Raw genomic sequence first — 44666 nt, 5'->3', positions numbered from 1 at the left:
GAAAAAATTCACATATTACAAAAAGTTCCAAATAAGACACGAATACTCTTTGTAATAGGTGAATTTTTGTTTTTCTTATATACAATCTCATTAAACTTAGTATATAATAAAAAGTTGCATTTGTCTAGTGAAAAGATGACTATTCATTTTTGGCCTTTTTACTATCATATAAAAAGGGAGATCAAGTCCAAAAACTTGAAGATGCATTTCCTCTTTGACTATAACTTGGACAAGCACTATCCAGAATTACCTTGGCAATCCATTCAAACTTCAGATCAAACAGTTGATTATCAATAAATCCAATCTTAAGTAGCAATGCAGCACATTCGTATGCTTCTGCACGTAAAAATTAGCCTCTTCCCCTCCTCGATCTCGATAACCGATACTAACCACTGCTTGCTGGACTTTCGTCTAAATAAATATATCATTTCAAAATGATTTAAGCTCTTTTCTGATTAATTTGAGTGTATTAATGAATTAGCTGTCAGTCAGCCTCTCTTTTAAGTTGCTTATGAAGTTCGTGGAGGATACTTTCCATTCTGTCTAACTTAACCAATGAATTATAAACATTATGTAATGCTACGATGCTTATTGATTACTAACAATCTACTATCTCTTTTACCTTTTCTACAAAACTATCAAAATCCTCTTCTGCCTCCACTCGTCGCTAGGATAAGTAGGACAAAACAAGTAATAGCGACGATAATAGACTACGTTTAGAAACTTACCGCCTATGAAAAAAAGAGGCATCCTGATGAAAGGATACCTCTTTTTATGTTTACATCCTAAAAATTAAAGTTTTACGATGTTTGCAGCTTGTGGTCCACGTTGGCCGTTTTCTACTGAAAACTCAACTTTTTGACCTTCTTCAAGTGATTTAAAGCCTTCACTTTGGATAGCTGAGAAATGTGCGAATACATCTTCTCCGCCGTCAACTTCGATGAAACCGAAACCTTTGTCTGCGTTAAACCATTTTACTGTACCTTGTGTCATATAAATGACCTCCATTAATCGTATTTAATAAGAAACGATTTCTTTCCAAAGAAAAAATTCACATATTACAAAAAGTTCCAAATAAGACACGAATACTCTTTGTAATAGGTGAATTTTTGTTTTTCTTATATACAATCTCATTAAACTTAGTATATAATAAAAAGTTGCATTTGTCTAGTGAAAAGGTGACTATTCATTTACTGGCCTTTTTACTATCACTTAAAAGCGAAATCAAGCCAATAAACTTCAAAGTTCAAATCAAACAGTTGATGATCAATAAATCCAATCTCATGTAGCAATGCAGCGCATTCGCATCCTGCTCCACGTAAAACCATGATCTGGTAGGAGTGTGGGAAAATGAACGCCAAATTCTTCGTCATCTTTTTTTAGTTTTACAGGAAAAGCTATTTCTTTACACACCATTAAATCTATACCTTCTCTCTATTACTGTACTAGCAAACTATGATCCATAAAAAACTTTCCAACATCATTTTTCATTCCACCGTTTTCTTCGTTTTCCTTAAGGAAAATAGTGAAATGATAAAACCACCGAAGGCTACAATAGGAACACCATCAGCATCCCCCTCCTACCATAATACAAAACAGAATTAAGTTAACCCCAAGAAGAAATATCTTAATGTTTGTAAATTTATCGGTATAAAAGAAAGAAAATAAGGAAGAAAACATCCCTGCAATAGCAATAAAGGGACCAAAGTCCAAGCTAAAAGCAAAAGCGATACTCATAAGATTTAATAGTGTTCCTAAAAGTATTAGCGAATTCCAGTTCCTAAAATCAATTTCAACAATCCTCCACTTTAACTAACAATCATCATGTTTCCCTGTTTCAAACTTCTTTCTTTATTTCTTTATTTAAATCCTCGAGCATTCTTTCCATTCTGTCGAGCTGATGTCTCCGACTTTTTATATAGCGAAACAAGGAAACAATCAGAATAATAGTTACAGCGATAAAAGCCAAGAACATTATCTGATATAAAGCATCTATCACACTAAAAGTAGCATGCACGTTTTCACCCCCAGTTAGTTATCCCTAATTATATTTTACCATATTTACCCTTTTAAGAAAATCTTAAGAAATATCCTACTAGTATCTTCAGAATATATTGATATGCTAAACCCACTAAACAACTTAGGAGGCTTTTCAATGGATTTTCAAACGATTGTTTCATCCCTTTTGCCTTATGCAAAATTTTCTTTCCTGATAGTACTTGCTTTTGTAATTGGATACTTTATCTATCGAAGGTTCTTTCAGAAAAAGTATCCACTTCGCTTAGCTACCTTCCTCAGTCTTTCTTTCCTGTTGTGTTGGGTGATGACCGTATTTGCTCTGACAACCTCTGACAGACCTGCTATGTATACTGGACAGGTAAACGTGAGCCTGTTTAGCGGCTATATAAGCGCTTGGAACAAGTGGTCTCTAGCAGAATTTCAGTTAATGATCTTTAATATGATCATGTTCTTGCCATTAGGGATGCTATTACCCTTTATTCATCCAAAATGTAAATCATTTTGGCGTGTTATCTTTATCTCCCTCACTTTCACCGCTGGGATTGAAGTCTTTCAACTTGTTACTGGAAAAGGTATTTTTGAGCTAGATGATTTATTCCATAATACACTCGGTAGCATCGCTGGATATTTTCTAATCATGGTTTTCCTATTGTCTATTGAGAAGCGCAAGCTGCATTGGGAGGCACTAGGAAGGGCTTTTGTAATTCCTTTATTATTTGTGGCCATTTTTGGAATTGGATATATCGCTTATCAAACACAGGAATACGGGAATCTTCCTTATAAGCCAGCACAAAAACAACCGATGGAGTCTGTGAAAGTCCAGTTAAAAACCGAGCTGTCGCAGAATTCCTCCAATGCTTGTATTTATTTGAATCAAAATATTAAAAACTTGGATGCTGCAAGAAACTTTTCACAGAAGGTAGCAAAACAATTCCAACTGGAGCAGCAAGGTGGCATGCGCATGGAAGGAGAAAATCGACTATTTTTCTATGAGGATAAAAACGGAACAGAATATTCATTAAACTACTTCATGCAAAGTGGAACTTGGGGCTTTTATGAGCAAAATAGAGAGGAAACGTCACAAGCGGATATTAAAAAACAAAAGCAGCTGTTGGAGAACTGGTTCCTAGAAGAGAATTTACTTCCAGCTAACGCTATTTATCAGCATCAACATGATTCCACTATTCGTTGGGATATTCCAGAAACCAAACATTTAGATTCTTTCTGCGAGGATTTTTCCCAAGGCTTCCTGATTGTGACTCTTTCGAATAATGAAATACCTTTCAATATCATGTACGATATCCAAAATAATAAATTCACTGGAGAAGAGAAAGTAATCTCTGAGCAACAAGCTTATAACAAATTGCAAAATGGAGAATTTAGTTTGTTTAATCCTTTAGAACCAGGAGATGCACTCACACTAACAGATGTAAAAGTTTCCTATACTTACGATACAAAAGGATATTATCGTCCAGCATATAAATTTATCGGGTTTGTAAACGATCCAGAAAACAATATAGAGATACTGATAGCTGCAATGGACTAAATAAGCTATTACGGAAAGTAGATCAACGTCTTACTAGGCGTTGGTCTACTTCAACCCTTTTCTTTCGTATAAACCAAAATACTATTGTGAGGATAAGAAGTAATATTGGGCTTAAACCAACATAAGCCCAAGCATTTTTAGCACCTATGAAATAAAGAGCTATTGGGATAAACGTAATGGTACTAGTTAGTAAGTATACCCAAGACTTTTTTGTGATACCGATTATAAAAGTAAAAATGGAAACGACGAAGGAAAGATTCCATAAAAACAGCATTTTTCTACCTCCCTTTTTAAGGCTTTACTCATTCGTAAAGTAAGCACCTGAAATCAATAAGATTTTATACTTTGTTAGTATCAAAGCGCACCTATTTTCTCCTGTTTAAGCCTTCCTTTATTAAACCAAGATTAACTACATCAAAAAAACTAAATTGTTATTCACTAAGCTCAAACTCAGTACCAAGAACTATATCCTCACCACTTACATAGAAGGATTTAACTGCACGATAATGGCCTTCTGTCAGTTGATAATCCAAATATCTAAGGTCTATAGTTTGTTCAAATTGGGAATTAGGTTCTACCTCTAGAACATTGTCTGTAAATGCCAGTCTTTCTGTATAAGGGATTTTATACCATTTGTCACCTTTCAACTTTTCTACATAGATTGGTACCCCAAAACCTACGGACTCTGTACTAGTATTATCAATCTTGAAAATTATTTCATCTTCTTTTTTTGGATATACATTTTTATCTGTAGATACTTCAATCTCCATTTTTTCTTCTTGAAATGTGCTCAGTAATTCGCCGTACTCAGATTCCGTAGTTAATGACTCTTCTCCTGGTTTGCTATTAATAGAACAGGCAGAAATAAACATAGTTATACCAATCAAGTAAAAAAAGATAGTCCTTCTCTTCATAAGCTTTACCTCCTATGTTTCCATTAATTTCTCTATTTAATAAGAAAAATGCTTTACTCCTGTATGAAGTAAAGCATAATACTGGTACATAGAAATATCTGACTTCTACTAGTTTTCTTCTTTTTTGCACTGAATATATTTTTGAGTAACTAATCCAGCATTAAAAACAGCTATAATCATGAAAAAGTAAAAGACAGTAGGTCCAAAAAATGAATTTTTATGATCAACAAAGTCAATATAAGAAAAAGAAGCGATAACAAAAAGACCGGCGAATATTATGTAATGTATAAATTGCCATTTGGCTGATTTAATCATGATGAACACTCCTTTATATTATATTAACAGATAATCCTAATTTTATCTATAATAACTAAATATTACCATTACAAATATTGGGTTGTCATCTTGTTTATAGTTTGATTCAAGAGGTTTGCTCTAGAAACCTTCTACTCCCCAAAATTTTGAAGGTCTTATTTATTTTAAAATAACTCAAAATACAATAGCATGGAAAAACTAAGTAGAGTGCAACTAAATAGAAATATTAGAGATAATTTCTCTTTACGTTTTTTGAATTGATTCCACCTAAAAAGTAGTACAGTACCAAGTGCTAGTGAAATACTATGAAGAATGATAGTAATAATAGGTAACAAAACTATTCCCCTTTCACTCTGAATGTTTGAAATAGATTACTGCCTCCTGGTTACCTGTTTTCTTGCAAATGTAGATGGCTTAAAAGAAACGTTATATTTTCCCTCTAATTCTTTTTGTACTTTTTCTGTAAGCCTTATTCCCTGTATATTATGTTTATCTTCAAGTTCAATTCCATTTGGGGAGATACGATCATTCCCCCAATCAATCCACGCCCCATATTTCATGACCCATGCCATCAATTCCGATTTAAGCTCTGTTGAAATTGGAACATCTTCTATGTCAAAGTTACAATAACATCTCTTACACCATATAGGATCTGCTCCTATATCCGCTTCAACTAATAAAGTATAGGTTTCATCGCATCTACACAGCTCTCTCAAATAGGTCATCTACCTTCACATTCATTTTTTAGATATTTTATTCATTGCTTCCTCTTTTATTGAAAACTTTCCTAAAAAGCCTCTTAGATGGATATCTAATTTGTAAGAAGAATCTTCTAAGTTTCGATATGTCCTTTTTACTTCCATGACAAAAATACCGGGTGAGTAGCTCCCACGTACTGTCTGCATTATAATCGGTTCTTTACCTTCTTCCAAAAGCTCAAAAGTATCACAATTTGAATAAAGACATTTTATCTCATAAGTTTCTTCCATCCAACGGAAAAGATCCTCATCATTAGGTTTTAATTTCACAGAAATAAAGGAACTCGTAAGTAAGAACACTACAGTAAACAAGAAGAAAAGTCTGGTCTTTTTCTTCATCCATATCCCCCTATGATTTTTTTGCTCCGGTATTAAAAATAATTTTCTCAACTACTATAGCAATAAAATAGAAAAGAATTAGCGCAATAGAAATACCAAGGTATAATTCATATGTTTCTAAAAACATTTCTTTTGACCAATAGTCTTCTGGTAATAAAAATGCAACTAAGAAATTGGAAATTCCTATACCATCGTTAACTTCGGGTACCAAGCTTTGTGTATAGTTTTGAGCCAAAGCGACACTTGAAAGAATAGAAAAGGCTAACATCGGTATAATAGCTTGAGACATTCTCATCTTTCTTTTTGAAATGAAAAAACCTGCTATCATGCCATACAACACTAATAGGATGAAAATCATGAACACACCCCTCTTTAAACCTGAGTTAGAAGCTTTAGCTTAATTATACGATGAAAATACACTCAAGTTACATTTTGTTCAAATTTTCCAAAAGTTTTTTCTCTAGGAAACCATTTAGTAGACACTAAAAATGCTCTACTCCTTTTTTGAAGTAAAGCATTAGCTAAGGCATGTTATTTTATTATGGTCCCACAACTATTAATACTATATCATCCGCTATTGTACGCATAACCGCAAGATGTCCTCCAAAAGGCTTTTCAATCGGCGGCTGAATCCAATGGATGTTTTGATTTTCCTTATGAGCATGGTAGAATTCTTTCACATCTTCTACAAAAACCTCGATATCAGGATCCTTAAAATTTTCACTGTCGTGTAAAACAAACTCTGTATTCCCATTAGCAAATGAAAAGCCTACCATTTTGGATCCGTCCGTCTGGTTGGAACGAAACAATTCACTTGCTCCAAACGTAGTTTTATAAAACTCTACTGATTGCTCCAAGTTGGGAGTGTAAAGCGATACTGCTTGAATATGTTTGATAGCCCCTTTATTCATAAAATATCCCCTTTTAAAATAATCGCACATGCGTTCTTATTGTACCATTATTTTCACAAACTGGGTTCCCTTATTCTTTCATTTTTCTAAAGAAGTCATATAATTCTTTGACATTGTCCGTTTTAAAAAGAAATTCTTCCTGGTCAAACACTAAAATTACCGGGAATTGTTCAATACCGAGCTCTTCTTTATAATCTATAATAAAATCTGGATTGTATTCTATCGATGCGGCTACCGCTTTGTGTTCTGTGTCTTCCAATATACTCAATACTTCTGGATAAACGGTATCAGGCATACTTGAAGAAAAGTATTTTCCAGGTTCGTACATAAAAACAATGTTAAACCCCTCAATATGCGAGAGAAGACTTGCATATTTTTCTTCGTAAGTCATTTCTAATAAAATTATTTCTTCTGGTGGAACCTCAAAATTATTCTCAATCGGTAGATTGATTTGCATTTTTTGCCCTATTTTTAATTCATCAAAAGAGGCTTTTGTTCCATTCTCATGCTTCATGACTGTTTCTTCCGTTATCTTTGCTGTGTAGGAATATCCTTCATCAGTGTGAGTACCTTTACTACCTCTTTTCATCCAATCAGAAATATTAACTACCACACTATTGCCCTTTTTATTTATTTCCCATATAGTTCCCACCATCTTATCATCTTCGTAGTCATTAGAAGAACTTTCTTCTTGGCGATCCGCACTATTTTGGCATGCAGTGAATATGAACAGACTAAATAATATACATACAAAAAACTGCACCCTCTTATCCAAGAACCTTCCCCCTCATTACATATTGCATTTGCTTTAATTACTTTGCTTATTACTAAAAATACTTAAACCAGATACAACACAAAGCAAAAACAATAGAACTAATCTTAGCCAGTCCATTGAAACCCAAAACTCTCCTCCATTGACCACGTCCGGGCTCAAATTATATTCATCTACAAATAGACCCATATTCCAAAACAATCTAACTGAAATAAATAATGAAATGAAACTTAATAAGAACACTGCAACCGATAAACCCTTTTTCCACATCATAAAATTTCTCCCCCCATATTCCAGTTTGTTACATTCTATTAAACCATGCCAAAAAAGTTAGTTGATATCGCTGTATATACTAATAGGACACCAAATGCTAGCTGACTTAAAGTGAAAATATAGTCGTTTGTATTTGGAATGTATCTCCATTCCATGAAAGCTCGAACAGCTTCCGTCATAATTGTTAAGCCAATTAATAAAGACCATGGCTCTATGTACCAAATTCTTTCTAAATAGCCTCGTTCTGCATTATAAAAAGCGCCTACTATGATAAATGCGATAAAAATTATTCGAAGCGTCCAATCTATTTTTTTGTGCATGTCATTCACATGGTTATGGGAAAACAGTTTCTTCTTTTCAACTTTCAACCATTTTCTCATGAGAAAACCAAAAATATAAAATGCTAATGCCGTAATCAAGAGCACCAAAATCAACTTAAGCCAGAATATCGGTTCAATAAAATAAAACAAATCTTCACCTCCAAATCGTGCAATTTAGAAAGAGAATTGCATTTGCCCCCTTTATAGGAAAAGCATTCATGCAGCTATCAATTATTCATTTCCTTCATTAGTTGATTCACTAGACCATCTATATCTTGATATTGGAACTTACCTATTTTCCCTTTTTCTGATGTGGAGAAGATTACTTCGCCTGTTACATTTGCTGTTCGTTCTTTCTCCCCATCTTTTTGATAACCAACCGTTACAACGAAGGTATATCGATTAGACATTTTCTCGCTTTGCTCAATCACCAAATCCTTCATACTTAACTGATGTCCAGAGAGATGAGCAACAATAGGATATGTCGTTCCAGATGAAGCTAGGAAAGAGCTAATATAAGAATCAAGAAAGTATGGACCGTACACTTCATCTACATACTTATCTAACTCTTTGTTCTCTTCTTTATTATCCACAACAGTTTTGTATTTAGGATTCCATACTAAATCCACAAACTTCTCATCAGGACCAGTAAATTGATGCTCAAGCACTTTTTGTATCAATTCTTTTTCTTCTGTCTTTTCTTGGGAACAAGCTGTTAAGATGAGCAATAATACTCCGAAAAACATACAGAATCTAATTTTATTCTTTTGGATTATCATGGTGACCTCCCTTTTAAATGTAATACATTCCAATTGGGAGGAGGATTCCCCTTACCAATTACTATTAAAAATGATATATAGAATGATTGCTCCAATAACGAGTAAGCCACCAATCGTTGGACTTCCGTATAAAGTTCGATTCCACCCATCATCTGTATCGATATTACTCTTTATATGGTTTTCTCTGTCTTCTTTCAAATGATTATCCCTTCATTACATTTCGTCTTCAAAATACCCTTCCTTCATTTCAAATAACTCAAAATAATCCTCTTTTAACACTAGAGAAATAACGGTAGCTTCTTTCTGAAAAAAATGGACATGTCCCATTCTTTCTTCTTTCAGCTCTTCCCAGCCTTCGAGACTGATTTGCTCAAAATAATCAGCTGGTGGATAAAGTCCTTGTTTTCCTCCGATATTTCTCAAGGTATACTTTTCGCCCTTTTTAATATGAGGATTGTTAAATTGCACTTCACTTACTTTCGCTTTAGACGGAACAGGAAAATCTTCGTTTATCCCTGACTCTTTATAACTTGTGATTTCCACATCGGAAGATGAACATCCGACAAAAAATAACAACACAAAGCATATCAGTAAACTAACTTTTATATGGTTCATCATATCTTCCTCCCTTTATTCCTATCTTTTCAAATGAACGATGAAAGATAAATTGAGGTGTACTCCTGCTTTACATACGTTAGAGGAAGAAGTAAGTTTCGATTTTATAGATAATAATGTATTTTATTACCAATAACCAAATAGCTTATTTCGAATCACTCTCTATTAGAGAATGAACATTGATGGTCTCTTTTGCTTGTGTAACGTGATCCATTCCCAATGCCTGGATAACAATATGATCGTGAAATATTCTCTCACCAAAATCCCACTTAATAGCCCATCCATCACTCCCGTCTATGTCGGTACCAATGAGCGTTCTGTCTTCCCAAGTCCCTGTTCCTGTTTCAGCAATCCAAAATAACAATGTTTCCACGTTTTCTGCTTCCACTAAAATAGTCATCGTACTTTTCCCTTTTGGAACAATCAGCCAACCATTTTCCTCCTCTAAATCTGTTTCGACCTTAAGTATTTGTGCTTTATAGTCTCTATTTTCAGACTGGTTAGTTGATGCATTTTCAGGCGAATTTCCTTCTACATGATTACAGGCACAGAGAATCAAAATTAGTAAGAAAAAAGTAAAGCTTATACTCTTTTTCATATGCATCCTCCTCTACTCACGATTTTAGAATGAACAAATCTGCATGTTCTTTTAGCAGTTTTGAAAGAAGTAATAGTTGAGGAAAAGGAGCTAATAGTAAATCTCCATCTATATCGCTTTTTAAGATCACTTTTCCGTTCTTTTTAATAAATTCATATAAAGTAATTTTATTAGTACAGATAAATTGAACATCTTCTGGACTTAGCAAAAGAAGTCCATTAGTTTCTGAGGAAGGAACTGGTTCACTTTCAGAGTACGAAAGATACATGATGGATAATGGTCCTCGCTCATTTCCTTTGACTAAAATCGGAGCAATTTTCTCGTTAAGCTGAATGATGGAAGGCTTACTTCCCCAATCACTTAAATGATAGGTAATAGGGGAATTCATAGGATTTATTTTCATAGAAGCCTCTTCAAATACTTCACATGCTGCGGTCTCTAAGGGGGTCTCATTAAGTTCTACATGTCCACCAAGTCTAACTACTCCCAGCGCATCTGCCTTTTTTGTAGGTCCAACCTGAAAGATAAACAACCCCTGATATAATACATAAGCACCCGATGTAATTACGTTTTTATGAATATTCACGTCACTTGCTCCCCCTAAATTAACCCCTCATGAAACTAATATCTGTTCAATAAGTAGAAAAACTAATATATTGATAGCCCAAAATGATAGGTAATATAAAAATCAAAAATAGTCCTGAAAACATGAAATTTATAAATCTTTTTCTATCCATACCAACTCTTAATTCCCATAATCCTAAACAAACTAAATATAAACCTAACATGACACTGATTATTGGTAAGATCACCATAAATATATCCATTTGACTTCCCCCTAAAAACTTCTTTCGAGTCCCATTGCCTTTAGCTACGGGTTACACGTGTTAGCTGAATCTTCAGTCTATAAAATCTAAAAACTGTTACTTTCTATTATTCCTTCTTCCACTAGTCGCTTCTTTTCGCTCAAGTTAAAAATCCCAGGAATCCAGTTCTCTAACCCTCCATAGCCACCTACTAATTCCCCATCTATTTCAACAATCGTGGCAGTTAGTTTATCACCAGTTTGTTGCTTTTCCTTTAGAAGATAAGTAGTTATGTTAGCTTCTATTCCTTTGTGGTTATATGGTTCCAAATTCAAGCCAGCACTCTGTAGAGACTGTATAAGCTCTGAGTAATATTCTATTACCTGCTTTCTTGCGCCACATGATGATTTAATATGCCAACCGTGTTGTAGTAAATACTCTTGATGACTTTTGGAGATAGATTCATCCTTCGTATTACATTCTCTAGTAGTTTGAGGTTCGTTCATACCATTTGTATTCATTGCTATCCAAACGATTATAGACATAGTTGTCACAAGGAGAAAAGCTGTTAATAAAAAATCTCGCATCCATTAACCTCCCATTGCAATTTCCTTCGAAAAGATTGAATACCCACTAACCAACGCGCTTTAGAAAACATCTAACAGTCTACTATCTCCATTATCTCAACATGGCATTTAGTAGCATAATCACTTAGTAGCTCACTCAATTCCTGACCAAGGTTAAAATATGCAGCGTCTGCTTTTTCGATAAGACCATAAAATTCTACTTCCAAGCTTTCAATTGGTGGATCTTCACTACTACTATTTTCTAATGCCAGAAAAGCACTCCAAAGTTCCTCCAGATTATTCTTTTCTATCTCTGCATAGCTGGATGCACCAATCTTTTCAAGCAAGTTCGTCAATCTATGGAGATACGTTTGAATACCCATTGCTTCTATATGCTCTGAAAACCAATTCAATAAGCTTTCATGGCCTCCGCTTTCGAGCTCACAAAAATAATTGAATAAAATGATGAAATCATTTATTTTCTCGTCTTCTGTCGGAAATAAAGATACGTATTCTACATAGGCTGCTAAAACCGCATTCCATATGTCATCGTTCGTTTGCAGTTCACTTTTATTTACTTGAAGTTTCATAGCCTTGACACCCCTGTGAGTTTAGATTCTTTCAAAGTTGCAAACTCTTCATCAAGTATTGAGTACATTTTTACATCTCGATGTTTTCCTTTTGCAACTATCCCTTTTCGGATGATCCCTTCAAAGGTCATGCCTAACTTTTCCATGACTCGTGATGAACCAAGGTTCTTTACGTCACACCTAGCTTGAATACGAACCAGTCCCATTTCGTCAAAACCAAATTGTATTACTTTATTAGCTGCTTCTGTCACTAAACCCTGTCCCCAATATTCTTTGGATAGGACATATCCAATTTCAGCAATCTGTTGATTTGGCTGCCACCACACAAAGTCGATTGTTCCTATCAATTTACTATTCTCCTTATATTGAATTCCCCATGGAGAAACCTGTTTGTTCCGATATTTCTCTAGTACAAGTTCAATATAATTTCGTGTATCCATTATTGTTGCATGGGTATCCCAGGTTACATACTTGGAAACCTCTTCTTTTGAAGCGTATTCATGTATATCTTCTAAATCCTCTAAAGTGATTTTCCGAAGAATTAGACGCTCTGTTTCTAGCATTGGTAAATCACTAAATATATCCTCTATGTACATCTTATCTCCTCCACAAAATACGAATCTTTCATCGATTGGCTTTCCTCATGTTTACCAAGTCTTCATCAGTCATTTTACGAAAGAACATTCAATTTCCCCCTCTCTAAACCCTATAAAAAAAGCGAGCAAGGAACCCCTTCCAAGCTCACGAAGATAATATACCTGTATAGGTTCTCGTTTACAGGCCACTTTGACTATTATATCGACCGACTTCTCTAGTGGCATCTGCTTCAGCAACAGTTTGGTTTAAAGATTTCTCCTGCTTATAGATCTTATATTTTCCCTTTGTTAAATAATCCACAACATAGCCACCTACAACTAAAGAAGCTAGCAGTCCCCAAAAACACCACATTATCCAATGCATGTAATGACCCCCTATCTATATCTAATGTTCTCTAATAAGCACTTCCTAAATAAAATCTTTGGTTCACCCACAGTTTTTATAACAGTAATCCTACTGTAAATGAAAGGATAAAGGAAAAAAGTGTTGCCACCATCACTTTTCCAGAATGCTCTGAACCACAAAAATAACCTATGACGAATGCTATGAACCCCATTAATGGAGAGAATATTGCTGTTACAATCCCCGATAAAGCATAAGCGTCTTTATACCAAGACTTCACAATCGGTTCTGCATTATTGATATTTAACATCCGCCTTACCCCCTGCTTCCATTTCTTTCTTTTCATTTGTTATACAGAATAAATTCAGAACTAGTATATAGAATGGATATACCAGCAAACCTCCTATTACGAAAAGTCCTGTAACAGGATTAGGAGTATCTCCCCGATTAGTTATTGGAAATAAAGATGCGAATATATAAATGAGAAGAACAAAGTAGGGAATCCAGAGAATCGCCGTAAAAAAATTTACCTTTCGCTCACCCAACCACTTCCTTGTTAGGAAAAAGAGTAATATTGTTCCACCTAAAATTTCTATACCAACTGTTACATTGGTCAGCATACTTACCTTTCCAACTTCCCAATTCGTTACTCTGCTAATCCTATACACATTCACCATAAGCTCAATTGGAACAAATATCATAAGAGCGTACAGAAGACTAATAACATGTAACTTCAAAAAATATTTCATATGAAAAGCCACCTATAATAATGATCTTATTGAAAAAAACTGCTTGGTTAGTTGAAAAATTAAGATAGTTATTCTGTTATTCTATTCAAATCTATCCGTTCTTGATTTTATAATAAAAATGGCGAGGACTTTCTGACCTTTGCCAGTAAATCACTGTTCATTTATGAGAGACCCTCACAATTCCAACAAGTAAATAATTTACATTACAACCCTATTTTAACACAAATATCCATAATAATCAGAAAAATTTTTTCGTTATAATGAATGAACCTTCTCCATTGATCCCCAGTTGTATTGAATTGGAGTTATCTTAAACAACGAAATGCATTGGGTCTTTTGAAACTTTAAGCTCAATTTCTTATCATATATCTTTTAATTGTTCTTCATCAAATTTAAGACCACGGATATCTTTATTTAATAAAGCAACCACTGCCCAAATTAACGTCCATATTCCAACGATTATATAAACATAATTAATTGCAAAGTATTCCGAAATAATAGAGTTAAAAAGCATTCCAACTGGCATAAATATACTCGATATAGATAACGCAAGGGACATAACTCTGGCTCTAAAATGTTCTTCAACTAAAATGATTAACATAGAGTTGATTGAAATGAACATTAATACTTCTGCACCAGCAATAAACATAAACCAGATAGTACCAATCCAAAAATTGGTCGTTATACTTATTAACAACATCGAAGCTCCTACTGAAAATAAGCAAATAGCAAACATAATTCCAGGTCGAGTAGTCTTTAATAATTTACCTGCACTTAAACCTACTATAAGTGTCGCAATAGTGCCTGCAGTATGAAATAAACCATATTCTTTTGCTCCTGCTTGAAATTGCTCTTGTATGAGCACAACGAGTAAGGCGCTACCAATCGATAAAATATTAATCATAGATCCAATAATAATTAATTTAAATACAGGTCGATTTTCCCTAAATTCTTTCATTCCATCTACTAATTCTTGAAAGAAATTTGGCTTTTGGATAGAACTAGTAGCAGATTGGGCTTGTGGTTTTTCTATAGTTACAAAAATAAATAATATTAAAATTACAGATAATAAATAACTACCTGATTGTATTAGTATGACACCAGCGTATCCTAATGCTACTAGTAAAAAACCTGCAATAGCATTGCCTACCATATCTGAAATCGAACTAAAGCTAGTTAATAAGCCCGAAAGCTGTGGTATGTTTTTCGTAGGTGCAATTTGGCCAATTAATCGACCCCTAGAAATACTTGCTGTCATTGTCAGGATAGTATTTATAAAAGTGAATAAATATATAAAGATCAATATATATCCTATTTCTAAATAGAATAAGAGTGCCAATATAAAAGTAGTTACACTAAGCAGTATAAAGCAGTAATGGACAACTGTCTTTGGTGATTTCCTTTCTGCAAATACACCAACTACTGGTCCTAAAAATACACTACTAATAATGGATATGATGGAATAGAACGTTGTTGCTATCGGAGATTCTGTTACCTCATAGATATACCAAATAATCGTTAAATAAAAAATGGATTCTGCTAATTTATTTACAGTGAAAGAACTGACCAATAAATTTCGGTTTTTTAAATAACTGTTTTTCATTCCCTTCCCTCCTATGTTATATTAAATTTTATTTCAGTTACAAATTACGATTGATTAATCAATCAAGTCTATATAAATATGTAGACTGCTCATCGCAGTCCAAATAATCGAATAGAAGTCTCAGCAAAAGACTTTAAAGACTCCTCTGGAAATTCATTTGTATTAGATAAAAATAGACCTAGAATAAATGAAATATAGGCATTCGAAATTATCCACGGGTCCCCTTCAGAAATTTGCCCAGCATCTTGCCCATTTTTAATAAGCAATTCTATTTTTTTCGCTATCGATAGAGCAAACTCGTGAGCTAATTCATATGGTTTAAAATATCTTTCCCATTGAGATGTTACATGAATTAATAACAATAGATAATTTCTATTTTGATGAAATAATTTAAAATGATGAAATGCCATCACTTCAATTTCCTTCTTATAACTTTGGGGGGTGCAGTCAAATTGGAGAGTTTTCTCTAAAAGATCTTTCATTGGCTCTTCTACACACTTGAACAACAACGTTTCTTTATTCTCATAATAAGAGGCAACAGTTCCGAACCCAACACCTGAGAGCTTAGCAATATCCGACATTGTCGTTGCTTCAAACCCGTTTTCAGCAAATAATTTAGTTGCAACATGTAAGACATCCTTTTTCTTTTGATCTATACTTCTTCCCATTTTAACCCTCCATTTTTGATTGATTAATCAACCATATATTAGATTAAAATTACCACTTTATGTAATTGGTTGCAACTGCTATTTTTGATTTTTTACTAATTGCTATACAACTTCATGGTAGCTTCTCATTCAACGAGGTGCTTTAGTTGAGAAACGACCTTTAACAATCGAATAACATACACCAACTTTCTTTGTGGAAAGAGCCAATCTAAAAATCTTAATCATTAAGCATAGTTTCTGCTTTCCTAAGCTAGATTAAATTGATTGAATATAAAAAACACTATGTTATAATGAATGTAAGAAATGAGTATATTAAAAAGACTGCTGGCGAGGGGTTCGCCAACAGTCTTAGTAATAACATAGTTCGCTTCAAAGGCGAACAGCACAGCGTTTAGTAAACCGCCATTGCTTCCAGGCTCGGGCGGTTTACTTTTTTTGTGTAAAAGTAAATAACAGTACAATGATTGCTACAATTAGCACTGAAAATACAATCATAATGCTTATTGCTTCATATACTGTCATCAGCTACACCCCCTCTCTCCCACTGAGAAAGTGAGTTGAAAAGATGTGCTGCCGCCCATGAAACCCTTGTTATTACATAACCTAATTATACCATATTTTAGGCAGATTCAAGATACGTATTCCTCTGAAATGGAGAATAAAAAAACAGCACTTTCTTTGGTCATCCAAATGAAAGTGCTGTTCTATTTACAACTCAGTTTCTACCTCATGCTCTCGTATCCAGTCACTATAGCTGCCAACATAAATTTTTACTTCTGGATAGCCAGCTTCTTTTAGGCTGGCATATAGCGGAGCTGCTGTTACGCCACTACCACAGTAAGCGATAACCGGAACATCCTTAGAGGTAAGGTCCGCTAGCTTTTCCTTTATTTCTTCAGAATCGGCAAATTGGCCTTCCTTCTTCAGCTGCTCCCAGTCATAATTGATCGCAGTTGGGATATGGCCTGCTATCGGGTCAATTGGCTCGAATTCTCCACGGAATCTTTTTGCCGCCCGAGCATCTATCAGCTGTGCTTTTGTAATACCAGCTACCACTTCTTCGACAACTGCCACATCTACAATTAGCTCATCCTTCCACTTCGGCGTGACAGTGGAAGGTGAATAAGCAGTGATTTCTGAAGTTGTCGGCAATTTTTTCTTTATTTCCTCGTAGCCTTCTCTTAGCACAAAGATATGCTCAAAGCCTGCCCACTCCAGTAAAAAGTAGGCTCTTAGTGCAAAAGGAGAACCGCCTTGGTCGTATAGATAAATCGTGTCCTCCAGCTGTAGACCGAACTGCTGGACAAGGGTAGTCATTTTTTCCTTTGAGATCATCGGATGCCTTCCACTCTTGCTGTCCATATCTGAGAGATCCTGCTCCAAATCCCAATAAACAGCACCAGCAATATGTCCTTCCTCATACAATTTCTTGCCCATTGTAGCATCAGCCAGATCAAACCTTGTATCGATAAAACGTGCGTTTTGTGTATCCTGGATATCCTCCAGATTTACAAATACCTTTGTCATGAAGCTTGCTCTCCTTCATCAATGCGTTGATAAATCTCCTTCCAAAGTGTCAGAATGTCTTCCTTCTCCAGCAGATTTCTCTCCGCATCTATTTGTTTTACGCTATCTTCTACAAGCTTGTTGCGTAATCCTTCTATTTCTTTTATTACATAAGCTTCTATCCATTCGGAAATGCGTGTTAATTCTCCCTGCAAGTAGACTTCTGCATCCTTTTTCGTTTGCTCTGCTAATGCATCACGCAGTTTTTCCTTTTCATTTTTCTCAAAAAATGATTTTTGATTTTTATAAAATGATTTTACTCCAGCATATTTCGTTCTATCCTGGAACGGTCCGCTAAAATCTAGCAGCTCCTCGTCGCTTGGTTCCATCGGTGTGAAAGCGAAGCTATCATTTAGCTCTTTTAAGAAACGAATTTCTTCCTTCTCCAGCTGCTTCACCTGCTTTTGACTATACTGAAGAATTCGGAAATTGGTAACACGTAGCTCTTGCTCCAAGTCAAAACGCAGCATTTCTAAAATATCTTTTAAGGCGATGTCTAATGCCACACTTGCAGACTGATTTGCAAATAAAGAAGGATTATAGGCTTCACGGAAAAACTCGTTAAACCGATAGAATACTCGTTGATGTAAATAGTAAATCAGTGATTCCAGCTCATCTATTGCAGCTTTCGTTATGTTAGTTGCATTTATTTTTTCATAGCGCCCAACAATTTGGTGCTCCTGCTGCTTCAGCTCCACTAAACGCTCCGACTTTCTAGCAAGGTTGCGCTCCGTTTGTTCAATTAGCGAATGCAGTTTCTCCTTCTGTCTCGTCGCTTCCTCATCTAAAGCAGTGACTGCTATTTGCTTTAAATCCTTCTCGAGGAACTGCTCGAAAGCAGACTCAAACTGTTTCATACCTTCGTGAAGAGGCTTGCCATCCACTTTTTCCTTTAGTGCCTCTAAGCTGGATACTCCGTAGACACGTGGGAAACGTATACCAAATCGTTGAAGCTCATCCTTCACGTACTGCTTCACAAGCTCCGCTTCTTCTTCATTAGACGCAAGATCAATCGCATTGACAATGAAGAACATCTTATCTAACTCAAAGGCGTCCTTCACACGACCGAGCTGAATTAAAAACTCACGATCCGCCTTTGCGAAGGCATGATTATAATACGTAACAAATAAAATCGCATCCGCATTTCGAATATAGTCAAACGCAACCCCAGTATGACGCGCGTTGATGGAGTCAGCCCCTGGTGTGTCTACTAATGTAACCCCTAGTCTTGTGAGCTCACAATCATAGTAAAAGTCAATATTATCGACAAAGCAGCTCTTTGATTCCTCTGCCACATAGCGGCGGAAGTCGTCACCATCAACCCGTAAAATCTCCCCGAGCTTGTCCTTCACATTCTCAAAGCCCTTATAATAAGCGGCAATAAAGGATTTGTGTACTTCTTGATGAGCTGTTCCTTCTAATATAGATGGTGCTTTCGTATAAGCCTCCTCTAGAGAAGAAACCTGTATGCCAAGCTGCTGATACGCAAACTGCACATCCGTTAGCAACTGAGATGCTGTTTTTAATGTAACGTCTGCAGTATTATGAGCATGCTCCGTTGAAACCGGATGTATTTTATTGATAGCTGCTGTGGTCGGATTTGGTGAGACAGGAAGCACATTTGCCCCCATCAGCGCATTCGAAAAACTGGACTTCCCGGCACTAAACGCACCAAACAAGGCAATGGTAAACTGCTGCTTTTGTACCCTTAAAGCCTTACGAGTTATGACTGCAGCCGCTTCCTTGAACTCCGGCAGCTCTGATAATATTTCACTGATTCGGTTAGCACGTTCAACAATTTGGTCAACTGGCAATACGTCCTGCTGTTCTTCCACTATTTCCTCTTGTTGCTGAACAGCAGTCTCTTCTTTCTGCTCCTGCTCTGCTGGATCGTATGCACGGATTGATTTCTCAAAGCGATCCTTTTCCTCCTGCCACCTAGCCATTAAGGAATCCCTGTCCTTACGAAGCTGGATAGATGGTGCAGTTAGCAGCTTTTCAAAAGAGTCGTGCTGATCGGCAATCTTCTGGATACGTAGGATCGCCTCTTGTTTTTGCTGCAGCTTGGAAAGCTTGGAGGAGGTGTTAGCTGTCCCCGCCTCTGCTTCCTTGACATGAGACGCACCCTTTTCCTTCCAAGCATCTGCTTCTTTAATAAAGAATCGGCTCACTGCCTCCGTTACACGGTTCGCATAGTTCAGGATAGCATCCCCTGTCACGCTTGCTCCCTCGTGAAGAGTATTTTGAATAATATCTGCTGAAATTTCGAGCGGAAGCTCCTCTATCTCTCTCATGTATTCATCCTTCGAGACACCTGCATCCTTTAGCATCGCTTTCATTAGCGCTTTCAGATGAGTCGTAATATTTGTATTTACAATTTTCGCAAGCTGGCTTCTAGCATCCTCTAGTCGCTTCTCTCTCTCCAGCTCTGTCTTCTTTTTACTTCCTAAGAAGCCGACCTTAAAGGAGTCCTGCTTACTTTCTGCGTAAAGTCTTAATTGTTCCCGCATTTCATAAGGCATGATGCCAGCGTTTTGTAGTAACTGCTTACGTTTCGCTTCAAATTCCTTTTTCCAAGCATCCTCATCCTGCAATGCCTCTTGCTTTAACGAAATCGCAAGCTGCTCCAGTATTTCCTCCCGATTCTCCCATTCGTCCTGGCTAAGAATCTCCTCGACCTCTAATAACGAAGAAGTCTGTTCTTCTTGTAAAAACCTCTTATGCTCGTCTATCAGTTTTTGAAGCGTTGCCTCTGAAGATAATAAAAACAGCTCTTCCTTCTGCTCAATAGACTTTCGAACAATCTCTTGTACCGAAGGAAAATCATTATGAGACAGCGTTGGATTCTTTAAAGAAGTGAAGAAAATCCCCTTCGGATAAACCGACCAAGCCGCAAAGGAATCGGCCACGGACTGTTGAAAGCTTTCAAAGGACAGCTCCTCTTCCCGATGCTTGTCAATCTGATTGACAATTAAATAGATATTTTCATTATAATGAAGCAATTCCTTTGTAAATTGAAAGTTCAACTCTGATTGCACATGGTTATAATCCATTACATAAAACACGATGTCCGCTAGATGTAGTGCAGATTCTGTGGAAACACGGTGCGCATCATCGGTGGAATCAACACCAGGCGTATCCATCACGGAAATGCCCTCCGGTAAAGCAGAATCCTTGTAGCCAATCTCAATTTGAGAAACCTGACTGCCATCCTTGGAGTATTTCTTCACCATTTGTATATCATATTCCCCTGAAAACCTCACAGGTGGCTGATCAATAAAGTGCACAATTGCATAGTTTTCTTCTGCTTTTTTAACGTTCACTATGTTCGCAGAGGTTGGTATAGGGCTTGTCGGTAAAAGCTGCTCATCCACCAAAGCGTTGATCATACTGGATTTACCTGCTGAAAAGTGTCCTGCAAAGCCTATCGTAAATGTCTGTTTCTCCAATTTATCTGCAAAGAGCTTTGCCTTCGCATAGCGCTCTTCATCGTTATGTAATTTAAAAATTGTTGCGAGTAATGCATTTTTGGTTTTGATTGACTGTAACTGCTCTAAATCATTCATGTACGTAATTATTCCCCTTTTATAAATCTTCACAATCTATGTCTATCATATCAGAAATTTCAACAAAATATGACTTAATTTATCCGAGAAATAAAGTCTTCAAGAGAGGTTCTCTATAACGATTTGTTTAAAAAATAGCTATATTCACATAACTTTTTTCGTTCTCTATGGTACAGTAAATAGGGAGGTGAATATGATGAAGAAGATTTTCTTGTTTTTATTATTAGTAGGTATATTAATGGGCTGCAATGATCAAAAGGCAGCCGAAGGAGAATTCCTCATTGGGAACTTTGGATTCGAGCCACAATCAAATGAAAGTTATCAACTAGTTGCTCCAATAGAGTGGACTGGAGAATCAGCAGTAACCATTCAATCAATCGAATTGATAAAAGATAACGATATGCCTATTACATATGAAGAAGACGGAATGGAGTATGAATTTTTTGGTGCAGCTCCTTTAAAGGAAAGCGGTATTTATGGCGGCAAAGAAAACATCGGAGATATACAAAGCCTAGGTGACTTTGAACTCAGCGGCGAAGGGAAAATAGTTTGGAAGCTTAAGTTGGGGAATGTTGTAGAAGATGACTCTCGAAGAGTAAAAATGACCTACGCGATGGATGGAGAAGAACACCAGCAAATCGTGAAGTGGCCAACGCTTGAACAACTATCTACTAATTAATTATGAAAGCTGGGGGTTCTCCAGCTTTTTTCATTTATAGTGAAAAAAAGATCTTATTGCAAGATCGAACGGATTTATTGGAAGCTTCGAAGCTGTGCTCCCTGGTATCGGAAAGACCTCTAGCGTAATCGTGGAAATCACTCCATTTATCGTAAAGATTTCGTCCTTAATCGCCGACTTCTTAGCCGCGACTTCTTGTATCGCAAAGACCTCGCTCTTAATCGCAAAGATCTCTGCCGTAATCGTGGAGATTCCTCCATTATCGCAAAGACTTCGACCATAATCGCTGACTTCTTAGCTATGGCTTCTTGTATCGTAAAGATCTCGCTCTTAATCGTAAAGATCTCTGCCGTAATCGTGGAGATCACTCCATTTATCGTCAAGACTTCAACCTTAATCGCTGACTTCTTAGTTGCGGCTTCTTGTATCGTAAAGATCTCGCTCTTAATCGTAGAGCTCTCTAACGTAATCGTGGAGATCACTTCATTTATCGTAAAGACTTCGAACATGAACGATGACTTATTAGCAGCGGCTCCCTGAACCGCAAGATTTTTTCCATAATCGCAAGATACTATGGCTTAATCGCAAGATCCCCTGCCTTAACTGCAAAATAGAACAGGTTTATCGCAAGATTCGAAGCTCAGCTCGCTGCCCTCGCAAGATACATAGGCTTAATCAAGATCCCCCCACAATTCTCGACCATAAAAAAAGAATGGCAAGGTAATAAACCCTTCCATTCTTTATTTTGGCTGTGGTGTGATTGATTTAAGAATATATTTTGTCGTAAGTCCGTAGATGATAACTGTTGCTGTGATAGGGATTAGAATCATCCTGTATCTCTCCTTTAATGATGTTGAAACTCATTCTCATTTAAATAATAACACAGCTTTAATATTTTTACTAGAGCCCCTATTCTTTTTACCTATGAATTGTGCTAACATTAAGACATACTTACTACATGGAGATTTATTATGACTACAACTAAGCAAATTCAAACTCTTTTAAATGGGACTATTTCCTCTCTACGGTCAGTAATTCCTATATCTATGGATTTCCAGTCCCCTTCTTCTTCGCAGCAGCCATTTGAGCAAAGTGAAATGGGTGTGTTAATTGGAATTATTGGGGATATGAAAGGTCGTATCATCATTGATTCAACCGGTGCCACTTTCTCTTCTATAAGTCAGCACATGTTTGGGATGCCATTAGAGGGGGAAATGCTCGAATCCTTTACAGGAGAGCTAGGGAACATGATAGCCGGAAACCTTTGCACGGTAGTTTCCAGTGATCAGCTGGAGATTGATATTACTCCCCCGACCGTTTTAGTAGGGAACACAAAATTCTATGGATTTCAGCGTGCCATAATGCTTCCCGTACAACTCTTGAATATAGGTAAGATCACGATTATTCTAACGGTTGATGATATTTAATACATACGAAAGCTGCGGTCATTAGGACTGCAGCTTTTTACTTTTTGACAATCTTTTATTCTCTCGAGCAGGAAATAGAAGGTAAAACTCTCTAGCTTTTCTAAGTTTCACAGTATCTTCACATTATCCGCTATAAGTGTGATAAAAATCACATCTTCTTTTTTCCAATCTCCTTATGATTGACCTATAGTGAAAAAAAGTTACGGAGGTGGTAACAAATGTCAAAAAAGAAGACAAAGGAACCTGAGTTAAAAGGGACTTTAATCTCAGTTACATTTGTTGGTGTATTTATCTTAATTATTTGGTTCATGGCATTTTACTTATTTGTTGATCGATTTTAATTGGATGGAGGTACAAAGCAATGCATATTCACAAGTATGAAAAATGGTGGCTAACTTTTGGAGTTGGGTCACTTGTACTATTTTTAGTAATAGTGGGATTCAGTGCGTTTCATTACGGCTCGCATCCACCTAGTGCAAAGGTCTACGTGGATCCTGAGCGAGTAACTGAAATAGCACCTTTTAATAATCCAGGGGTACATAAGGTGGAAGGAAAGGATTGGGATTATGAAGTAGTTATTCATGCATCTGCCTTTTATTATAACCCACCTGAAATTGAACTTCCTGTAGGAGCAAAAGTGAAATTTATCGCGACAACCTCTGATGTCATCCATGGCTTCCAGGTTGCTGGTACGAATATCAATATGATGCTAGAGCCGGGATATATCTCTGAATACGTGACGACAGTGGATGAAGTTGGAGAGTATTTGATTTTATGTAATGAATATTGTGGCGTAGGACACACTTCTATGTCATCTATGCTAAAGGTGGTTGAGTAACATGGCAACGATAAAAGAAAAAGCAACAGGCTTTATAAAGGTTGACCGTCGTGATGGAAGACTGGCGATGGCTCATATACACGTGGCCTTCATCGCCTTATTGATAGGTGGGTTATGTGGACTCCTTCAAACATTAGTACGATCAGGACAATTTACATTACCATGGGGAATTGGCTATTATCAGCTTCTCACTGTCCATGGTGTATTATTGGGACTTATTCTTACAACTTATTTTATCTTTGGTTTTCAAATTGCAGCAGTCAGTCGCACAGCTGGTACGTTAACTGATAAGCAACGCCTTTTCGGCTGGATTGGCTTCTGGGTCATGACAATCGGAACTGTTGCAGCTTCCGTAATGGTTTTATTAAATGAAGCATCTGTACTTTATACATTCTACGCTCCCCTTCAAGCACACTGGATCTTCTATGTAGGGCTTGCATTGGTAGTAGTGGGCTCTTGGATTGGCGGAGCAGGCCTTATAATGAAATATAGAGAGTGGCGTAAGGCGAACCCTGGCGAACCGAGTCCTCTGCTTACTTTTATGGTAATTGTCAATTTAACTATGTGGATCATCTGCTCCCTTGGTGTTGCAGTAGAGGTTGTTTTCCAGCTGATCCCGTGGTCATTAGGCTGGGTTGATAAAGTAGATGTATTGCTTTCTCGTACGTTGTTCTGGTATTTTGGACATCCATTAGTGTACTTCTGGCTATTACCAGCCTACATGGTTTGGTATGTAATTATCCCCAAAATTATTGGTGGTAAGATTTACTCTGATTCATTAGCTAGATTATCCTTCATGCTGTTCTTGATATTCTCTATTCCAGTAGGGTTCCACCATCAGTTAACTGAGCCAGGTATCGATTCCTTCTGGAAGTACTTACAGGTTGTTTTAACAATGATGGTTGTTATCCCTTCCCTTCTTACTGCGTTCTCTATGTTTGCAACCTTCGAGCTTCGTGGACGAGAATTAGGTGGAAAAGGAATCTTTGGATGGTTTAAAAAGCTACCTTGGAAGGATGCTAGATTCGTAGTTCCGTTCATCGGAATGGCGGCATTTATACCTGCAGGCGCTGGCGGTATCGTCAATGCATCCAACCAGATGAATCAAGTTGTCCATAATACCATTTGGGTAACTGGACACTTCCATTTGACTCTTGCAACAACTGTAGTACTCACATTCTTTGGTGCTGCTTATTGGTTGATCCCTCACCTAACAGGTAGAGTGTTAACGAAGAAAATTAACCGACTTGCCATCATTCAAGGTATTGTCTGGGCAGTTGGGATGAGTATAATGTCGGGAGCAATGCATATTGCCGGATTATTAGGTGCTCCAAGACGCTCTGATTATTCTACTTATGGCGGCTCACCTCAAGCGAGCGAATGGATTCCTTACCAGATTGCACAAGCAGTCGGTGGAACGATTCTCTTTATCGGGATTATCTTGATTATCTATATCGTTGTTCAGTTGGTATGGTTTGCTCCAAAAGGTGAAACAGAGTTCCCTGTTGGAGAAGTATCCGAGAATGCAGAAAAAACTCCGATGGCTCTAGAGAACTGGAAGATTTGGTTAACGATTACTGTTCTCTTGATATTGTTCGCTTACACTGTTCCGATCATTGATATGATTCAAAATGCACCACCAGGATCGAAAGGCTACAAGCTTTGGTAAAAGTATTTTAATAGAGTTTACGGCGTGTTCCTCATAGGTTCTCGCCGTTTTTTCATTTATAGATGATTTGACTAAAATGTCCAATCCTGTAGGGTTTGAGGTCCCCCCTACTTCCTCAACTGTAAAATTCCTTCTTACTTATATTTCTTAACTTTCATTTCCCTGTCAGTTTCTAACTAAAAAATCATTAACCTACGGCTACTGCTTTTGTATAACATACAGTTCTATTACCGTAATTCTACTATGATTGTTTATAAAAAATTGTACACCTGTGCCAATTTCAAACAGTTTAAATTGTCGAATATCATATTTAGGATTGTAAAGATTTTAACTCGATTGGCTATTTCATTCTAATTATTTATGGTATTATAGGTTTATTATGGAAATATAATAATCCATATTTCATCTGAAAAGGAGTAAATAAAGAGATGAGAAAAGTAATTCTAATGGTCGCTCTATTTTTAGGTTTAATTAATATTTCAATCCCCATAGGTCATGCAGAGGTAAATGATAAAATTAATAAGATTGAACAATTTGTAGAGGAACAAAGAAAGATTAGTCAAATTCCCGGAATATCATTAGTTATTGTAGAGAAGGGAGAAACAGTTTATCAAAAAGGTTTTGGATACGCTGATGTAAAGGAGAAAATACCAGTTACTTCTAATACTTTATTTGAACTGGCGTCAACATCGAAAGCATTTACAGGTCTTGCTATTTTACAGTTAGAAGAAGAAGGATTATTAAAACGAACTGATGATATACGGAAATACATCCCCTGGCTAGAATTAAAATATAAAGGCGAACTGCAGACCATTACAATAAATCAATTACTTTATCATAACAGTGGTATTGCTTCGAACACTATTGTACATATTCCCGAGAGCAACGCAGAAAACGCACTTGAATTAACTGTAAAAACCTTACTTGAACAATCCTTGAATCGTGAACCAGGCAGCTCATATGAATATGCAACAATCAATTATGATGTTTTAGGACTTATTATTGAGAAAGTTTCAAAACAGCCATATGATTTGTATATAAAAGAACTTTTATTTGAACAAATCGGTATGGATAATTCCTATGTCGGCATACATCAAGTTAAGTCCGATGCACTGGCAACTGGTTATAAGATTGGATTCATGAGAGAGCAAGTTTATACGCCACCTATTTATCGGGGAAATATACCTGCTGGTTATATTGTCAGTAATACAAACGATATCGCAAGATGGCTAAACCTACAGTTAGGAACCATTCAAAACAGTACATTTAGTAAAAAAACGATTGAACAATCTCACATCCCTGATCAATCCGTAGAGCCTTTCCTTCCAGACACCTATTATGCAAGTGGTTGGAGCGTTGAGCAAAAGAATGACAAACGATACATATGGCACGATGGTGCAAATCCAACATTTTCATCTTTCTTTATCATGCAACCTGAAGAACAAATAGGTGTAGCAATTTTATCCAATATGGATACAACCTTTACGACAGCAATAGGTCAAGGTGTAATGGATTTATGGGAAGAAAATAATGTCAGCTTGAATCATACTGACGGATATCAACAATTAGATAAAATCGTATCAATTCTCTGTATTATTATTGGCTTTCTAGGACTAATTTTTAGTCTTTTATTGCTAAGAAACTTATGGAAATTTAAAAGAAAACAACGATCCTGGGCATCATTGAAAGGAAAGAGACTCTTTCTATTAGTGTTCCATTCATTATTTGCAACAGCCATTTTGGTACTTATGATAGTGGCTCCTAAATTTTTATTAGGAATGACTTGGAAGTTTATTAGAGTATGGGGCCCCACTTCAGTATCAGCACTATATTATAGTGTAATAGGAACAATCATCATTTATTATTTCTCCATATTATGGCTAATTATTACCAAAAAGAAATCCTTATTAGATAGAAAGCAGTATTTATAGTTATAATAATGAGTTATTTTATGTTGAATACTTTTTGAAATAAAATCCTCTACAATCGGGCGCAATTCCTAAAAAAGAATTTGCGCTTTTTTTGCATTTAAGCACCATGGAATCTAAATCTCATGAATATATTTAGTTTTATGTTTAAGAAAACGATTGAAATTTTATTTCTGCTCTCTCCCTCTTATTCTATCTACTTCAGCTTACTTTTTTGTTTGTCATTATTATGTTCTTGTTTTACTAAGTCGTATAAGTAAGAGGAATCATATGGTGGAAATACAGTTTTCTTTGAAACATATACACTGTCGCTTTCCGAATAGGCCATTAATTCAAGCTCTAAATTATAGCCATCTTCTATCTCTTCTATAAATGGCTCCACATTTATTAGGGATGGTAGTGTTTCTATGGTTGATGGTACAGGATTTATATTTATAATCCCGCTTTGGAAAGAGGAGAATTTTGTATAGGCATTTGTATTTTTCGAAAGGTAGATAGGCTTTCCCTTATATTGCTTGGGATGATTAATCACATCCTTAGTTTCACTTGGAAGATTCCTATACATTAAGATATTGAATGGTCTTTCGGCTATTCTTCTTCGGAGTTTAAAGCGAGGCAGTTTCATTCGATGGTTACTTGCACTTTCTTTTGAATCCTTCTGATGCTCTCCATGTAGTTGCCTCGATAGGACATCCACTGCACGATAATTAAACCATGGTGTGGTTTCTACTTGTTGTAGAGATAAATCCGCATGAAGTTTCTCCACCAAACTAGCCCACTTTTTACTATCATGAGAATCCAATCGCAAGGTTTGTTCTGTAATATTCATCCCACCTTATAAAAGAATTTCACTTCTTAAAAAACCATATTACCTATACTATTCACTTCAGCGGATTCATGTGCCTAGATAAAGAAAAACCTTTCTAGCACAATGGCTAAAAAGGCTCTACTTTACATATTCTTTATTTTTGTCGGTAATACCGTCTCAAATCGTGGCATTAATGCTGCCTCTTCTTCATTTAACAATAGATGAATTTCTCCAAAGTCCTCTGATGTTCGGATTAATCTTCCTACACCCTGCTGAATTCGCAGCAGCATATAAGGAAGATCTACTTCCTCATATGGATTATTGGAGAAGGAGCGTTTTGCATCAAATAATGGATCCGAAGGAGGAAACGGTAGATCAAAAATGATTACACGTGTTAATGCTTCCTTAGGTAAGTCTAAGCCTTCCCATAAATGATAAGAGCAAAGCGTCGTCAATCTGCCTTCTTGGAATTCCTTTACAATGGTAGACAATTCTCTGTCTCCTTCAAAGCCAATTCCTTCTGTCTGGCTGATTGCTCCTCTAAACTTCTCCATCGCAGCCTTTGATTTAAATAAAATCAATGTTTGCTGATGGTCTTGCAGGATCTTTTCCACTGTTTTCGCTTTATCATCCTGTGCTACTTTATGAGAATAGATTTTCATCACTTCCTCATAATCAAACGGAGATGGAACCGAGAAGGATTGATACTCCTCCACACCTAACGAATCAGCAAGATAAGAAAAATCCTTTTGAATGGATAGAGTGGCAGATGAAAAAATAATAGGAAGCTTATTCGTAAATAGCTTTTCATTTAAAATATCTGTCACCAGTCTTGGCATGATAATTAATGTTTCATAGCCATCGATAATTTCTAGCCACTCAACTCCGTCTCCTTTTTCCGTGAACAGTCGCAGGGAGAAGGAATATTGCTCTAAAAATTCCTCTACCATTCTTAGCTCGTACTCCGGAATGGTGTACAGCTCAGATTCAAAAACGAACTCCTCTAGTAAATCATCTGTTATCTTGATGGCCAATTTACAGAGATTCATGAGCTCCTCTGTTTTATTGATTTTCATTCTTTCCGTTTCTGCCTGGAAGGTCCCTATGCGTAGGACATCAAAAATACGTTCATGGACCTCCTGCAATCTTTCCATTAGACCAAGTGTTTTTTCACGTACCCCGTCCACCATGACTTTCTCTAATAACCTGATAAGCGTTTCACTTTGGATTTCGTAAGTCAATGCCTTCTGGGCTGCGTATTCTAGCAGATGTCCCTCATCGAGTACAATCATGGACACCTCTGGTAAGAAAGGTAGCTGGCCTTCACGTATACGTGATTCCTTCGTCCAGATATGCTCCATCAAAAAGTCATGGGAGCAGATAATCAAATCGGTAGATTCACGATAGTGTTGCCTATGAATTGTTTGCCCGCATCTATTTCGTAAATCACAAGTATTACATTGCTGCGTCGGGTGGAAATTCACCTTTTGCCAGTCTTGGTCACTGATGCCTGGAAATTGACTCCGTTCCCCAAAAGGGAATACTTTTTGTAACGAGGAATGACCGTATACGAAATCTGGAATGACGTCTTCAATTACTTCAATAAAGAAGTCATTTTGATCATCCTTTTGTGCCTCTTCAAATCTCTTGAGACACAAATATTGATTTCTAGATTTCGCAAGTCTTACATCAATTTTTATATCCAGGTATTGCTGTAGCTTAAAAATGTCTCCTGCTTCTTTCACCAGTTGCTCAATTAATGTTTCATCTGCACAAGCAATTAAAGCAGGCTTGCCAGTATATCTTGCGTAAGAGATAGCAGGCAGCAGATAGGCGATTGTTTTACCAGTACCAACACCCGCTTCTGCGAATAATACTTTTTTATCCTTTAAGGCTTTTTCAATCTGATAAGCCATGTATATCTGTTCATCCCGACATTCAAAGCCTTTTTCGGGAAGTTCATCGTATAAGACGTCTCCCATCCAGTCACCAAGCGACTCAAAGAAAGAACGATCTTTTGAAAGCTGAAAAGGTAATGCTTGCTTCATATTTTAACTCCCTCAACATCATAATAAAAACAGGTTCCGCCTTTTATCAAAGCGGAGCCCTAAAAATTTCTTGCATGAAACAAATGGAAGGGAGCTCCCAAAGATTTAGACTGTGGGACACTCCCCATCTATAAGAGATACGAAAGTATTTAATTTCTCAATTTCAAATGTGGTCCGATTCCGGGTGCCTCCTCGCCGTCCCCCATTTGCTTGTCGGGGCAGACATAGGCGCTTGCGCTTTTCTTTATTGTCCAGCTTCAGCGCCTTGCCCCTCGAGGTCAAATGTGGTCCGGCTGTGGTGGCTGAAGAGCTGCCTCCTCGCCGTCCCCCATTTGCTTGTCGGGGCAGGACAGGCGCTTGCGCTTTTCTTAGGAACGTTTGCCCCAGAATTGGTAGTAATCTGTTCGAATAAAGCCGTTAAAGAGCTTGCGTTTCTTGGTAGCTTTTTTTCCATAAAGAGCCTCGAAGTTCTCCATGGAGGAAAGCATGTATACAGACCAGGTTGGATATTGCTCCATTACACTCCCCAAGTCCTGGATAACTTTTTCAATTACTTCAACCTCTCCGATACGCTCACCGTATGGAGGGTTACCGATCATCACGCCATCCGTTAAGTCGGTCGTGAAATCACTTGCTTGCATTTGCTTAAAGTTGATTAATTCGCCAAAGCCTGACTCCATTGCATTTTGCTTTGCCAGCTCCACCATCCTATGGTCGATATCTGAGCCGAAGATTTGAAGTGGCTGATCATAGTCGGCCAAATCCTCTGCCTCGATTCTTGCAGCATCCCAAACCTTAGCAGGCATCCAGTTCCAATCCTCACTTAAGAAGTCGCGGTTAAATCCTGGTGCGATATTCTGACCAATCATCGCCGCCTCGATAGGAATAGTTCCAGAACCACAGAACGGATCTGCAAATGGTCTATTAGGGCTCCACTTAGAAATTTTCACTAATGCTGCAGCCAATGTTTCTTTAAGTGGTGCTTCCCCTTGACCTTGACGATAGCCACGTTTATGTAGCCCCACACCGCTCGTATCAATGGTGATCGTGGCTACATCCTTCAATAGGCTAATTTCAATTTTATAGGTTGCCCCTGACTCATCTAGAAAGCCTAATCTTTTATAAGCGAACTTCATTCGTTCCACAATTGCTTTTTTCACAATTGCTTGACAGTCTGGTACGCTAAATAGCGTAGATTTCACTGATTTTCCTTGTACAGGAAAGTTAGCATCCACTGGAAGAAACTTTTCCCATTCGATTGCCTTTGTTCCCTCAAACAATTGATCAAAGGTCTTCGCAGGAAACTGAGCAGCTACAATTTTTACTCTGTCTGCCACACGAAGCCAGATATTCGCTCGAGCTATCGCTGTCTCATCCCCTTCAAAATATACCTTGCCGTTTTCTGTAGTTGTTTCATATCCTAGTGCCTTCACTTCATCTGCAACAATGGACTCTAGGCCCATTGCAGAAGTAGCTACTAATGTAAATTTTGTCATTTAGACAGTCCCTTCTTGCTTTTGGATTTCCCACATTTCCAGAAAATCCATTAGTTCTTTACTTGGAAGAGGCTTACTATAGTAAAACCCCTGAATAATATCACATTTCATCTGCTTTAACAGCTTAACCTGTTCCCTTGTCTCTACTCCCTCTGCCACTACCTTGATATGCAGACGGTGAGCCATTAAAATAATGGACTCTACAATTGCCTGTTTATCCGCCAAGGAGGTAATTTGCTGTATAAAGCTTCTATCAATTTTTAAATAGTTTAGCGGGAATCGATTCAGATAGCTAAGGGAGGAATAACCGGTCCCAAAATCATCTATCGAAATCATAAAACCCAGCTTCTTTAATTCAATCAGCTTCTTTACAATCATTTCGGAATCCTTCATGACGGTCCTTTCCGTCAATTCTAATTCAAGCTGATGTGGACTACAATTATATTGCATTAGTATGGTATTCATTCGTTTTAAGAACGCATCCTGTTTAAAATGTAAGGATGCAATATTAATAGACACCGGCAATTGATCTATCCCTAGTGTTCTCCATTCTAAAATATCTAAACATACTTTTTCTATTATAATCTCACTTAGCGGGACAATTAAACCAGTATCCTCCGCAAGCGGGATAAATTCTCCTGGAGAAACACTGCCAAACCGCTTGCTATTCCATCGTACCAAAGCTTCCACGCCTATAACCTCGTTTGTCTCTAACGCAACTTTCGGCTGGTAAACGATTTCAAAGGTTTTCTGTTGAATTGCCTTGCGAAGCTCTGCCTCTAAAAGCAGACCCCTCTCAGAATCCTTTTTTAGTTCTTCAAAGTAAAAGGCATATTGGTTCCTCCCATTTTGCTTTGCATAATAGGTTGCTTTGTCAGCCTTCTGTATGACCTGCTCCACTTCTTGTCCATCCTGTGGAACCAGGCTGATTCCAATACTTGCAGTTAGATAGACTTCGCTATTATTAATATAAAAAGGGGTATCCAAGCTTCTGATGATGTCCTTTGCATATTGAATGGCTACATTAGGCTGGGAAAGGTCAGGAATAGTTAATAAAAACTGATCTCCGGCATATCTGGCTAATATATCGCTAGAGTTAGTTATTGCCTTCAGTCTGCCCGTAAATTCCTTTAGAATGGAATTTCCTCCCTCGTTTCCAAGCGATTCATTTATTTGCTTAAATCGATCTATATCAATGAATAAAATAGCATGCTGTGTGTCTTGGATGGTTGTTTGCTGTATGAGGCTTTCTAAAAGCTGTATGTATAAGGTTCTGTTGGGGATGCCGGTTAAATGATCCATTTGAAGAAGTGCTTCCAACCTTTTCTCTACCAGCTTTTTTTGGGAAATATCGCTAAAGATCCCGAAATAGTTGATATTCCCATCCTCAGTTTGAAATTCCTGTACCATCAAAAATTCAGGATAGATTTGACCATTTTTCCGCTTGTTCCATATTTCCCCTCGCCACATCCCATTAATCTGGATAGATTCCCACATCTTCGCGTAAAAATTTGCTTCTTGTCTGCCTGATTTCAATATCCTTGGGGTTTTGCCACGGACCTCTTCCATCGTATAGCCGGTTACAACCTCAAAGGCACGATTTACAAGCGTAATACGCATATGCTCGTCCGTTACCATGATCCCCTCTGTTGTGGAATGAAACAATTGGTCAATCAAACCATCATCGTACACGGAAAATCGAGGTGTTCGCTGAATTGTCACCTTTCATTACCTGCTTTCGTAAAATATATATCACAAGAAAATTGCCGTATAAGAAGAAAAGCTCTCCGTGATGGAGAGCTTTTGTATGCATTATAAAATAAGTAGCCACTCATACACTCAATAAGCCATGTTTTGTTTCCACGGTACTCAAACGGTTTCCACCTCGTACGTATGTGGACGGCAATCATCTATCTACAGATAAATCTGTTTTTCTCTCCGTTCATTTCCTTCAAGAAAATGCCCCTACCATAATTTGGGTTTCTCACTCGTGGGGTTTACCTCGTTCCACCTGTATAGTTTCCTATACAGCTACGTCACTGTGGCACTTTTCAGGGACTTTCAGCCATATCCTAAGACTTAGGCCTTCATCCCGCCGTCAGCCGAAATCGACTGCCTTAGTTTATTTTTTCACTAAGCACGAACACTACATTCATCTCAGAACTGTGTGAGCATGGACTTTCCTCTACAATGTCATGCATTGCAGCGATTGCCCGAATATATAAGTGGTATTAGTATTATATACGATTTTACGAAGATATACAATATCCCTTTATTAATATAACTATTCGTACAATTTCGCACCAAATACGTGTTTCTCTAGGTGAGAGAGTCTTTTTAGAATGTCAAAATTAGTGGCACCTGCTTGCGGAGCTGGCGCAGTACGCTTTGGCATTTCCTCGATTTCCTCTTTCAGCTGCTTATTCTCTTGCTCTAGCTGAGAGATTCGCTTTTGAAACGCTTCGTAATCATGAATAATATCATCCAAGAACATGTCTACTTCCTCTTGGTTATAACCTCTTAAACCCGTTTTAAATTCCTTTTCTAATATATCTGAAGCCTTTAGTTTTAATTCCACAAAGCATCTTCCTTCCATCTACAATTCGCTACACGTATTATAGCATATTGATGTCGAATAATGGAGCATTTTAAGGCATCTAAACACGCTTTTTGTTAGGTTGTGCGCTTTCCCGGGAAATATTCCATTTCCTGATTATTCTTATTTTCCGCTTATGCAAGTCATGCCATAGCTTGGACTCTCTATCAGCGTTTATTTCCCGCAAATAACTAATGCATATATTGGTGTGCTCTAGCGCTAACTCATAATCCTTTATTCGGTGCTCATACAGCTTTGCGAGCTCGATCAGCGCATTCATTTTATATTTCCCAGACAATTGAGCTACGGCTGTTTGAAATGCTTGAGTGCTTTCTCTATATTGCTTTTGCTTTTTTAAATGAAGACCAACAAAGTAATAGGCAGTACCTGCTTCCTCTTCTGTGTATTGGTCAATCACGTATTGAAACCAATCTTGGCTTTCCTCTAGCACCTTTAAATCACGAAACCATTTCCCAATGTTCGTGTAGGTGATCGCTGATTCGTATCCTTCCTTTTCCTTGATCAGCTCCACTGTTTGAATATAGAGAGCCACAAGCGAAAGAATGTCCCATTCATTGTGCAACAGCACCTTGAGTAAATTGGTAGGATCTCCACTGCGTATAGAGTCAAAGTAAATAATTGGTGCTAAATGACCTGGTATATCATTTTCTCGCCTGAAATCTAGTTTTGATTCTTCAATTTGCTTGAGCTTAAATCTTTCTATATCATCCTTCCAAACTCGTTTAGACGAATGCATTAAGTCAATATGGGAAATAGTTTGAAGAGGTGGTAAAGCTGAGCGGTTCATTGTCCATCTAGAGACCAGCTGTGGGAAATCAAAGCTCTTGCCATTATACGTAATGATGCTCTGCTCCTCTCTCCAAAAGTCGGAGGCATATAGAAACGCGGCCTCCGAGCTAGGATCGGCTAGAATGTGCTGAGTCAACAAAAAGCCATCCTCCACTCTTTTCAAGATGCCATTTAAAAAGATAAGCACGCCTGCTCCTTTTAAGCCGGTTGTTTCGGTATCATAAAAGCGAAATGGCTGATCTATCTGCATGGTCAACGGGTGATCTGGGAAGGAATCCTGCATATATCGTATGGCATCATCTAGCTTGGATAAATCCACCTTTCCATGTATATGGTCCAGTTCATAAAATATTTCTCTTTGAAAATAAAATCCATGCTCATTTCTTTTAAGCGATAAGCCGGCATTCAACCACGAATCTGTATAAAAAGGAAGTGCAACCTCCTGCACTTCCTTTTTCTTTTCCACTGGCTTATTTTTGGATACAAGTCCCTTCAGCTGCATGAGCTTCTTCTCATAGGACATGTTGATTCACCTGCAATATATGAAGCAGCTTGATCACTTCACGTTTTAGATTTAGTTCTGCATCCTGTGCCCCGATACAAGCTGGGCAGCCATTCGAGCACGGACAGCTTTCCACCTGCTCTGTCACCTTTGGAAGCAGGTCATTCCATAGATCAAACATTCTTTCAGACAAGCCAATTCCCCCTGGATAGCTGTCGTATATATAAAAGGTCGGCTTCTCGTCGTTCACGGATTTTACTTGTGGAACGACATGAATATCCTTGGAGTCGCAATCCAATAATAGGGGAATAAAGGATTGTAAAGCATATGCCACTCCTGTCATTGCATCTGAAAGCAGTGTTTCCTTCCAATCTTCTGGCTTGTCAAAGCTAAACCAAGTGGAGGATGTATGAAGTTCAAGCGGAGGTATATGAATCTTACCTGACCCGATGTTATCATGTGTATCAAATTTTATCTTTTTGAAGATTGTCGGCTGGACAAGCACCACAATGTCTCCAAATCGTAAAGTTCCTATAGTTGCTTGTCTTTCTTTATCCTCACTGAGCACCTTCAATTCAATTGCAAGGTTAGCATCAGTGAAGTAGTCTACATCTACCTCTCTTACGAAGGCCTTCTTTTCCTCCCAGTCGAGCTTTTCGACTTGGAATTGAGTTCCTTGATGCAGATAGATGGCTTCCTCATGCAGAAGGGTCATGGCGCTATATAAGTCCATTTCTCCAATGACTCTCGTTTTTGTAGGTATAGATTGGTCGATAATAATGACATTATCCTGCGACGCAGAGCGAAGGCTAATATTGCTCGCCGGAAAGCTTTCAGACATCCAATGCCATTTGTCCGCTGTTTTTAATAGCACCCCTTCGCTCTCCAGAAATTCTAACAGCTCTTGTACCGTAAACTCACCATACGTATCGGAGGTAGTAAAGGGAAGCTCGAAAGCTGCACACTTTAGATGATCCATTAGGATAATCATATTGTCTGGATAAATACGTACTTCCTCCGGTGATTGTCCTAAAAAATAGTCAGGATGCTTGACCACATATTGATCTAAAGCGGTGGATTGCGCAACATAGATGATTAATGCTTCGTCTTGTCTTCTTCCCGCTCGTCCTGCCTGCTGCCAAGCACTTGCAATATTCCCCGGGTAACCCGTCATAATACATGCCTGCAGCTGGCCAATATCCACTCCTAGCTCTAACGCATTGGTACTCACCACCGTCCGAATCTCACCCTCACGAAGACCTTTTTCAATTTTTCTTCGCTCGGATGGGAGGTATCCTCCTCGGTAGCCTCGAATCGATTGATCATTTATTTTCTTACTAACCAATGCTTGAAGATAGGTCACAAGCATTTCCACTCGGACTCTGCTTTTCGCAAAGACAATGGTTTGAATCCCATTGATATATAATTCTTGCGCCAGGTCTCTAACTTCTAGTACTGCACTTCTTCGTACGTTAAAAACTGGATGAACAATCGGCGGATTATAAAAGACAAAATGCTTCTTGCCTGCCGGAGCACCATTTTGATCAATTAGCACATGATCAGTGTTGGTTAGGCTTTCTGCAAGCTCTTTCGGATTTTTAATCGTTGCCGAAGTACAAATGAAGGTTGGATAGCTACCGTAAAAGGCACATATCCTTTTTAATCTTCTAATCACATGTGCAACATGGCTACCGAAGACCCCTTTATACGTGTGCAATTCATCAATGACAATGTATTTTAGATTTTCAAAGAGCGTCACCCATTTTGTATGGTGAGGCAAAATCCCAGAGTGCAGCATATCTGGATTCGTTAGCACGATATGACCAGACTTACGGATTTTTTTTCTAATCCCAGGCTCTGTATCGCCATCGTACGTATAGCTCAGAATCTCTTCTCCACTAGCTTCTATTAATTCATTCAAATCACTCTTTTGATCCTGTGCCAAGGCTTTTGTGGGAAAGAGATAAATGGCTCTTGCCGTAGGATCTTCCAATATAGATTGCAGGACTGGCAGATGGTAGCATAGTGACTTCCCGGAGGCAGTAGGAGTGATTGTAGTAAAGGATTTCCCGCTTAACGCAGTATCAAAGGCTTGTCTCTGGTGAATGTATAGCTTAGACACTCCGCGAGACTCTAAAGCTTTTCGAATAGAAGGATGCATCGTGCTTGGAAAGGACGCATAGACTGCTTCTTTCTCTTCCATTGTATGGATATGCTCAATCTGTGGGAATCGCTCACTATTCACTCGCCAATCATCTAACAGCTCGGTGATTGTCTTCTTCTGTTTAAGCATGCTGGTCACCAACCTCCTTTATTGCCTGGAGAATAGTCTCTAGCGTATATTTAGAGGAATGCACCGATTGTAGGAAGCGTTTTTTACTTGTTCCTTTATAAAAGGACTGCACCACAAACTGCTTCATGGACTCCAGCAAAGAGTCTACTTGGCTTGGATGGATATACTTAGGTTTCTTCTGTTGAATCCACACCCTCACTAAATTTTCCCATTCCAAAAGAACCTCATCTAATTCAAGCGCATGTGGACGGACGTCTTGAAAAAAATCAGGCTCTTTATCTAGTTCTCTATATGAATAAAAACGTGTAATGCACTCATCGCATTCTTTTATTAACTTTGTACTCAAATGGAATAATGTCAAATGAATCCCTCGCATTCTAGTACCAGTTTATCAAATACAGCGACTATTTTCCAGCAGGGACGAACATATATTCTTTATAGCTTCCCTTCAATTTTTTCTATTTTTCCCAGAAGCTTAAACGATGACCTACTAAAGTCCTCTTGAAACTGATCCTGTTCGTCGTTCATTCTATTTTCCAGTAAATATTCTAGCAGCTCTAGTTGATCTATGAGTCTTTCTATTTTGTTCATCTCCATCACTCCTTTTTCTAGGTATTTAACCAATCTTGGTCAAATCCCTTCCCGCTCGACAAAGCTTCTATGAATAAGACAAAACAAGTAACTGCTCGACAATTAGAACTGTTCAGCGACTACTTAAAAGGAACTATGAGAAGCCAAATATTCCCCATCACACTTCCATTCATGGTAACAACAACCACATCGTATTTCCTTAAACAAAATGAAACTTCTCACCTTTGGATACGTCTAACTAACTTGTGATAAACTAATAGCATAAAGAGGTGATAGTATGGCTATACGTTATCCAAATGGAAAGATTTACAGTCCGGAGAAAAAAATAAAAGAAAAAAAAATAAAGGATTATTCTTTCAGTAATAGGGGAAAGACGTTAGAGGATGATATTAATGATTCGAACGAATACTATCTTCAACACAACATTGCTGTGATTTATAAGAAACCTATTCCGATTCAAGTCGTCAAGGTAGATTATCCTAGTAGGAGTAGTGCTGTTATTAAGGAAGCTTATTACCGTACTCCCTCCACAACTGACTATAATGGAGTCTTTCAAGGAAAATATATTGACTTTGAAGCAAAAGAAACGGAAAATAAAACAGCATTTCCTTTAAAGAATATCCATCTTCATCAAATTACCCACATGGAAAAAGTTAGTAAGCAGAATGGCATCTGCTTCTTGCTAGTACGTTTTTCATCTTTAGATCGGGTTTTTTATTTACCCTTCGAAAAACTAAACATCTTTTGGGAAAGAATGAATAGTGGTGGGAGAAAATCGATTGCCCTTCAAGAATTTGAAGAGCATGCCTTGGAAATATCCCCTAAATATGCTCCAAGAATTGATTATTTACAAATAGTTAATGACTTGTACGTATAAAGTGAAAGCGAGGAGACGTTTATGAGTGAGCAAAAGAGAACTCGTGAACAACGAAGAAAAGAATTACAAAAACAAAAGAAAAAACAAAAAGTCTCATGGAAAACATGGGTTAAACGTATATTTATTGCATTCGTAGCAATTGGCGTGATAGGTCTAGTGGCTGGTGGCTCCATGTATGCCTACTATGCAAGCACAGCTCCTGAGCTTGATGAGGAACTATTAAAGGACCCGATTAGTCCTATTCTGTTAGATAATGAAGGCAATGAGTTTGCTACTGTGGGGTCCGAAAACAGGAAGTATGTGCCTTATGACGAAATACCACAAATGATGGAGGATGCGATTCTTGCGACCGAGGACGTGCGCTTCTACGACCATATGGGTGTTGATATTTTACGATTAGCAAAAGCTGTTCTGGCCAACATCACCGAAGGATTTGGAGCACAAGGAGCTAGTACGATCACTCAGCAGGTAATCAAAAACTCTTTCTTTACGAATGAAAAAACATTAAAGCGAAAAGCACAAGAAGCACATTTAGCACTTCAGCTTGAGCGTAAGTATGAAAAAGAAGAAATATTCGAGATGTATTTCAATAAGGTATTAATGTCAGGACGTATCTATGGATTTGGTACCGCAGCAGAAATCTTTTATGGGAAAGAATTGAAGGATTTAGAGCTTCATGAGATGGCTGTTCTAGCAGGTATGCCTCAAAGTCCAAACAACTACAATCCGTTTAAACACCCAGAAGCTGCAGAGAAAAGACGTAATACTGTACTTTACCTAATGAATCTGCATGGCAAAATTACGGATGAGGAAATGAAAGCTGCACAGGCTATCCCTATTGAAGATTCTTTATTACCAGAGGAACAACGTTTAGCAAGAATTGATTCCAAATATGATGCGTTTATCGACATCGTGTTAGATGAACTAGAGGCGCATGGCGATGGCGATGCTATTTCAGAAGGTATCACTATTCATACTACCTTACAGCCAAAAGTACAGCAGCAAGTTGAGCAGACATTGAATTCGGATATCTTCCCGAACGATAAAATCCAATCTGCAGTAGCAGTTGTGGACACGAAAACAGGTGCTATCGCAGCTGTAGGTGGTGGACGTAATTACGGAGCAGACCGAGGATGGAACTATGCACAGGATATGAAAACAAGATCTCCTGGATCAACAATCAAACCTTTAATTGACTATGCACCAGCAGTTGAATTTTTAAGCTGGTCTACTGGTCAAACCATTGTAGATGAACCAATCCAGTACACTGGTACAGACCAAACGGTGCGTAACTTTGATGGAACATATAAAGGTGCAATGACGATGCGTGAAGCATTGTACCAGTCTCGAAATGTACCGGCAGTAAAAACGTTAAAAGAAGTTGGAACTAAAAATGCCAAAGAATTTATTAATCGCTTCGGCATTGATTTAGGCGACATTACAGAAAGTACAGCAATTGGTGGTGTATCCAAAGCCATGACCCCAATTGAAATGGCTGGAGCATACGCTGCTTTTGGTAATAGCGGTGTCCATACAGAACCATACGCTATCAAGAAAATTGTTTACAGAGATGGTAAGACAGAAAAGAGATATCAACCAGATGCGAAGCCGGTAATGAAGGATTCTACGGCATATATGGTGACAGACGTATTACGAGACGTAATGACTAAAGGTACTGGGACACGAGCTGCTGTTAGTGGATTAGATGTTGCCGGTAAATCAGGTACATCCAACTATAGCTCGAAGCAAATGGAAGATTGGAATCTACCTTCTAGCGCATTCCCAGATGTTTGGTTTGCAGGATATACGACCAACTATTCCATCACGGTATGGTCTGGCTACTCAGACTTGAAAGATCCAATGACGACGAATGAGGAACGTTATCTTCCACAGACTATCTTTAAACAGGTAATGTCTAATATTTCACAAGGAATCTCTACGGAGCGCTTCAAGAAACCAAGCTCTGTGGTGGAAGTTACAGTGGAAAAAGGAACAAATCCACTTCAGTTGGCAAGTGAATACACTCCTTCTAACTTGAAACTTACAGAGTTATTTGTAAAAGGTACAGAGCCAACGAAGGTCTCTGAGGAATATGAGCAGCTAGAATTAAATGCTCCGACAAACCTTACAGTCGAGTACTCTGATGTGGATTCTTCTGGAACGCTAAACTGGGAGTTCACTCCACCGGAGGACGAAGAAGTAAACGTACAATTTGAAGTTTCTGTAGCCATAGATGGTGGCCCAACAGAACCACTACAAACTACCGATAAAAAAGGACTAATCGTCCAAAACCTGATACCAGGTAGCTCCTACGTCTTCTATGTGACCGCAGTCGCAGAGGATGTAAGAAGTGAGCCTGCTTCCGTATCCCTAACTCTAGAAGGAATTGGTGAAGACATGGAAGGTACCGAGCCTGAAGAACCAGCCGAAAATGAAAATCCGGATGAAGGAAACGAAGGAGATTCAGGCGGAGAAGATGGCACTGGAAATGGTGAAGGCAATGGAAACAACGAAGGAAATAATCCTGGAAACGGTGATGGATCTGGAGCAGGCGGAACTGGCGGTGGAAATGATACCGGATCTGGAGACGGTTCTGACCCTGGAGCTGGTGATTCCAGCGAAGATGCCTCCGCTAACGTGAACCAAAACGGTACCCAACCAGGAGCCGGCAGTGGCACATAAAAGATACGAAAGATAGACCTAAAAGTGGGTCTATCTTTTTTTTGTTGGTGGTTTTGCGATATGTAGCTAGTAGGATAATGGTTCCAAGGTAAGCGTTCCATCTGGAGGTACTAATAGTAGATTTGAAAAGCACTACTGCTTTGTAGATTGGAAAATAAGTGGTAATAAGTGTGGTCTTCTCCCCTTTCCTTGCGGTTGTGGTCCAGTTACTTGCGCTGGGAAGTTACTTACTTGCGATAGAGGATTCGTTACTTGCGATTCCGGTCTCTTTACTAGCGCTTGCTTTTGGTTTAGTCACTTTCAGTAACGGTTTAGTCGCTCTTAATAATGATTTAGTCGCTCACATCAGCATTTTAGTCGCTCTTAGTAACAATTTAGTCGCTTTCACCAACCATTTAGTCACTTAACGGAATTTATTGGTAAAAACCAACTTAGTTATTCCAGTTAAATGGTAATACATACCCTTACTCAATTTGATTACTTGCGATTGGTTAGCTGGTTCGTGCGGTCGTCAGTCGCTTACGTGCGGAAAACTGATTGTTACTTGTGGTTTTGGCTAAGTTAGTTGCGGTCTCCCTCAAGTTAGTTGCAGTCTCCCTCCATTTAGTTGTAAAACGGAATTATTTGGAAAATAAAAACCTATCAATTTGGAAGCTAAATGGTAATACTTGCGGTAGCCATGACCTTACGTGCGGTCCCCTAGAAGTTACTTGCGTACACTCGTTAATTACTTGCGGTCTCGTGCCTTTTACTTGCGGAAAGAGCCAATTTACTTGCACACTCAATCACGATTTATTCAATCTCCCCTCTCAATGGAAAAGTCCAACAAAAAAAGGAGCAAGAGCATCACTGCTCCTCTCCTTTTTTCTTTTGAAGTATCAAGTACCTGGCGATTTTCTTTTCAGCTTCCTTGAACAACTCATCTAGCTGGCGAAACGCCGAGTAGTTGGTGATGTTTTGCTTAATGAAGGCTATTCGCTCTTCGTAGTTGACTGGCGCTATTCCATCGGTTTTCACTTGAATAGCCTCTAATAGCTCGATGCCTTTTGACATCAGCTCCATTGGCTTTTGCCTTTGTCTGAAGGCCTCGGCAATAGAAGGCTCGATTGATTTCCAAGCCTCCAAGTACTCTGTAAAATCCTCTTTACGCAAGTTTGACAACTTTGTTCATCCTTTTCTTACCCTCTCTGCAGACCGATAGCAACGGACATTCTGGACAGTTGGGACTTTGCGCCTTGCAGTGGTACCTACCGAAGAAGATTAGCTGATGATGAGTTTTCGACCAAAGCTCGATTGGAGTCTTTTTCATCAACGTTTCTTCTACTTGTAAAACCGAATCCTTCCATCTGCACAAGCCAAGTCTTTTAGATACGCGCTCCACATGCGTATCCACTGCTATTGCAGGAATATCAAACGCTACGGAAACGACGACATTTGCTGTTTTTCGTCCCACTCCCGGAAAGGTTGTTAGTAGATCACGATCCGCAGGTACTTCTCCCCCATGCTGATCGATTAGCTGTCTGCTGAGTGCTTGAATATTCTTTGCCTTGTTACGATATAGACCGATAGAGCGAATATCAGCTTGCAGTTCTTCTAGGGAGACAGCAAGGTAGTCCTCTGGCTTTTTATATTTTTGAAACAGTGTTCTGGTTACTTTGTTTACTAATACGTCTGTACATTGGGCGGACAGTAATGTTGCAACCAGCAATTCGAATGGATTGTCATGTACAAGCTCACAATGAGCATCCGGAAACATTTTCTCCATTTCCTCTAGACAAAAGTTCCACTGCGCTTTTGTTAGCATGCTACCACCTACTCTCTCTCTTCTAGCCAGTTGTAAAATGGTACCTTTGTCGCTCTGGCCGGCTGTTCTGTTCGTTGCTCAGGCACGAACTGACGAAACTGGGCAGATTGCTTTTCTGCCTCCTGGACGGTCCGAATATTTTTCTTCTTCCATTCAAATAAAATCCGATCAATGTAGCGTAAGCTTAGCTTTTGAGCGAGGACTGCCTCTTTTAATGCATGACGAATTAAGGAAGGGGAATGCTTGTCCTGATCAAACCACATGCCAATTGTTTCGTATTCCATCGGAGATAGCAGACGACCAAACTCTTGTTCAAACAGCTTGTATATTTCGCCTTCTTCTCCTTTTATTTCTTTTTCTTCGCTAGAGATGCTTTGTTGCTCCACACAATCAAGCAATAAATCCC

51 protein-coding genes and 1 other RNA gene (1 of these 52 cut by a window edge) are annotated in these 44666 nt (G+C 38.1%); 10 read left to right on the top strand and 42 right to left on the bottom strand.

The window, feature by feature from the left end; translation table 11 throughout:
• Positions 1-297, top strand: a 297-nt coding sequence (locus AC1ECF_RS11855) for a hypothetical protein (RefSeq protein WP_480389629.1), incomplete at its 5' end; no start/stop codon positions are given.
• Positions 298-792: 495 nt separating this feature from the next.
• Here AC1ECF_RS11855 and AC1ECF_RS11850 read toward each other — a convergent pair.
• Positions 793-993, bottom strand: coding sequence for a cold-shock protein (locus tag AC1ECF_RS11850; protein ID WP_480389628.1), 201 nt, complete (start codon positions 991-993; stop codon positions 793-795).
• An 844-nt stretch (positions 994-1837) separates the two neighbouring features.
• Positions 1838-2017 (bottom strand): DUF4083 domain-containing protein, encoded by a 180-nt coding sequence (locus tag AC1ECF_RS11845; protein ID WP_480389627.1) that lies wholly within the window; start codon positions 2015-2017, stop codon positions 1838-1840.
• 138 nt (positions 2018-2155) lie between these two features.
• Between AC1ECF_RS11845 and AC1ECF_RS11840 the strand changes: the two genes are divergently transcribed.
• Positions 2156-3565 (top strand): VanZ family protein, encoded by a 1410-nt coding sequence (locus AC1ECF_RS11840; RefSeq protein ID WP_480389626.1) that lies wholly within the window; start codon positions 2156-2158, stop codon positions 3563-3565.
• A 22-nt stretch (positions 3566-3587) separates the two neighbouring features.
• On the opposite strand, the gene AC1ECF_RS11835 is transcribed toward AC1ECF_RS11840, so the two are convergent.
• The 27 genes from AC1ECF_RS11835 to AC1ECF_RS11705 form a co-directional block, all read right to left on the bottom strand.
• Complete coding sequence (locus tag AC1ECF_RS11835; protein ID WP_480389625.1) at positions 3588-3839, bottom strand: hypothetical protein; 252 nt, start codon at positions 3837-3839, stop codon at positions 3588-3590.
• Positions 3840-3996: 157 nt separating this feature from the next.
• Complete coding sequence (locus AC1ECF_RS11830) at positions 3997-4479, bottom strand: immunoglobulin-like domain-containing protein (RefSeq protein ID WP_480389624.1); 483 nt, start codon at positions 4477-4479, stop codon at positions 3997-3999.
• 108 nt (positions 4480-4587) lie between these two features.
• Positions 4588-4794, bottom strand: a complete 207-nt coding sequence (locus AC1ECF_RS11825) for a hypothetical protein (RefSeq protein WP_480389623.1) — start codon at positions 4792-4794, stop codon at positions 4588-4590.
• A gap of 371 nt (positions 4795-5165) precedes the next feature.
• Entirely contained in the window at positions 5166-5519 is a 354-nt protein-coding gene (locus AC1ECF_RS11820; protein ID WP_480389622.1) for a hypothetical protein, read from the bottom strand.
• Between the two features lie 12 nt (positions 5520-5531).
• Positions 5532-5891: a hypothetical protein gene (locus AC1ECF_RS11815; protein ID WP_480389621.1), complete on the bottom strand. Its 360-nt coding sequence runs from the start codon at positions 5889-5891 to the stop codon at positions 5532-5534.
• 10 nt (positions 5892-5901) lie between these two features.
• Positions 5902-6249, bottom strand: coding sequence for a hypothetical protein (locus AC1ECF_RS11810; protein WP_480389620.1), 348 nt, complete (start codon positions 6247-6249; stop codon positions 5902-5904).
• A gap of 181 nt (positions 6250-6430) precedes the next feature.
• Positions 6431-6802: a VOC family protein gene (locus tag AC1ECF_RS11805; protein ID WP_480389619.1), complete on the bottom strand. Its 372-nt coding sequence runs from the start codon at positions 6800-6802 to the stop codon at positions 6431-6433.
• Between the two features lie 70 nt (positions 6803-6872).
• Positions 6873-7577 carry a hypothetical protein gene (locus tag AC1ECF_RS11800; protein WP_480389618.1) on the bottom strand — a complete coding sequence of 235 codons (705 nt, stop codon included), beginning with the start codon at positions 7575-7577 and terminating at the stop codon, positions 6873-6875.
• Between the two features lie 33 nt (positions 7578-7610).
• The gene (locus AC1ECF_RS11795) at positions 7611-7847 is read right to left on the bottom strand and encodes a hypothetical protein (RefSeq protein ID WP_480389617.1); all 237 of its coding nucleotides are present in this window, start codon (positions 7845-7847) and stop codon (positions 7611-7613) included.
• A 38-nt stretch (positions 7848-7885) separates the two neighbouring features.
• Positions 7886-8317 (bottom strand): DUF4181 domain-containing protein, encoded by a 432-nt coding sequence (locus tag AC1ECF_RS11790; RefSeq protein WP_480389616.1) that lies wholly within the window; start codon positions 8315-8317, stop codon positions 7886-7888.
• Between the two features lie 77 nt (positions 8318-8394).
• Positions 8395-8946: a hypothetical protein gene (locus tag AC1ECF_RS11785; protein ID WP_480389615.1), complete on the bottom strand. Its 552-nt coding sequence runs from the start codon at positions 8944-8946 to the stop codon at positions 8395-8397.
• Positions 8947-8997: 51 nt separating this feature from the next.
• A complete protein-coding gene (locus tag AC1ECF_RS11780; protein WP_480389614.1) occupies positions 8998-9144 on the bottom strand; it encodes a hypothetical protein in 147 nt (48 codons plus the stop codon).
• Between the two features lie 15 nt (positions 9145-9159).
• A complete protein-coding gene (locus tag AC1ECF_RS11775) occupies positions 9160-9561 on the bottom strand; it encodes a hypothetical protein (protein ID WP_480389613.1) in 402 nt (133 codons plus the stop codon).
• Positions 9562-9706: 145 nt separating this feature from the next.
• A complete protein-coding gene (locus AC1ECF_RS11770; protein WP_480389612.1) occupies positions 9707-10159 on the bottom strand; it encodes a hypothetical protein in 453 nt (150 codons plus the stop codon).
• Between the two features lie 16 nt (positions 10160-10175).
• Complete coding sequence (locus tag AC1ECF_RS11765; protein ID WP_480389611.1) at positions 10176-10745, bottom strand: NUDIX hydrolase; 570 nt, start codon at positions 10743-10745, stop codon at positions 10176-10178.
• A gap of 46 nt (positions 10746-10791) precedes the next feature.
• Positions 10792-10986, bottom strand: a complete 195-nt coding sequence (locus AC1ECF_RS11760) for a hypothetical protein (RefSeq protein WP_480389610.1) — start codon at positions 10984-10986, stop codon at positions 10792-10794.
• Positions 10987-11072: 86 nt separating this feature from the next.
• Positions 11073-11552, bottom strand: coding sequence for a hypothetical protein (locus AC1ECF_RS11755; RefSeq protein WP_480389609.1), 480 nt, complete (start codon positions 11550-11552; stop codon positions 11073-11075).
• A gap of 71 nt (positions 11553-11623) precedes the next feature.
• Positions 11624-12121: a DMP19 family protein gene (locus tag AC1ECF_RS11750; RefSeq protein ID WP_480389608.1), complete on the bottom strand. Its 498-nt coding sequence runs from the start codon at positions 12119-12121 to the stop codon at positions 11624-11626.
• A complete protein-coding gene (locus AC1ECF_RS11745) occupies positions 12118-12717 on the bottom strand; it encodes a GNAT family N-acetyltransferase (protein ID WP_480389607.1) in 600 nt (199 codons plus the stop codon). The genes AC1ECF_RS11750 and AC1ECF_RS11745 overlap by 4 nt, the downstream gene beginning before the upstream one ends.
• 178 nt (positions 12718-12895) lie before the next feature.
• On the bottom strand, positions 12896-13081 hold the full coding sequence (locus tag AC1ECF_RS11740) for a hypothetical protein (protein WP_480389606.1): 186 nt from the start codon (positions 13079-13081) through the stop codon (positions 12896-12898).
• Positions 13082-13157: 76 nt separating this feature from the next.
• Positions 13158-13370, bottom strand: coding sequence for a hypothetical protein (locus tag AC1ECF_RS11735; protein WP_480389605.1), 213 nt, complete (start codon positions 13368-13370; stop codon positions 13158-13160).
• Complete coding sequence (locus AC1ECF_RS11730) at positions 13354-13809, bottom strand: hypothetical protein (protein ID WP_480389604.1); 456 nt, start codon at positions 13807-13809, stop codon at positions 13354-13356. The genes AC1ECF_RS11735 and AC1ECF_RS11730 overlap by 17 nt, the downstream gene beginning before the upstream one ends.
• A 361-nt stretch (positions 13810-14170) precedes the next feature.
• Entirely contained in the window at positions 14171-15412 is a 1242-nt protein-coding gene (locus AC1ECF_RS11725) for an MFS transporter (protein ID WP_480389603.1), read from the bottom strand.
• An 89-nt stretch (positions 15413-15501) separates the two neighbouring features.
• Positions 15502-16080, bottom strand: a complete 579-nt coding sequence (locus AC1ECF_RS11720) for a TetR/AcrR family transcriptional regulator (RefSeq protein WP_480389602.1) — start codon at positions 16078-16080, stop codon at positions 15502-15504.
• Between the two features lie 426 nt (positions 16081-16506).
• Positions 16507-16602 (bottom strand): putative holin-like toxin, encoded by a 96-nt coding sequence (locus AC1ECF_RS11715; RefSeq protein WP_480389601.1) that lies wholly within the window; start codon positions 16600-16602, stop codon positions 16507-16509.
• A 186-nt stretch (positions 16603-16788) separates the two neighbouring features.
• Complete coding sequence (locus AC1ECF_RS11710; RefSeq protein WP_480389600.1) at positions 16789-17607, bottom strand: sulfurtransferase; 819 nt, start codon at positions 17605-17607, stop codon at positions 16789-16791.
• Positions 17604-21212, bottom strand: coding sequence for a dynamin family protein (locus AC1ECF_RS11705; protein WP_480389599.1), 3609 nt, complete (start codon positions 21210-21212; stop codon positions 17604-17606). The genes AC1ECF_RS11710 and AC1ECF_RS11705 overlap by 4 nt, the downstream gene beginning before the upstream one ends.
• 196 nt (positions 21213-21408) lie before the next feature.
• On the opposite strand from AC1ECF_RS11705, the gene AC1ECF_RS11700 reads away from it, so the two are divergent.
• The 6 genes from AC1ECF_RS11700 to AC1ECF_RS11675 all read left to right on the top strand — a co-directional run bounded on the left by AC1ECF_RS11700 (position 21409) and on the right by AC1ECF_RS11675 (position 27756).
• Positions 21409-21891 (top strand): hypothetical protein, encoded by a 483-nt coding sequence (locus tag AC1ECF_RS11700; protein ID WP_480389598.1) that lies wholly within the window; start codon positions 21409-21411, stop codon positions 21889-21891.
• A gap of 971 nt (positions 21892-22862) precedes the next feature.
• Positions 22863-23318 (top strand): chemotaxis protein CheX, encoded by a 456-nt coding sequence (locus AC1ECF_RS11695; RefSeq protein ID WP_480389597.1) that lies wholly within the window; start codon positions 22863-22865, stop codon positions 23316-23318.
• A 218-nt stretch (positions 23319-23536) separates the two neighbouring features.
• Complete coding sequence (locus AC1ECF_RS11690) at positions 23537-23659, top strand: cytochrome c oxidase subunit 2A (protein ID WP_480389596.1); 123 nt, start codon at positions 23537-23539, stop codon at positions 23657-23659.
• Positions 23660-23679: 20 nt separating this feature from the next.
• A complete protein-coding gene (locus tag AC1ECF_RS11685; protein WP_480389595.1) occupies positions 23680-24156 on the top strand; it encodes a cupredoxin domain-containing protein in 477 nt (158 codons plus the stop codon).
• 1 nt (position 24157) lies between these two features.
• Positions 24158-25825 carry a b(o/a)3-type cytochrome-c oxidase subunit 1 gene (locus tag AC1ECF_RS11680; protein WP_480389594.1) on the top strand — a complete coding sequence of 556 codons (1668 nt, stop codon included), beginning with the start codon at positions 24158-24160 and terminating at the stop codon, positions 25823-25825.
• A gap of 428 nt (positions 25826-26253) precedes the next feature.
• Complete coding sequence (locus AC1ECF_RS11675; RefSeq protein WP_480389593.1) at positions 26254-27756, top strand: serine hydrolase domain-containing protein; 1503 nt, start codon at positions 26254-26256, stop codon at positions 27754-27756.
• 193 nt (positions 27757-27949) lie between these two features.
• On the opposite strand, the gene AC1ECF_RS11670 is transcribed toward AC1ECF_RS11675, so the two are convergent.
• The 10 genes from AC1ECF_RS11670 to AC1ECF_RS11625 all read right to left on the bottom strand — a co-directional run bounded on the left by AC1ECF_RS11670 (position 27950) and on the right by AC1ECF_RS11625 (position 38897).
• Positions 27950-28582, bottom strand: coding sequence for a hypothetical protein (locus AC1ECF_RS11670; protein WP_480389592.1), 633 nt, complete (start codon positions 28580-28582; stop codon positions 27950-27952).
• A gap of 122 nt (positions 28583-28704) precedes the next feature.
• Positions 28705-30609, bottom strand: coding sequence for an ATP-dependent DNA helicase (locus tag AC1ECF_RS11665; protein WP_480389591.1), 1905 nt, complete (start codon positions 30607-30609; stop codon positions 28705-28707).
• 368 nt (positions 30610-30977) lie between these two features.
• Positions 30978-32105 carry a THUMP domain-containing class I SAM-dependent RNA methyltransferase gene (locus AC1ECF_RS11660; RefSeq protein WP_480389590.1) on the bottom strand — a complete coding sequence of 376 codons (1128 nt, stop codon included), beginning with the start codon at positions 32103-32105 and terminating at the stop codon, positions 30978-30980.
• Positions 32106-33827 carry a putative bifunctional diguanylate cyclase/phosphodiesterase gene (locus tag AC1ECF_RS11655; protein WP_480389589.1) on the bottom strand — a complete coding sequence of 574 codons (1722 nt, stop codon included), beginning with the start codon at positions 33825-33827 and terminating at the stop codon, positions 32106-32108. It abuts the gene before it with no gap.
• Positions 33828-33943: 116 nt separating this feature from the next.
• Positions 33944-34326: RNase P RNA component class B (gene rnpB, locus AC1ECF_RS11650), an RNA gene on the bottom strand.
• Between the two features lie 63 nt (positions 34327-34389).
• Positions 34390-34701: a cell division regulator GpsB gene (gene gpsB / locus AC1ECF_RS11645; RefSeq protein WP_480389588.1), complete on the bottom strand. Its 312-nt coding sequence runs from the start codon at positions 34699-34701 to the stop codon at positions 34390-34392.
• Positions 34702-34762: 61 nt separating this feature from the next.
• Positions 34763-36034: a ribonuclease H-like domain-containing protein gene (locus tag AC1ECF_RS11640; RefSeq protein WP_480389587.1), complete on the bottom strand. Its 1272-nt coding sequence runs from the start codon at positions 36032-36034 to the stop codon at positions 34763-34765.
• Entirely contained in the window at positions 36024-38306 is a 2283-nt protein-coding gene (locus AC1ECF_RS11635; RefSeq protein WP_480389586.1) for a DEAD/DEAH box helicase, read from the bottom strand. The genes AC1ECF_RS11640 and AC1ECF_RS11635 overlap by 11 nt, the downstream gene beginning before the upstream one ends.
• Positions 38299-38667, bottom strand: coding sequence for a YppE family protein (locus AC1ECF_RS11630; RefSeq protein ID WP_480389585.1), 369 nt, complete (start codon positions 38665-38667; stop codon positions 38299-38301). The genes AC1ECF_RS11635 and AC1ECF_RS11630 overlap by 8 nt, the downstream gene beginning before the upstream one ends.
• A 74-nt stretch (positions 38668-38741) precedes the next feature.
• Positions 38742-38897 carry a hypothetical protein gene (locus AC1ECF_RS11625; RefSeq protein ID WP_480389584.1) on the bottom strand — a complete coding sequence of 52 codons (156 nt, stop codon included), beginning with the start codon at positions 38895-38897 and terminating at the stop codon, positions 38742-38744.
• A gap of 277 nt (positions 38898-39174) precedes the next feature.
• Between AC1ECF_RS11625 and recU the strand changes: the two genes are divergently transcribed.
• Together recU and AC1ECF_RS11615 are read left to right on the top strand one after the other, a co-directional pair.
• Positions 39175-39774, top strand: coding sequence for a Holliday junction resolvase RecU (gene recU, locus AC1ECF_RS11620; protein ID WP_480389583.1), 600 nt, complete (start codon positions 39175-39177; stop codon positions 39772-39774).
• A gap of 21 nt (positions 39775-39795) precedes the next feature.
• On the top strand, positions 39796-42456 hold the full coding sequence (locus tag AC1ECF_RS11615) for a PBP1A family penicillin-binding protein (RefSeq protein ID WP_480389582.1): 2661 nt from the start codon (positions 39796-39798) through the stop codon (positions 42454-42456).
• An 846-nt stretch (positions 42457-43302) separates the two neighbouring features.
• Here the strand turns inward: AC1ECF_RS11615 and AC1ECF_RS11610 are convergent.
• The 3 genes in view from AC1ECF_RS11610 to AC1ECF_RS11600 are tightly spaced (at most 8 nt apart) and all read right to left on the bottom strand, a layout consistent with a single transcriptional unit that may run on beyond the window.
• Positions 43303-43617 (bottom strand): YpoC family protein, encoded by a 315-nt coding sequence (locus AC1ECF_RS11610; protein WP_480389581.1) that lies wholly within the window; start codon positions 43615-43617, stop codon positions 43303-43305.
• Entirely contained in the window at positions 43601-44260 is a 660-nt protein-coding gene (gene nth / locus AC1ECF_RS11605) for an endonuclease III (protein ID WP_480389580.1), read from the bottom strand. Before nth ends, AC1ECF_RS11610 begins: the two co-directional genes overlap by 17 nt.
• A gap of 8 nt (positions 44261-44268) precedes the next feature.
• A protein-coding gene (locus tag AC1ECF_RS11600; RefSeq protein ID WP_480389579.1) for a DnaD domain protein crosses the window boundary here: on the bottom strand, positions 44269-44666 show its 3' portion. The gene runs 310 nt beyond the window's last position; 398 of the gene's 708 nt are visible here — the last part of the coding sequence; its start codon lies off the right edge, out of view; its stop codon occupies positions 44269-44271.

The organism is Psychrobacillus sp. Z3-81, from assembly GCF_056620325.1.
This window is presented reverse-complemented; position numbering and strand designations above follow the sequence as displayed.

Coding starts and splice junctions, on each gene's coding strand:
- AC1ECF_RS11850 (WP_480389628.1), bottom strand. CDS start 993: ATGACACAAGGTACAGTAAAATGGTTTAACGCAGACAAAGGTTTCGGT.
- AC1ECF_RS11840 (WP_480389626.1), top strand. CDS start 2,156: ATGGATTTTCAAACGATTGTTTCATCCCTTTTGCCTTATGCAAAATTT.
- AC1ECF_RS11835 (WP_480389625.1), bottom strand. CDS start 3,839: ATGCTGTTTTTATGGAATCTTTCCTTCGTCGTTTCCATTTTTACTTTT.
- AC1ECF_RS11830 (WP_480389624.1), bottom strand. CDS start 4,479: ATGAAGAGAAGGACTATCTTTTTTTACTTGATTGGTATAACTATGTTT.
- AC1ECF_RS11825 (WP_480389623.1), bottom strand. CDS start 4,794: ATGATTAAATCAGCCAAATGGCAATTTATACATTACATAATATTCGCC.
- AC1ECF_RS11820 (WP_480389622.1), bottom strand. CDS start 5,519: ATGACCTATTTGAGAGAGCTGTGTAGATGCGATGAAACCTATACTTTA.
- AC1ECF_RS11815 (WP_480389621.1), bottom strand. CDS start 5,891: ATGAAGAAAAAGACCAGACTTTTCTTCTTGTTTACTGTAGTGTTCTTA.
- AC1ECF_RS11810 (WP_480389620.1), bottom strand. CDS start 6,249: ATGATTTTCATCCTATTAGTGTTGTATGGCATGATAGCAGGTTTTTTC.
- AC1ECF_RS11805 (WP_480389619.1), bottom strand. CDS start 6,802: ATGAATAAAGGGGCTATCAAACATATTCAAGCAGTATCGCTTTACACT.
- AC1ECF_RS11795 (WP_480389617.1), bottom strand. CDS start 7,847: ATGATGTGGAAAAAGGGTTTATCGGTTGCAGTGTTCTTATTAAGTTTC.
- AC1ECF_RS11785 (WP_480389615.1), bottom strand. CDS start 8,946: ATGATAATCCAAAAGAATAAAATTAGATTCTGTATGTTTTTCGGAGTA.
- AC1ECF_RS11775 (WP_480389613.1), bottom strand. CDS start 9,561: ATGAACCATATAAAAGTTAGTTTACTGATATGCTTTGTGTTGTTATTT.
- AC1ECF_RS11770 (WP_480389612.1), bottom strand. CDS start 10,159: ATGAAAAAGAGTATAAGCTTTACTTTTTTCTTACTAATTTTGATTCTC.
- AC1ECF_RS11760 (WP_480389610.1), bottom strand. CDS start 10,986: ATGGATATATTTATGGTGATCTTACCAATAATCAGTGTCATGTTAGGT.
- AC1ECF_RS11755 (WP_480389609.1), bottom strand. CDS start 11,552: ATGCGAGATTTTTTATTAACAGCTTTTCTCCTTGTGACAACTATGTCT.
- AC1ECF_RS11750 (WP_480389608.1), bottom strand. CDS start 12,121: ATGAAACTTCAAGTAAATAAAAGTGAACTGCAAACGAACGATGACATA.
- AC1ECF_RS11745 (WP_480389607.1), bottom strand. CDS start 12,717: ATGTACATAGAGGATATATTTAGTGATTTACCAATGCTAGAAACAGAG.
- AC1ECF_RS11740 (WP_480389606.1), bottom strand. CDS start 13,081: ATGCATTGGATAATGTGGTGTTTTTGGGGACTGCTAGCTTCTTTAGTT.
- AC1ECF_RS11735 (WP_480389605.1), bottom strand. CDS start 13,370: ATGTTAAATATCAATAATGCAGAACCGATTGTGAAGTCTTGGTATAAA.
- AC1ECF_RS11730 (WP_480389604.1), bottom strand. CDS start 13,809: ATGAAATATTTTTTGAAGTTACATGTTATTAGTCTTCTGTACGCTCTT.
- AC1ECF_RS11725 (WP_480389603.1), bottom strand. CDS start 15,412: ATGAAAAACAGTTATTTAAAAAACCGAAATTTATTGGTCAGTTCTTTC.
- AC1ECF_RS11720 (WP_480389602.1), bottom strand. CDS start 16,080: ATGGGAAGAAGTATAGATCAAAAGAAAAAGGATGTCTTACATGTTGCA.
- AC1ECF_RS11715 (WP_480389601.1), bottom strand. CDS start 16,602: ATGACAGTATATGAAGCAATAAGCATTATGATTGTATTTTCAGTGCTA.
- AC1ECF_RS11710 (WP_480389600.1), bottom strand. CDS start 17,607: ATGACAAAGGTATTTGTAAATCTGGAGGATATCCAGGATACACAAAAC.
- AC1ECF_RS11705 (WP_480389599.1), bottom strand. CDS start 21,212: ATGAATGATTTAGAGCAGTTACAGTCAATCAAAACCAAAAATGCATTA.
- AC1ECF_RS11700 (WP_480389598.1), top strand. CDS start 21,409: ATGAAGAAGATTTTCTTGTTTTTATTATTAGTAGGTATATTAATGGGC.
- AC1ECF_RS11695 (WP_480389597.1), top strand. CDS start 22,863: ATGACTACAACTAAGCAAATTCAAACTCTTTTAAATGGGACTATTTCC.
- AC1ECF_RS11690 (WP_480389596.1), top strand. CDS start 23,537: ATGTCAAAAAAGAAGACAAAGGAACCTGAGTTAAAAGGGACTTTAATC.
- AC1ECF_RS11685 (WP_480389595.1), top strand. CDS start 23,680: ATGCATATTCACAAGTATGAAAAATGGTGGCTAACTTTTGGAGTTGGG.
- AC1ECF_RS11680 (WP_480389594.1), top strand. CDS start 24,158: ATGGCAACGATAAAAGAAAAAGCAACAGGCTTTATAAAGGTTGACCGT.
- AC1ECF_RS11675 (WP_480389593.1), top strand. CDS start 26,254: ATGAGAAAAGTAATTCTAATGGTCGCTCTATTTTTAGGTTTAATTAAT.
- AC1ECF_RS11670 (WP_480389592.1), bottom strand. CDS start 28,582: ATGAATATTACAGAACAAACCTTGCGATTGGATTCTCATGATAGTAAA.
- AC1ECF_RS11665 (WP_480389591.1), bottom strand. CDS start 30,609: ATGAAGCAAGCATTACCTTTTCAGCTTTCAAAAGATCGTTCTTTCTTT.
- AC1ECF_RS11660 (WP_480389590.1), bottom strand. CDS start 32,105: ATGACAAAATTTACATTAGTAGCTACTTCTGCAATGGGCCTAGAGTCC.
- gpsB (WP_480389588.1), bottom strand. CDS start 34,701: ATGGAAGGAAGATGCTTTGTGGAATTAAAACTAAAGGCTTCAGATATA.
- AC1ECF_RS11640 (WP_480389587.1), bottom strand. CDS start 36,034: ATGTCCTATGAGAAGAAGCTCATGCAGCTGAAGGGACTTGTATCCAAA.
- AC1ECF_RS11635 (WP_480389586.1), bottom strand. CDS start 38,306: ATGCTTAAACAGAAGAAGACAATCACCGAGCTGTTAGATGATTGGCGA.
- AC1ECF_RS11625 (WP_480389584.1), bottom strand. CDS start 38,897: ATGAACAAAATAGAAAGACTCATAGATCAACTAGAGCTGCTAGAATAT.
- recU (WP_480389583.1), top strand. CDS start 39,175: ATGGCTATACGTTATCCAAATGGAAAGATTTACAGTCCGGAGAAAAAA.
- AC1ECF_RS11615 (WP_480389582.1), top strand. CDS start 39,796: ATGAGTGAGCAAAAGAGAACTCGTGAACAACGAAGAAAAGAATTACAA.
- nth (WP_480389580.1), bottom strand. CDS start 44,260: ATGCTAACAAAAGCGCAGTGGAACTTTTGTCTAGAGGAAATGGAGAAA.